General features: G+C 55.8%; 53 protein-coding genes and 1 riboswitch. Of the genes, 38 read left to right on the plus strand and 15 right to left on the minus strand.

Annotated features, from left to right (window positions below):
- Positions 1–895, minus strand: an 895-nt coding sequence (locus JHD74_RS13905) for a filamentous hemagglutinin N-terminal domain-containing protein (protein ID WP_199062907.1), incomplete at its 3' end; no start/stop codon positions are given.
- Positions 896–1,433: 538 nt separating this feature from the next.
- Positions 1,434–1,964 (minus strand): endonuclease SmrB, encoded by a 531-nt coding sequence (gene smrB, locus JHD74_RS13910; RefSeq protein WP_199062908.1) that lies wholly within the window; start codon positions 1,962–1,964, stop codon positions 1,434–1,436.
- A gap of 182 nt (positions 1,965–2,146) precedes the next feature.
- Between smrB and prmB the strand changes: the two genes are divergently transcribed.
- The 6 genes from prmB to JHD74_RS13940 all read left to right on the plus strand — a co-directional run bounded on the left by prmB (position 2,147) and on the right by JHD74_RS13940 (position 6,924).
- Complete coding sequence (gene prmB / locus JHD74_RS13915) at positions 2,147–3,079, plus strand: 50S ribosomal protein L3 N(5)-glutamine methyltransferase (protein ID WP_024529156.1); 933 nt, start codon at positions 2,147–2,149, stop codon at positions 3,077–3,079.
- An 84-nt stretch (positions 3,080–3,163) separates the two neighbouring features.
- Positions 3,164–4,249 carry a chorismate synthase gene (gene aroC, locus JHD74_RS13920; RefSeq protein WP_021806057.1) on the plus strand — a complete coding sequence of 362 codons (1,086 nt, stop codon included), beginning with the start codon at positions 3,164–3,166 and terminating at the stop codon, positions 4,247–4,249.
- A 9-nt stretch (positions 4,250–4,258) separates the two neighbouring features.
- The gene (mepA, locus tag JHD74_RS13925; RefSeq protein WP_021806056.1) at positions 4,259–5,086 is read left to right on the plus strand and encodes a penicillin-insensitive murein endopeptidase; all 828 of its coding nucleotides are present in this window, start codon (positions 4,259–4,261) and stop codon (positions 5,084–5,086) included.
- Between the two features lie 102 nt (positions 5,087–5,188).
- Entirely contained in the window at positions 5,189–5,989 is an 801-nt protein-coding gene (locus tag JHD74_RS13930; RefSeq protein WP_024529155.1) for a sulfite exporter TauE/SafE family protein, read from the plus strand.
- A gap of 75 nt (positions 5,990–6,064) precedes the next feature.
- A complete protein-coding gene (locus JHD74_RS13935) occupies positions 6,065–6,610 on the plus strand; it encodes an elongation factor P hydroxylase (RefSeq protein WP_024529154.1) in 546 nt (181 codons plus the stop codon).
- A gap of 32 nt (positions 6,611–6,642) precedes the next feature.
- Entirely contained in the window at positions 6,643–6,924 is a 282-nt protein-coding gene (locus tag JHD74_RS13940; protein WP_024529153.1) for a YfcL family protein, read from the plus strand.
- Between the two features lie 194 nt (positions 6,925–7,118).
- Here the strand turns inward: JHD74_RS13940 and mnmC are convergent, their stop codons facing one another.
- The gene (gene mnmC, locus JHD74_RS13945) at positions 7,119–9,140 is read right to left on the minus strand and encodes a bifunctional tRNA (5-methylaminomethyl-2-thiouridine)(34)-methyltransferase MnmD/FAD-dependent 5-carboxymethylaminomethyl-2-thiouridine(34) oxidoreductase MnmC (protein ID WP_199062909.1); all 2,022 of its coding nucleotides are present in this window, start codon (positions 9,138–9,140) and stop codon (positions 7,119–7,121) included.
- Positions 9,141–9,310: 170 nt separating this feature from the next.
- Here mnmC and fabB point away from each other — a divergent pair, with 170 nt between their 5' ends.
- From fabB to JHD74_RS13980, 7 genes are all read left to right on the plus strand, one after another.
- On the plus strand, positions 9,311–10,525 hold the full coding sequence (gene fabB, locus JHD74_RS13950; protein WP_021806051.1) for a beta-ketoacyl-ACP synthase I: 1,215 nt from the start codon (positions 9,311–9,313) through the stop codon (positions 10,523–10,525).
- 644 nt (positions 10,526–11,169) lie between these two features.
- Positions 11,170–11,340, plus strand: a riboswitch (M-box (ykoK) riboswitch).
- A 59-nt stretch (positions 11,341–11,399) separates the two neighbouring features.
- Complete coding sequence (locus JHD74_RS13955) at positions 11,400–12,410, plus strand: magnesium transporter (protein WP_199062910.1); 1,011 nt, start codon at positions 11,400–11,402, stop codon at positions 12,408–12,410.
- Between the two features lie 191 nt (positions 12,411–12,601).
- Complete coding sequence (locus JHD74_RS13960; protein WP_199062911.1) at positions 12,602–13,030, plus strand: hypothetical protein; 429 nt, start codon at positions 12,602–12,604, stop codon at positions 13,028–13,030.
- Positions 13,031–13,100: 70 nt separating this feature from the next.
- Positions 13,101–13,421, plus strand: a complete 321-nt coding sequence (locus JHD74_RS13965) for a copper-binding protein (protein ID WP_024531287.1) — start codon at positions 13,101–13,103, stop codon at positions 13,419–13,421.
- A 10-nt stretch (positions 13,422–13,431) separates the two neighbouring features.
- Positions 13,432–14,691 (plus strand): TolC family protein, encoded by a 1,260-nt coding sequence (locus JHD74_RS13970; protein ID WP_199062912.1) that lies wholly within the window; start codon positions 13,432–13,434, stop codon positions 14,689–14,691.
- Positions 14,688–16,130 (plus strand): efflux RND transporter periplasmic adaptor subunit, encoded by a 1,443-nt coding sequence (locus JHD74_RS13975; protein ID WP_199062913.1) that lies wholly within the window; start codon positions 14,688–14,690, stop codon positions 16,128–16,130. The genes JHD74_RS13970 and JHD74_RS13975 overlap by 4 nt, the downstream gene beginning before the upstream one ends.
- Positions 16,127–19,270 carry an efflux RND transporter permease subunit gene (locus tag JHD74_RS13980; RefSeq protein ID WP_024531290.1) on the plus strand — a complete coding sequence of 1,048 codons (3,144 nt, stop codon included), beginning with the start codon at positions 16,127–16,129 and terminating at the stop codon, positions 19,268–19,270. The genes JHD74_RS13975 and JHD74_RS13980 overlap by 4 nt, the downstream gene beginning before the upstream one ends.
- 465 nt (positions 19,271–19,735) lie before the next feature.
- On the opposite strand, the gene apbE is transcribed toward JHD74_RS13980, so the two are convergent.
- A complete protein-coding gene (gene apbE / locus JHD74_RS13985; RefSeq protein ID WP_024530637.1) occupies positions 19,736–20,767 on the minus strand; it encodes an FAD:protein FMN transferase ApbE in 1,032 nt (343 codons plus the stop codon).
- Positions 20,768–20,912: 145 nt separating this feature from the next.
- On the opposite strand from apbE, the gene JHD74_RS13990 reads away from it, so the two are divergent.
- Entirely contained in the window at positions 20,913–22,028 is a 1,116-nt protein-coding gene (locus JHD74_RS13990) for an SLC13 family permease (protein WP_074028063.1), read from the plus strand.
- On the opposite strand, the gene JHD74_RS13995 is transcribed toward JHD74_RS13990, so the two are convergent.
- Positions 21,997–23,448 (minus strand): PLP-dependent aminotransferase family protein, encoded by a 1,452-nt coding sequence (locus JHD74_RS13995; RefSeq protein ID WP_370592645.1) that lies wholly within the window; start codon positions 23,446–23,448, stop codon positions 21,997–21,999. The two genes, JHD74_RS13990 and JHD74_RS13995, sit on opposite strands and share 32 nt — an antisense overlap.
- Before the next feature lie 92 nt (positions 23,449–23,540).
- On the opposite strand from JHD74_RS13995, the gene JHD74_RS14000 reads away from it, so the two are divergent.
- Positions 23,541–23,993, plus strand: coding sequence for a rhodanese-like domain-containing protein (locus JHD74_RS14000; RefSeq protein ID WP_199062915.1), 453 nt, complete (start codon positions 23,541–23,543; stop codon positions 23,991–23,993).
- On the opposite strand, the gene flk is transcribed toward JHD74_RS14000, so the two are convergent.
- Positions 23,990–25,015 carry a flagella biosynthesis regulator Flk gene (flk, locus tag JHD74_RS14005; protein ID WP_199062916.1) on the minus strand — a complete coding sequence of 342 codons (1,026 nt, stop codon included), beginning with the start codon at positions 25,013–25,015 and terminating at the stop codon, positions 23,990–23,992. The two genes, JHD74_RS14000 and flk, sit on opposite strands and share 4 nt — an antisense overlap.
- A 180-nt stretch (positions 25,016–25,195) precedes the next feature.
- On the opposite strand from flk, the gene JHD74_RS14010 reads away from it, so the two are divergent.
- The 4 genes from JHD74_RS14010 to JHD74_RS14025 are packed head-to-tail and all read left to right on the plus strand — an operon-like array spanning position 25,196 to position 28,856.
- Positions 25,196–25,564, plus strand: a complete 369-nt coding sequence (locus tag JHD74_RS14010) for a hypothetical protein (protein WP_024530642.1) — start codon at positions 25,196–25,198, stop codon at positions 25,562–25,564.
- Between the two features lie 49 nt (positions 25,565–25,613).
- Positions 25,614–27,647, plus strand: a complete 2,034-nt coding sequence (locus tag JHD74_RS14015) for a protein-disulfide reductase DsbD (protein ID WP_199062917.1) — start codon at positions 25,614–25,616, stop codon at positions 27,645–27,647.
- The gene (locus JHD74_RS14020) at positions 27,647–28,363 is read left to right on the plus strand and encodes a DsbA family protein (RefSeq protein WP_199062918.1); all 717 of its coding nucleotides are present in this window, start codon (positions 27,647–27,649) and stop codon (positions 28,361–28,363) included. Before JHD74_RS14015 ends, JHD74_RS14020 begins: the two co-directional genes overlap by 1 nt.
- The gene (locus JHD74_RS14025; RefSeq protein ID WP_199062919.1) at positions 28,356–28,856 is read left to right on the plus strand and encodes a protein disulfide oxidoreductase; all 501 of its coding nucleotides are present in this window, start codon (positions 28,356–28,358) and stop codon (positions 28,854–28,856) included. The genes JHD74_RS14020 and JHD74_RS14025 overlap by 8 nt, the downstream gene beginning before the upstream one ends.
- Here the strand turns inward: JHD74_RS14025 and JHD74_RS14030 are convergent.
- The gene (locus tag JHD74_RS14030) at positions 28,853–30,307 is read right to left on the minus strand and encodes a PLP-dependent aminotransferase family protein (protein WP_199062920.1); all 1,455 of its coding nucleotides are present in this window, start codon (positions 30,305–30,307) and stop codon (positions 28,853–28,855) included. The two genes, JHD74_RS14025 and JHD74_RS14030, sit on opposite strands and share 4 nt — an antisense overlap.
- Positions 30,308–30,475: 168 nt before the next feature.
- Between JHD74_RS14030 and JHD74_RS14035 the strand changes: the two genes are divergently transcribed.
- Together JHD74_RS14035 and JHD74_RS14040 are read left to right on the plus strand one after the other, a co-directional pair.
- A complete protein-coding gene (locus tag JHD74_RS14035; protein ID WP_024530647.1) occupies positions 30,476–31,462 on the plus strand; it encodes a DMT family transporter in 987 nt (328 codons plus the stop codon).
- A 184-nt stretch (positions 31,463–31,646) separates the two neighbouring features.
- A complete protein-coding gene (locus JHD74_RS14040; RefSeq protein WP_024530648.1) occupies positions 31,647–32,276 on the plus strand; it encodes a CatB-related O-acetyltransferase in 630 nt (209 codons plus the stop codon).
- Positions 32,277–32,355: 79 nt separating this feature from the next.
- Here JHD74_RS14040 and JHD74_RS14045 read toward each other — a convergent pair whose 3' ends face one another.
- From JHD74_RS14045 to JHD74_RS14055, 3 genes are read right to left on the minus strand one after another with little or no spacing between them, the layout of a single operon-like run.
- Positions 32,356–33,876, minus strand: a complete 1,521-nt coding sequence (locus JHD74_RS14045) for a tripartite tricarboxylate transporter permease (RefSeq protein WP_199062921.1) — start codon at positions 33,874–33,876, stop codon at positions 32,356–32,358.
- A gap of 11 nt (positions 33,877–33,887) precedes the next feature.
- A complete protein-coding gene (locus tag JHD74_RS14050; protein ID WP_024530650.1) occupies positions 33,888–34,319 on the minus strand; it encodes a tripartite tricarboxylate transporter TctB family protein in 432 nt (143 codons plus the stop codon).
- Positions 34,320–34,333: 14 nt separating this feature from the next.
- Positions 34,334–35,314, minus strand: a complete 981-nt coding sequence (locus JHD74_RS14055) for a tripartite tricarboxylate transporter substrate binding protein (protein WP_199062922.1) — start codon at positions 35,312–35,314, stop codon at positions 34,334–34,336.
- 123 nt (positions 35,315–35,437) lie between these two features.
- On the opposite strand from JHD74_RS14055, the gene tctD reads away from it, so the two are divergent.
- A complete protein-coding gene (gene tctD / locus JHD74_RS14060; RefSeq protein WP_024530652.1) occupies positions 35,438–36,112 on the plus strand; it encodes a transcriptional regulator TctD in 675 nt (224 codons plus the stop codon).
- Positions 36,099–37,511, plus strand: coding sequence for a sensor histidine kinase (locus tag JHD74_RS14065; RefSeq protein WP_024530653.1), 1,413 nt, complete (start codon positions 36,099–36,101; stop codon positions 37,509–37,511). The genes tctD and JHD74_RS14065 overlap by 14 nt, the downstream gene beginning before the upstream one ends.
- Positions 37,512–37,862: 351 nt before the next feature.
- Here JHD74_RS14065 and JHD74_RS14070 read toward each other — a convergent pair whose 3' ends face one another.
- Positions 37,863–38,756 carry a DMT family transporter gene (locus tag JHD74_RS14070; protein ID WP_024530654.1) on the minus strand — a complete coding sequence of 298 codons (894 nt, stop codon included), beginning with the start codon at positions 38,754–38,756 and terminating at the stop codon, positions 37,863–37,865.
- Between the two features lie 108 nt (positions 38,757–38,864).
- Between JHD74_RS14070 and JHD74_RS14075 the strand changes: the two genes are divergently transcribed.
- The gene (locus tag JHD74_RS14075; protein WP_024530655.1) at positions 38,865–39,638 is read left to right on the plus strand and encodes a helix-turn-helix domain-containing protein; all 774 of its coding nucleotides are present in this window, start codon (positions 38,865–38,867) and stop codon (positions 39,636–39,638) included.
- 16 nt (positions 39,639–39,654) lie between these two features.
- Here the strand turns inward: JHD74_RS14075 and JHD74_RS14080 are convergent, their stop codons facing one another.
- A complete protein-coding gene (locus tag JHD74_RS14080; RefSeq protein ID WP_024530656.1) occupies positions 39,655–40,236 on the minus strand; it encodes a common pilus major fimbrillin subunit EcpA in 582 nt (193 codons plus the stop codon).
- Positions 40,237–40,490: 254 nt separating this feature from the next.
- Between JHD74_RS14080 and pdxB the strand changes: the two genes are divergently transcribed.
- The 14 genes from pdxB to hisP all read left to right on the plus strand — a co-directional run bounded on the left by pdxB (position 40,491) and on the right by hisP (position 54,253).
- Positions 40,491–41,612: a 4-phosphoerythronate dehydrogenase PdxB gene (gene pdxB / locus JHD74_RS14085; RefSeq protein ID WP_199062923.1), complete on the plus strand. Its 1,122-nt coding sequence runs from the start codon at positions 40,491–40,493 to the stop codon at positions 41,610–41,612.
- Positions 41,613–41,715: 103 nt separating this feature from the next.
- On the plus strand, positions 41,716–42,726 hold the full coding sequence (locus JHD74_RS14090) for an aspartate-semialdehyde dehydrogenase (protein ID WP_024485602.1): 1,011 nt from the start codon (positions 41,716–41,718) through the stop codon (positions 42,724–42,726).
- The gene (truA, locus tag JHD74_RS14095) at positions 42,726–43,547 is read left to right on the plus strand and encodes a tRNA pseudouridine(38-40) synthase TruA (protein ID WP_199062924.1); all 822 of its coding nucleotides are present in this window, start codon (positions 42,726–42,728) and stop codon (positions 43,545–43,547) included. The genes JHD74_RS14090 and truA overlap by 1 nt, the downstream gene beginning before the upstream one ends.
- A gap of 80 nt (positions 43,548–43,627) precedes the next feature.
- Positions 43,628–44,290, plus strand: a complete 663-nt coding sequence (locus JHD74_RS14100) for a DedA family protein (RefSeq protein WP_199062925.1) — start codon at positions 43,628–43,630, stop codon at positions 44,288–44,290.
- A gap of 231 nt (positions 44,291–44,521) precedes the next feature.
- Positions 44,522–45,430: an acetyl-CoA carboxylase, carboxyltransferase subunit beta gene (gene accD / locus JHD74_RS14105; protein WP_021178576.1), complete on the plus strand. Its 909-nt coding sequence runs from the start codon at positions 44,522–44,524 to the stop codon at positions 45,428–45,430.
- Positions 45,431–45,585: 155 nt separating this feature from the next.
- Positions 45,586–46,851: a bifunctional tetrahydrofolate synthase/dihydrofolate synthase gene (folC, locus tag JHD74_RS14110; RefSeq protein ID WP_024530659.1), complete on the plus strand. Its 1,266-nt coding sequence runs from the start codon at positions 45,586–45,588 to the stop codon at positions 46,849–46,851.
- A complete protein-coding gene (gene dedD / locus JHD74_RS14115) occupies positions 46,852–47,595 on the plus strand; it encodes a cell division protein DedD (protein WP_199062926.1) in 744 nt (247 codons plus the stop codon).
- A gap of 541 nt (positions 47,596–48,136) precedes the next feature.
- The gene (gene cvpA, locus JHD74_RS14120) at positions 48,137–48,637 is read left to right on the plus strand and encodes a colicin V production protein (protein ID WP_024485212.1); all 501 of its coding nucleotides are present in this window, start codon (positions 48,137–48,139) and stop codon (positions 48,635–48,637) included.
- A gap of 21 nt (positions 48,638–48,658) precedes the next feature.
- Entirely contained in the window at positions 48,659–50,176 is a 1,518-nt protein-coding gene (gene purF / locus JHD74_RS14125; RefSeq protein WP_021178572.1) for an amidophosphoribosyltransferase, read from the plus strand.
- Between the two features lie 147 nt (positions 50,177–50,323).
- Positions 50,324–50,896: a UbiX family flavin prenyltransferase gene (locus JHD74_RS14130; protein WP_024530661.1), complete on the plus strand. Its 573-nt coding sequence runs from the start codon at positions 50,324–50,326 to the stop codon at positions 50,894–50,896.
- A 297-nt stretch (positions 50,897–51,193) separates the two neighbouring features.
- Entirely contained in the window at positions 51,194–51,976 is a 783-nt protein-coding gene (gene hisJ, locus JHD74_RS14135; protein WP_024530662.1) for a histidine ABC transporter substrate-binding protein HisJ, read from the plus strand.
- 96 nt (positions 51,977–52,072) lie between these two features.
- Positions 52,073–52,759, plus strand: coding sequence for a histidine ABC transporter permease HisQ (locus JHD74_RS14140; protein ID WP_024530663.1), 687 nt, complete (start codon positions 52,073–52,075; stop codon positions 52,757–52,759).
- Positions 52,756–53,463: an ABC transporter permease gene (locus tag JHD74_RS14145; RefSeq protein WP_024485209.1), complete on the plus strand. Its 708-nt coding sequence runs from the start codon at positions 52,756–52,758 to the stop codon at positions 53,461–53,463. Before JHD74_RS14140 ends, JHD74_RS14145 begins: the two co-directional genes overlap by 4 nt.
- Positions 53,464–53,479: 16 nt before the next feature.
- Positions 53,480–54,253, plus strand: a complete 774-nt coding sequence (gene hisP / locus JHD74_RS14150; RefSeq protein ID WP_024530664.1) for a histidine ABC transporter ATP-binding protein HisP — start codon at positions 53,480–53,482, stop codon at positions 54,251–54,253.
- A 254-nt stretch (positions 54,254–54,507) separates the two neighbouring features.
- Here the strand turns inward: hisP and JHD74_RS14155 are convergent, their stop codons facing one another.
- The 3 genes from JHD74_RS14155 to yfcG all read right to left on the minus strand — a co-directional run bounded on the left by JHD74_RS14155 (position 54,508) and on the right by yfcG (position 56,606).
- Positions 54,508–55,413, minus strand: coding sequence for a TIGR01777 family oxidoreductase (locus JHD74_RS14155; protein WP_199062927.1), 906 nt, complete (start codon positions 55,411–55,413; stop codon positions 54,508–54,510).
- Between the two features lie 27 nt (positions 55,414–55,440).
- A complete protein-coding gene (gene folX / locus JHD74_RS14160) occupies positions 55,441–55,818 on the minus strand; it encodes a dihydroneopterin triphosphate 2'-epimerase (RefSeq protein ID WP_021178565.1) in 378 nt (125 codons plus the stop codon).
- 158 nt (positions 55,819–55,976) lie between these two features.
- Positions 55,977–56,606 carry a GSH-dependent disulfide bond oxidoreductase gene (yfcG, locus tag JHD74_RS14165; RefSeq protein WP_021806021.1) on the minus strand — a complete coding sequence of 210 codons (630 nt, stop codon included), beginning with the start codon at positions 56,604–56,606 and terminating at the stop codon, positions 55,977–55,979.
- Positions 56,607–56,957 lie beyond the last annotated feature (351 nt).

Consider the following 56,957-nt stretch of genomic DNA (forward strand, 5'->3'; position numbering starts at 1 on the left):
ACCTCCTGTCTCGTGGGCTCGGAGATGTGTATAAGAGACAGTTCATGTTCATGGTCACATCGCCAACGGAAGCGGCGAGGGTGCCAGCGTTGTTCACGCCCACGCCATTGCCGGTACCGATCAGCGTAATTTTGTTGGCGTACATGCCGCCCAGGTTGGACACGTCAAGGCCTATGCCAGACTGACGAGCAGCAGAGAGCAGGGTGGCTTTGGTGTTGTCGACATTAACGCGGTTTTGGCCATAAGTGACCCGTAGATCCTGGGCCTGCACGTCGGCGTTAATGGCAACGGTGTGGGCGATTAGATCGGTATAGTTGGCGCTGGAACTCTGCAAGCCATCGCCAGTAATGGTAATTTTACCTTTGTTGACAACGTAATCGAGGACGCGGCCATTAGCCACCGAGGCCTTGCCCGTGGTCAAGGTCGCACGATTGGCGTTGATAAAACCGCAGCCGTTGCAGGTAATCCCCGATGGGTTGGCAATAATAACCTGTGCATTCTGACCTGCTACCTCAATCATACCGTTGAGTTGGCTGGCTTTAGCGGAGTTGACTTCATTGAGGATAACGTTGGCGGCACCGTTGGCTAAATTCTTGTTGCCGTTAATGGCACCCGCCACCTGGGTCGTTGAATTTTGTGCGCTGTTATTTAGCACCACTCCACCACGGTCTACGTCAAACTGGTTATAGATATTGTGAGATACGCCCCCTCTGCCGGGCTTATTAATGTCGATAACCGTACCGCCCTTGATGGAGCTGGCACCGAGCGATGGGCCACCTGGGGCGGAAACGATAGCGGCGTGGGCAACGGTTACTCCCTGTAAGGCCAGCAGGCTAAAGAAACAAATTGGCGAAAGTTTGGCAAAAAACGGTTTCTGTTTGTTTTTTAGGGTCATAATATTATTTCCTATAATATTTGAAATGCAAAGGCTATCAATATGGGTAGCCGAACTGGTGGAAAAAGGTTTTGCAACCGACTTCATTTCTGTCAAGCATGAGGGAGCATCCCCCAGTTGTGCAGGAGGTATAGGCTATTATTTGATTAGCTCAAGGTGCTATATTTGCCATGTGGCTATTCGTAGTAGCTATTAACCGCGGATGACAATGTTTACGCTTTATCTGCGTTTAACAAAATGCGCATTCTACTTGTAATATTTTCCCTGTCTACTTTTTGGCGTTAATACAGGATCTTTCTCGTGAATTTTAAATTACATCAATGATTTTTGTTTTAAGTATATTTAAAACAAATGTTTTATTTGAAATTCAAGATTAAAAGTATTTGGGGTATTTAAGTGGGTATGGTATTGGGGAGAGATCTTAGGTTTTGCCAGGATGGGGAGGGGCTATTTCGTCAAGGTCGTTCTCAACTCATGGCCCCCTTCTTGGAACCGTCACTGCGGATTATTTGGCACCGCTAAGTGCCATTTTATATCGCTATTCTGCTAGTTCGATCAACAGCAGTATTGCTGCGTTACCCCCCCATTCTTTGGGGGCCTGGTGGAACGCCAGCACGTCCGGATGTTGCGCCAACCAAAGCGGCGTTTGCTGCTTGAGGATGTGTTTGCCGTGGCCGTGCATCACGCAGGCACAATGCACGTGCTCACGCTTGCAGGCGGCGATCATCGCCCCGAGTTCCTGCTTGGCCTGCATCTGTGTCAAGCCATGCAAATCCAGGAACAGATCCGGCACGTAGTCCCCACGACGCAGTTTCTTCAACTCATAGTGGCTGTAGCCGGGACGCACATAGCGCGTTGGGCCTTCATCTTCCAACTGCGGCTGAAACTCATCGGAAAAGTAAAAGCTGGCATCCACCTGCTCTTGCAACAGGCGTTGCGGCGCGAGCTGCTTGGTTTTCATTTTAGGTTTTGGGTGGACGATGGTGTCCTGCGGCAGCTTCTTTGCTCCAGCTACCGACTCTCTAAAGAGCAATAATTCATCTTTGCTCAGAGGGGGCTTATTCTTCATTATTCGCTCGTCGCCTATCATTTATCGCGCTAGTTTACCTGCTCGAAGGTTTCTGTCGACGCAAAACTGGCACTGAATGCCAACCAGAATGCTGCTACGCTGCTATTGCTGCTGATTTGTCGCAGGCTTCATGGCAAACTACGGGGCTAAATCATGAATCATCGCGCCTGCCGGAGGGCAAATTGGACAAAATTTTCGTCGAAGAAGCAGTGAATGAGCTGCACACCATTCAGGATATGCTGCGCTGGGCCGTAAGCCGTTTCAACGCCGCCAATATCTACTATGGCCACGGAACCGATAACCCGTGGGACGAAGCCGTGCAATTGGTCTTGCCCAGCCTGTTCCTGCCGTTGGATATTCCTGAAGATATGCGCACTGCGCGTTTGACCTCCAGCGAGCGTCACCGCATCGTTGAGCGAGTGATCCGCCGTGTCAACGAGCGCATCCCGGTTGCTTACCTGACCAATAAAGCCTGGTTCTGCGACCTGGAGTTCTATGTCGATGAGCGCGTGCTGGTACCGCGTTCACCGATTGGTGAGCTGATCAACGACCGCTTCAGCGCGCTGATCCCCCATCCGCCACGCCATATCCTGGATATGTGTACCGGTAGTGGCTGTATTGCTATCGCGTGTGGCTATGCCTTCCCGGAAGCGGAAGTGGACGCGGTAGATATCTCTACCGACGTGCTGGCCGTGACCGAGCGTAATATTCAGGCGCACGGCGTGGAACATCAGGTGATCCCGATCCGCTCCGATCTGTTCCGTGACGTCCCCGCGATCCAATACGATCTGATCGTCACCAACCCGCCGTATGTCGATGCGGAAGACATGTCCGATCTGCCGCAAGAGTTCCGCTTTGAGCCGGAACTTGGCCTGGCTGCAGGCAGCGACGGCCTGAAGCTGGTGCGCCGCATTCTGGCCTGTGCGCCAGACTTCCTGAGCGACGACGGCGTGCTGATTTGTGAAGTGGGCAACAGCATGGTACATCTGATGGAACAATATCCGGATATTCCGTTCACCTGGCTGGAGTTTGATAACGGCGGGGACGGCGTCTTCATGCTGACGAAACAGCAGCTGATTGACTGTAAAGATCATTTCAGCCTCTACCGCAGCTAACCAACAACCTGGGCTCGCCATAGTGTGGGCCTGTATGCCCCGTTTGCACGCGAACGGGATGACAACCAACGGTAAGGAGCCGTGATGGCAGGGAACAGTATTGGGCAGTTTTTCCGCGTCACCACATTTGGTGAATCTCACGGTGTGGCGCTGGGATGTATCGTAGACGGTGTGCCGCCAGGTATTCCGCTGACAGAAGCTGATTTGCAGCACGATCTCGATCGTCGCCGCCCCGGCACTTCGCGCTATACCACCCAGCGCCGCGAGCCGGATCAGGTGCGTATCCTCTCCGGGGTTTTTGAAGGCGTCACTACTGGCACCAGCATTGGCCTGATGATCGAAAACACCGATCAGCGCTCGCAAGACTACGGCGCGATCAAAGATGTGTTCCGCCCTGGCCATGCCGATTACACCTACGAACAGAAATACGGCGTGCGTGATTATCGCGGCGGTGGCCGTTCTTCGGCGCGTGAAACCGCGATGCGCGTTGCCGCCGGTGCCATTGCCAAAAAATATCTGGCGCAGAAGTTTGGCGTACAGGTGCGCGGCTATCTGGCGCAGATTGGCGACGTGAGCTGCGAGCTGAAAGATTGGGATCAGGTTGAGCAGAACCCGTTCTTCTGCCCGGATCCGGACAAGCTTGAAGCTCTGGACGAACTGATGCGCGCGCTGAAAAAAGAGGGCGACTCCATCGGTGCCAAAGTGACCGTGGTGGCGGAAAACGTCCCGGTAGGGTTGGGCGAGCCGGTATTCGATCGTCTGGATGCCGACTTGGCGCATGCGCTGATGAGCATCAATGCGGTCAAAGGTGTAGAAATTGGCGACGGTTTTGCCGTGGTCACCAAGCGTGGCAGCGAAAACCGCGATGAAATCACCCCTGAAGGTTTCCAGAGCAACCACGCTGGCGGCATTCTTGGTGGTATCAGCAGCGGTCAGCCGGTGATTGCCCATCTGGCGCTGAAGCCGACCTCCAGCATCATGGTGCCGGGCCGTACGATCAACCGTCAGGGTGAAGCGGTGGAAATGGTCACCCGTGGCCGCCACGATCCGTGCGTCGGGATCCGTGCTGTGCCGATCGCCGAAGCGATGATGGCGATCGTGCTGATGGATCATCTGCTGCGCCAGCGTGCGCAAAACGGTGATGTGATTTCCGACGTACCACGCTGGTAAGGGACTACGATGAAAAAATGGCTGCTGGGCTTCGCTGCGTTGATCGCTTCCAGCTCTGCCTTGGCGTTAACGCCGTGGCAAAAGATTGACCATCCGGTCAGTGGAACTGCACAGGCCGTTGGCGGTTTCGCCAATGGTTGTATTATCGGGGCGCATCCGTTGCCGCTTAACTCACCGGATTATCAGGTGATGCGTACCGACCAGCGGCGCTACTTCGGCCATCCTGACCTGCTGGCGTTTATTCAACGCCTGAGCAGCCAGGCCAACCAGAAAGCACTGGGCACGGTGTTGATCGGCGATATGGCAATGCCAGCCGGTGGGCGCTTCAGCAGCGGCCATGCCAGCCACCAATCCGGTTTGGACGTGGACATCTGGTTGCAGCTGCCGCGCCAACGTTGGAGCGCTCAGCAACTGTTGAAACCGCAGCCGATCGATCTGGTCTCTGGCGACGGTAAGCAAGTAGTGGATCGCCAGTGGCAGCCGCAAATCGAATCTTTGATCAAGATGGCGGCGCAGGACAGCGAAGTGACGCGGATCTTCGTTAACCCGGCGATCAAACAGCGTCTTTGCCAGGATGCCGGTGCCGATCGCGGTTGGTTGCATAAGGTCCGGCCTTGGTTTGGGCATCGTGCGCATATGCACGTACGCTTGCGTTGCCCGGCGGGTAGCCTGGAGTGTCTGGATCAGGATGCGCCGCCGGTGGGTGATGGCTGTGGTGCCGAGTTGGCCAGTTGGTTCAAACCGCATCAGCCGAATGCCAATCCGGTCAAGAAAGAGCCACCACCGCTGCCGCCAACCTGTCAGGCGCTGCTGGATAGCCACTTCGCCAATCGCTGATAGCCTGATGAAAACGCCTCGAATGGGGCGTTTATTTTTTGAGTTTTAAGGCGTAGTGTGTGCGGCAAACAAAGTGGCTCCACTTTTGCAGGCAGACGACTTATGGATGGGCTGGTATTAGGTCCCGAATTGCTCGGGATTCTGTTTTTGGTAGCAATGTTCGCCGGGTTTATTGATTCGATCGCCGGTGGTGGTGGGCTGTTGACCGTACCGGCTCTGCTGGCCGTTGGCGTCCCGCCAACCCAGGCGCTGGCGACCAATAAATTGCAGTCGGTTGGGGGATCGTTTTCCGCCAGCCTGTACTTTGTTCGCCGTCGCGCTGTCGATCTTAATACCCAGAAGCTGACCATCTTCCTGACGCTGGTGGGATCAGTGATCGGCGCGCTCCTAGTGCAGCACATGCGTGCCGATATATTGCGGCAGATGCTGCCGCTGTTGGTGATTGGTATCGGCGTCTATTTCTTGCTGACGCCACGGCTGGGGGAAAACGATCGCCAGCGTCGGCTGGGGGCGTTACCCTTTGGCCTGGTAGCTGGGGGCTGCGTAGGGTTCTACGACGGTTTCTTCGGGCCAGGAGCCGGTTCGTTCTATGCCTTGGCCTATGTGACGCTGTGCGGTTTTAACCTGGCCAAGGCGACCGCCCATGCCAAGGTGTTGAACTTCACCTCCAATCTGGGCAGCCTGGTGCTGTTTATTATCGGCGGCCAAGTGATCTGGAGTATTGGTCTGGTGATGCTGGTAGGGCAGGTGTTCGGAGCCCGTCTTGGGGCGCACATGGTGCTGACCAAGGGCCAGAAGCTGATCCGGCCGATGATCGTGATAGTGTCTCTGATCATGAGCTGCAAATTGCTGTACGACAATCACGGGGCGGAAATCCAGCAGTGGTTGGCGTTGCATTTTTAACATTTCAAAGGGGCGGCAAGCCGAGAGATATCGGCTATAATGGCCTCCTTAATTTTGTGGTTATTTGAGTTTTTTATGCCAAACACACACCAGTATCCGCAACTGATTGAAATCTTTAATCAGTGTTTTAGCGATGAGTTCAATACCCGCCTGGTCAAAGGCGACGATGAGCCTATCTATCTGCCTGCCGATGATGAGCTGCCTTATAATCGCATCGTCTTTGCACACGGCTACTATGCCAGCGGCATGCATGAAATCTCCCATTGGTGCATCGCCGGAGCAGAACGCCGCAAGCTGGTGGACTTCGGTTACTGGTATTGCCCGGATGGGCGCGATGCCCAGACGCAGAGTGAATTCGAGGCGGTTGAGATTAATCCGCAGGCGCTGGAGTGGATGTTCTGCGTGGCGGCCGGTTTCCCGTTCAACGTCAGTTGCGACAATCTCAGTGGAGATTGCGAGCCGGATCGCATCGGTTTTCAGCGTAAAGTCCGTACCCGAGTGCTGGAATTGCTGGAACGGGGAATACCCACACGACCTGCGCGCTTTATTCAGGCGCTGCAATCGTTTTACAATACGCCTCCGCTGGCGGCCGAGCATTTTCCCTACCCGGAAGATCTCTGAGGCCAGAGTCTGTTTGTTAACGAGGAAATTTGATGATCGCAGAATTTGAAGCGCGCATTCTGGCGCTGATTGATGACATGGTAGAGCACGCCAGCGATGATGAACTGTTTGCCGGTGGCTACCTGCGCGGTCATCTGACTTTGGCGGTGGCGGAATCGGAAGAACATGCCGAACACAGCGCCGAGCAGCTCAAGGTGCGGGTGCAGAGCAGCCTGGACAAGGCCATCAAGGCCGGGGAGCTTTCCCCGCCGGATCAGATACTGGTGCTGGGCATGTGGGAAAACCTATATCAGACAGCGTTGCCGACTGAGTAAAACGCCCCCTCACCCTAACCCTCTCCCACAGGGAGAGGGGACCGATTGTGCCCCAGTTTTACTCCAGTAATCTGCCCGCAGCGTCACATCAATGAGTAAGAGAATTAAACGTGCAACAGGTTAAACTCTGTACCTAATTGCCACTCTGTACAGCCCCCTCTCCCTGTGGGAGAGGGTTGGGGTGAGGGGAGCCATTATACCTCGCGTCCCTTCAGTAGCTTCCTGACCCACATGCGGTTTGGGTTTAACGCTGCCAACATCTCGCTATCCCCCGGTAAGGGTTCGCCAAACAGCTGAGCCGCTAAAATCTCCGCGGCCAACGGCGCCGAGCACAGGCCGCGTGAGCCCAAGGCTCCGATCATAAACAACCCCGGATACATTGGCGCATCGGCAATTGTTTCACCGCGCTGGCGTTGCAGCTGTAAATCGCCATACAGCGCCAGAGTGGCTTGATAGTCCGGCACGGCACCGACCATCGGCATATGGTCTCGCGTAGCGCTGCGTACGCCACAGCGTGCCTGCTGACCACTGATATCCACCTCTTGCGTCCAGTTCTGTGCTGGCAGACAGCGCAGCAGGCGATCGCGGTTCTCTTCTTGCTCTGCCTGGCTATATTCAGTGTTTGATTCACCGCGCAGGTAGCTGGCACCAATACAGTGCTGCTGATTGCCAGGATTCACCGGCGTCAGATAACCGTCGTAACACAGTACCTGCTTTAACTCACTTAAGATTGGCGTAGTGGGAATATGTGAAACCTGGCCGCGCACCGCATATGCCGGTAGTGCGGCGCTAGGTGACAGAGTGGTGAGTTGGTGCCCGTTAGCCAGGATCACCGTCGCATGTTGGTGAGTTTCACCCTCAGCAAAATGCAACTGCCAACCCTCATCATTGCGGTTCAGATCGGAAAGCGTATGCAGATAGTGGCAAACCAATCCCTGCCGTTCGGCCAGGGCAATCGCGGCACGCGTCAGGTCAGCAGGGCACAGCCATCCCCCGAGCGAATAGTGAATGCCACCAAACTCCGTATCGATCCCACACAGGGCGCTAAGCGTAGCGCGATCGGCCTGTTGTGCCAGAGTATGCGGCCAGGCAACGGCCAGGATCTTGGCGATCTTCCCCGCGCTTTTCTCGTCATAGGCCAATTGGCTGACGCCACACCACTGGTGATCGAACTCAACCTGCTGTTGCAGCAGGGCGTCATACTGGCGGCGGGCAAAGGGGAAGGCGGCGGAGAAGAAGTTTTCCAACGCATCGCCCCGGCCATTCAGCAATGGGTACAGCGCCCCCTGGCGATTGCCGGATGCTCCCTCTGCAGGCTGTGCATCGGCGCAATACAAGCTAACCCTGGCCCCACGGCGCAATAAGGCCAATGCGGTGAGCGCACTGGCTACGCCGCCGCCAATAATGGCGACATCGTCGGTATTCTCCGCTGCCGGGCGAAGGAACCACGGGCTTGGATTGACGCTTGCCGGGGTGTCGGCGGGGAGCTGGCCGGTGAGCATCTCGCGTTTCTGGCCAAAGCCTTTGCATTTGCTGACCTCAAACCCGGCCTGCTGCAATCCACGGCGGACAAACCCTGCGGCAGTGAAGGTGGCAAAGCTGCCGCCTGGGCGGGCAAAACGCGCCATGGTGGCAAACAGCGGTTCGCTCCACATATCGGGGTTTTTGGACGGCGCAAAGCCATCCAGGAACCAGGCGTCAATTTGATCGTTCATGCTGGCGTCAAAGTGTGGCAACAGGGTATTGACGTCACCGAACCATAAATCGAGCGTGATCTGCCCTTCGGCAAGCAGCAGGCGGTGGCACCCTGGCAGCGGCAAAGGCCACTGGGCGCGAAGTTCATCGGCAAAGGGGGCCAGTTCTGGCCATTGGGCATGGGCTGCCGCCAGATCGTCCAACTGCAACGGGTATTTCTCAAAGCTGATAAAATGCAGGCGCCGCAAACTTGCTGCGGGTGTCTCCTGCCGAAAATGGGCAAAGGCCTGCCACAGGGTGAGAAAATTCAGGCCGGTACCGAAGCCGGTTTCTGCCACAATAAACAGTGAGCGTGGGTGATCGCTGAAGCGTTGTGGCAACCGGTTGCCCCCCAGAAAGACGTAGCGGGTTTCCTCTAGCCCATCCTGGTTGGAAAAATAGACGTCATCAAACTGTTTCGAAACAGGTGTACCTTGTTCATTCCAGCTTAACGCTGCGGTTTGGATGGGGGCATTGCTCACGGTAGGTTGCTCGTAATTCAAGGGATAAAGCGATTTTAACGGGGGTAGCCCCGAGGTGCAAACTGGGTAAAGATAATGCAAAATTATTCTGATCGGACTTGTTCGGCGTACATCTGTACGCTAAAGTGCGATGCAAAATCCCGAATGTAAATTGTGGAAGAGGTACTTGAATGAAACGTGCAGTGATTACTGGCCTGGGAATCGTCTCCAGCATTGGTAACAACCAGCAGGAGGTCCTGGCAAGTCTGCAGGAAGGCCGCTCTGGGATCACCTTCTCTCAGGAGCTGAAAGATTCCGGCATGCGTAGTCACGTATGGGGTGATGTTAAACTCGACACTACCGGTCTGATTGACCGTAAAGTGATGCGCTTTATGAGCGACGCGTCGGTTTACGCCTATCTCTCCATGGAACAAGCGATTCAAGATTCCGGCCTGGCAGCCGATCAGGTTTCCAACGATCGCACCGGTCTGGTGGTCGGTTCCGGTGGTGGTTCTCCACGTAACCAGGTTGCGGGTTCTGACGGTATGCGCGCCAAAGGCCTGCGTGGCGTTGGTCCATACATGGTGACCAAGGCGATGGCATCAGGCGTTTCTGCCTGCCTGGCTACGCCATTCAAAATTCGCGGCGTGAACTACTCCATCAGCTCTGCCTGCGCAACTTCAGCACACTGTATCGGCCACGCCGTTGAGCTGATCCAACTGGGTAAACAAGACGTCGTCTTTGCTGGCGGTGGTGAAGAGCTGTGCTGGGAAATGGCCTGCGAATTCGACGCCATGGGCGCGCTGTCTACCAGCTATAACGACACGCCAGAGAAAGCTTCCCGTACCTATGATGCAGCGCGTGACGGTTTCGTTATCGCAGGCGGCGGCGGCATGGTCGTGGTTGAGGAGTTGGAACATGCTCTGGCTCGCGGCGCACATATCTATGCGGAAATCATCGGTTACGGTGCCACTTCAGACGGTGCCGACATGGTGGCTCCATCGGGTGAAGGCGCGGTGCGTTGCATGAAGATGGCAATGCAGGGCGTAGACACCCCAATCGACTACATGAACGTACACGGCACCTCCACGCCGGTCGGCGATGTGAAAGAACTGGGCGCGATCCGTGAAGTCTTTGGCGATAACACCCCGGCTATCTCTTCAACCAAAGCCATGACTGGCCACTCATTGGGTGCGGCGGGCGTGCAGGAAGCGATTTATAGCCTGCTGATGGTCGAGCACGGCTTCATTGCGCCAAGCATCAACATCGATAACCTCGATGAGAAGGCGGCTGGCATGAACATCGTGACCGAGCCAACCAAGCGTGAGCTGACCACGGTCATGTCCAACAGCTTCGGTTTCGGCGGCACCAACGCCACGCTGGTAATGCGTAAACTGCAGAAGTAAGCGTAGGGCGTCATATTATCAATCGGGTACGTTAAAGACGTACCCGATTTTTTTGTTTTCTAGACGATGGAATGCTTCAGTTCGACATTCTGCTTTCGTTCAATAAAGCGTCAGCTGAAGAAATAGAAACGTGCCACAATCAGCCCCGTTAAAAGGGTTAGCGCAATGATGCTGCGCTTTAAGTTTTCCAAGGTTATTCTCCTCATTATCTATTTGCAGTATAGGCACTTTATTCAGGTCGTTAATGGGATAAATATGATATTTAATCGACGTTGATAGAGTGAAAATACGCCTTGAAATGTCAGCGTGAGTCAGTATTTTTATATTTTTGTAAAATCAATAATAGGTGTCAGGGCTGGGTCATTAATGGCGTTGCTTGTGGGACAGGTCCGTGTGTAATTCTAAATAACGCTTAAACAAAACTCCTGAAAGTACGATTCTCTAGCATATTATTTATCAAAAATAAAACAGCCATTATTAAATTAAACGAGGCTGCGTTTTTCGTTTAACTTAAAAAATACTGTGATAATAATGTTTTTATTATGTTAATTTTTTGCTTTTCATATAAATAACGTATAAACAACATTTCCGTTTTTTATCTCTATCAGATAAAACCCGGCATAATGCCCACGCTTTATCTAGCTTTACGATCTCGTTATGGCGAGGCTCCTATACGAACACAAGTTACCGCTCTAATGGCATCGAGAGAGGCCACCAAGGGTAAAACAAGCATTAGCCGAATCAAGGCATTGCTAAGGTAACTTCCCTCTGGGGATACGTTGTATAGTGCTAAACCCAAGACGTGGGGATCGGCTTTCGCTGTCCTGTCTTGTCGCCTCTATGAGACTCCATCTTTCAATCGGGAGTATCTAGAATGTCACATGTTGTATTGCAAGACCTTTACCAAAATACCAACTTTGAAGACGACGCCATCGCGCGTTATATGAACAAAAAAGTCTTTGTTCTGCATCAAGATCTTTACGTTGGCGAAGCCAGGAAAATATTCGTTAATCAACTTTCCAACGACGATATTCCCGCACAAATCTTTATTGAAGATGGCACTAAACTGGTGGGCGTCCTTTCTGTTAAACGCTTATTGCAGGAAGAACATAATGGCGAGCGTATCAAGGATATGATGGAAACCACCTTCTTCCATGTAAAACCCACGGACGAACGTGAACATATCGCTAAACTGGTGGACAATAATAATTTAGATATTGTGGCGGTGGTCGATAATGGCCGCTTGGTTGGCTGCTTAACGGAGCGCGAAATAGCGCAGATTATTGAGGATGAAAACACCGAGGATGCCCATATGCAAGGGGCAAGCCTGCCGTTGGATAAGCCTTACCTTGAAATGACCTCCTTCGAGCTGTGGAAAAAACGTAGCGTGTGGCTGCTGTTGCTGTTCGTCGCTGAAGCTTATACCAGTACGGTTATTCAGCATTTTGAAGAGTCATTGGAAGCGGCGATTGCCCTGGCCTTCTTTATCCCACTATTGGTGGGGACAGGTGGTAACAGCGGTACGCAAATCACCTCCACCATTGTGCGGGCTATGGCCTTGGGAGAGGTCCGCATGCGCGATGTGGGGCGCGTGCTACGCAAGGAAATGACGACCTCGGTGATGATCGCGTTAACGTTGGCCTGTGCTGGCGCGTTCCGTGGTTGGATGATGGGGATCGGCTATGAGATTACGCTCATCGTGAGCTTGACCCTGGTTTGTATTACGCTGTGGGCCGCGATTGTCTCTTCCGTGATCCCAATGGCACTGAAACGCTTCGGTGTGGATCCTGCCGTAGTCTCCGCCCCGTTTATCACCACGCTGATAGACGGCACCGGCTTGATCATCTACTTCAAAATAGCCCAGTGGACCTTGGGGCTAAATTAATATGCAAACCGGCGAAAGCCGGTTTTTTGCTATGATTAGCGGGATTTTTAAGATGTGTAGTTGACTGAAATCAAAGCATTTCCAGTTTACAGGATCGTTCCGAGGTGGCTTTGTCAGCGGGTGTAAATTCCGTACCTGAAAGGGTTTTCTGCCGATATACTCAGCGCAGTTTCTTACTCTGGAATTTTTGCATGTCGGCTTTGGCGTCCATCTCAATATCTATGCATCGGTTGCGCTTCGCCAAGAAGCGGGCCGCAGCATGGCTATTGGCCGTCTGCTGGCTACTGCTCAACAGCCAACTGGCGATTGCCAGCCATCACTGTGACCTGCAACTCACCACCGTTGCGCCAGCCGCGCAGCATACGATGCATATGCAGGCCGCCGATCCGCTAGCAAATGAGATGATGCAGGCCGAAGGGCCGCTGTGTGAAAAGCACTGCGTTCCAGATTCGGCACAGCAAGACCACGGTAATCTTGCCCTGGCGGCAGTAATACCTGCCAGCAGTGAGCTGTTGGTTGCCGCTCCTCAGCCCCAGGCACAGTTCTTACGCCTCGATTGGCAAACCCCTCCGATAGCAGGCCCACCGGCAGAGATCGTCTTCTGCCGCTTCCGTGAATAGCCAAACCAACCGCTTTGCCGTCCAGCACGGCGACCTGAGTTGTTTTTGTCTATTTTATGGAGCTATCGTTATGCGTAATCTGATCACTGCCGTTTTCATCTCTCTGATGTTCTCTTCATTTGTCTCCGCCGCGGAGATGCAACATCACCAACATGCTAGCCAAGACGCCGCCGTCTATCACTCTAAAGGGACCGTTAAGGCCTGGGGTGAGCAGAAAGTGTCGCTCGCCCATCCTGCCATCCCTGCCTTGAATTGGCCGCCGATGACCATGAATTTCCTTCAGCCTCAGCCGCCGTTGCCTGCCTTGGCTGCCGGGACTGCGGTGGAGTTCAGCTTCCGTCAGGTTGGCGGCGGCTATCAGCTGACCGCCATCAGCGCCAGCCAAGACTAACGGGGGCACCATGTCCAGACTACTTTCTCACCCATTACGGGTGGGCTGGCTGCTGCTCGCCTGTTGGACGGCGAGTGCACAGGCAACCGGCCTGACGTTGGAGCAATCGTTGGCGGCGGCTGAGCGCTATTCCGCCGAGCTTTCGGCTAATCAACATCAGGTGAACGCGCTGCAAAACATGGCGGATTCGGCGATGGAATTGCCCGATCCCAAGCTGAAATTCGGCATTGAAAACGTGCCGGTACAAGGCGGTAACGCCCGGCGTTTGACTCGTGAGGGGATGACCATGGAGCGGGTTGGCATCATGCAGGATTATGTCAGCAGCACCAAACGCCAAAGTAAGGCGGATACCCTACGGGCCGAGGCCAATAAAACCGAAGCCAGCAGTGCGACGATCCGCGCCCGCTTGCAGCAGCAGACGGCACAAGCCTGGTTGGAGTTGGCGTTGAGCCAGCAGACGCTGAAGGATGCTACGGCCTTGCTCAAGGAGAGTGAGCGTCAGATCGCCGCGCAACATGCCGGAGTAGCCAGTGGCAGTTCGCCCGCCGCTAACGTTATCGATGCTCGTTTGACGCTGTTGGCGATGCAGGATCGGCTTAGTGAGGCGCAGCGTGATGTCACCATCGCCCAGGCGCGCTTGACCCAGTTGACCGGGCAGCAGGTGGAGGGGATCGGTGGCCCGTTGCCACGCTTCGAGCGCCTGCCCGCCGAGAGCAACCTGTTACGGCAGGCGATTAAACAGCATCCAGAGGTGGTGCAGGCCAGCCGTGAGGCCGATGTGGCCAAGGCGCGATCGGCGCAGTCTGAGGTGGCCGCCATTCCGGATGTGGGCATAGAGGTGTCGTATGGCAAACGGGCCGATGGCTATGAGGATATGGCAGGTGTGATGTTTACCGTCGATCTGCCCCTGTTCCGCTCCCAACGTCAGGATAAGGACTATGCCGCTGACGTTTCCCGTTCGATGGAGGCCAACGACCAACTGACGTTATTGATCCGCGATCATCAGGCCCAGCTAGATACCCTGCTGGCGCAGTATCAGGCCGCGCAGGCGCAATGGCAGCGTCAGCAACAGCAGGCGATACCGCTGCAGCAACAGCGTGTGGCACTGCAACTGGCACAATACCGCAGTGGCAAAAGCGATCTCTCCTCGGTGTTGGAGGCGCGCCGGGCCTTGCTCGACAGCCGCCTTAGCGCCGGTAAGGCCGCGCGTGAATTGGCTCAGTTGTGGGCTGCCATTCGTTATCTCACCGTGCAGGAGGCAAAGTCATGAAAATGCGTTTTAGCCTGACGCTGTTAGCCGCCCTATTGGGCGGTGCTATGGGCGGTTACTGGTTTGCCGGGGAAAAAACCGCGGCGCAACCCGCTAGCGACGGTGCCGAACGGCAGGTGCTGTACTGGTACGATCCGATGGTGCCAGGCCAGCGTTTTGATAAGCCGGGCAAATCGCCGTTTATGGATATGGAACTGGTGCCACGCTATGCCGATGAGCAGCAGGATGATGGGGGTGTCACTATCAGCGCCCGGCAGCAGCAGAATCTGGGCGTCCGTACAACGGCAGCACAACTGCGTGAATTGAATTTGCAGCTTGATGCCTATGGCAGCGTTGCCACCGATGAACGCGGCGTGCAGGTCATTGCCGCCCGGGCCAATGGGCTGATAGATAAACTCTATGTGCGTGCCAGCCAGCAGCAGGTAAAGAAAGGGCAAGCGTTAGCACAGCTATGGATCCCGGATTGGAGTGCTGCACAGCAGGAATACCTGGCGATCCGCAAACTGGGCGATAGCGCACTGACCTCTGCCGCCCGCCAGCGTCTGGCATTGCAGTTTATGCCTGAAGCCATCATTCGCCATGTTGAACGCAGTGGCCAACCCCAGACCCGCATTACCATTACCGCCCCGGAGAGTGGGTTTATCAACAAGCTGGACGCACGGGAAGGGATGCAGGTCACCGCGACGCAGGGCCTGTTTGAGCTGGCCAGTCTCGATCCGGTGTGGATGGTGATTGATTACCCGCAGGCGCAGGCCGGGCTGTTACAGGTTGGCGATGCAGTGGCAGCCAGCTCCGCCAGTTGGCCGGGTGAACGCTTTACCGGGGAGGTTAGCGAGCTGCTGCCTAACGTCGATCCGCTTACCCGTACCTTTAAAGCACGTATCGTGCTGAAAAATCCCCAACAGCGCCTGAAACCGGGCATGTATTTGCAGGTGCAACTGGCGCAAAACGCCGGGGCCAAGCCAGTGCTGGCTATCCCGCAGGAGGCCCTGATCGGCAGTGGCGATCGCAACCGGGTGCTGGTGGCGGAAGGGAACGGCCACTTTGCTCCGGTTGACGTGGTCGCCGGCCTGGCACAGGACGGTTGGGTAGAAATCAAACAGGGTCTGCAAGCCGGGCAACAGGTGGTCACCTCAGGCCAGTTCCTGATTGATTCCGAAGCCAGCATGCGCAGCGCCTTGCCACAGATGGCCGCGCAGGAGGGGGAAAAACAGTATCAGACGCTGGGCGTGGTAGAGGCGGTGGATAATGTTACCGTCACGCTGTCGCACGATCCGGTCGCAGAGTTGCAATGGCCCGCGATGACCATGGATTTCACACTGCCTGCGGGTGGCTTACCCGCCGGGATTGGCATCGGCAGCAAGGTGATGTTCCACTTTAGCGTGGATGAAAATGGCTCGCACATTAGCCAGATCATGCAGCAAGGAGGCCATCAATGATCGCCTCCGTGATCCGCTGGTCGATACGCAATCGCCTGTTGGTATTACTGGCTTCGATACTGCTGGCCGGGTGGGGCGTATGGGCGTTGCAGAAGGCACCGCTGGATGCGCTGCCCGATCTGTCTGACGTGCAGGTGATCGTCCGGGCGACCTATCCGGGCAAAGCGCCGCAGGTGATCGAAGATCAGGTGACCTACCCGCTGACCACTACCATGCTGACGGTGCCTGGAGCCAGCACGGTGCGGGGCTTCTCGATGTTCGGCGACGCCTACGTCTACATTCTGTTTGAAGACGGTACCGATCCTTACTGGGCGCGTTCGCGGGTGTTGGAGTCACTCAGCCAGGTGCAGTCCTCGTTGCCGCCGCAGGTCAAAGTGGCGCTGGGGCCGGATGCTACCGGTGTTGGCTGGGTTTATGAGTATGCGCTGGTCGATCGTACTGGTAAACACAGCCTGGCGGATCTGCGTGCCTTGCAGGACTGGACGCTCAAATTCGAACTGAAAACCGTGCCTAACGTGGCGGAAGTGGCCAGCGTTGGCGGCATGGTGCGGCAATATCAGGTGATATTAAATCCGCAAAGTATGCGGGCGCTGAATATTACCCATCAGCAGGTGGTGAGCGCCATTCAGGATGCCAACCAGGAAGGCGGTGGTGCGCTGCTGGAGATGGGGGAGGCTGAGTATATGGTACGTACCTCCGGCTACCTGAAAAAACTCGCCGACTTTAATAACGTGGTGATCACCGCCCGCGACGGTGTTCCGATCCTGTTGTCACAAGTGGCAGAATTACGTGAGGGGCCGGAAATCCGCCGTGGTGTGGCAGAACTCAACGGTGAAGGTGAAGTGGCGGGCGGTATTGTGGTCATGCGCTACGGTAAGAATGCGCTGGAAACCATTAATGCGCTGAAGGCCAAACTGCAACAGCTTCAGCACACCCTGCCGCCGGGCGTGGAGATCGTGCCGGTTTATGATCGATCGCAACTGATCGAAAACGCGATCGATACGCTGTCATTCAAGCTGTTGGAAGAGTTCCTGGTGGTCGCGGTGGTGTGCGCTTTATTCCTGTCCCACTTCCGTTCGGCACTGGTGGCGATGGTGACTCTGCCGCTGGGGATCCTGGGTGCCTTTGTGGTGATGCATTACCAGGGCGTTAATGCCAACATCATGTCGCTGGGGGGGATCGCCATTGCCATCGGCGCGATGGTGGATGCGGCGATTGTGATGATCGAAAACATGCACAAAGTGCTGGAGCAGTGGCGGCAACGCCATCCCGGCCAGCAGCCCACCTCAAAAGATTACTGGCACATCTCAGAGCAGGCGGCGGTGGAGGTTGGCCCGGCGCTGTTCTGTAGTCTGTTGATCATCACCCTGTCGTTTATTCCGGTGTTTTCGTTACAGGCGCAGGAAGGGCGGATGTTTGCGCCATTGGCGTTCACCAAAACCTATGCAATGGCGGTATCCGCCGGATTGGGCATCACGCTGGTACCGGTGCTGATGGGCTATTTTATCCGGGGCCGCATTCCGGACGAACATGCCAATCCGATCAATCGCGCCTTGATCCGCATGTATCAGCCGTTGCTGGCGGCGGTGCTGGCACGGCCTAAAACCACCCTGGGGATTTCCGCACTGCTGTTGGTGCTGACCTTATTCCCACTCAGCCGTCTGGGCAGCGAGTTTATGCCACCGTTGGACGAAGGAGATCTGCTGTATATGCCTTCGACCCTGCCGGGGATATCGGCCCGTGAGGCGGCACGGCTGCTGCAATTGACCGACAGGTTGATCAAAACCGTGCCGGAAGTGGACACGGTCTTTGGCAAGGCCGGGCGGGCGGAGACGGCAACCGATCCGGCTCCACTAACCATGTTGGAAACCACCATTCGCTTTAAGCCCCGCGACCAGTGGCGGCCCGGCATGACGATGGACAAACTGGTGTCCGAACTGGACAGCGTGGTCAAGGTGCCCGGCATTGCCAACGTCTGGGTGCCGCCGATCCGTAACCGTCTGGATATGCTGGCGACCGGTATCAAAAGCCCGGTAGGCATCAAGGTCAACGGCAGCAATATTGCCGATATTGAGCAGGCGGCCAGCCAGATTGAGCAGGTGGTGAAGCAGGTTCCAGGTGTGACTTCCGCGCTGGCGGAACGCCTGGCTGGAGGGCGCTATGTGGATATCGATATCGATCGCCAGCGTGCCGCGCGTTACGGCGTTTCGGTGAAAGAGCTGCAATCGGTGGTTGCTACGCTGGTGGGTGGGGAAAACATCGCTGAAACCATTGAAGGGCGTGCACGTTATCCGATCAACGTCCGTTACCCAAGGGAGATCCGTGATTCGCTGCAAAAGCTGCGTGAATTGCCGGTGGTGACGGCGACCGGTGGGCAAGTACCTTTGGCAGAACTGGCGGATATTCGCATCACCGAGGGGCCACCAATGCTGAAAAGCGAGAATGCCCGGCTTTCCGATTGGATCTATGTCGATCTGCGCGGGCGCGATTTGAAATCGGCGGTGGAAGAGATGCAGCAGGTGGTGGCACAGCAGGTGAAGTTGCCAGCCGGGGTTTCCCTCAGTTGGTCCGGGCAGTTTGAGTATCTGGAACGCGCTAGCGCCCAGTTGAAGATTGTGCTGCCGGTAACGCTGGCGATCATCTTTGTGCTGCTGTTTGTCACCTTCAACAGCGTGAGCGATGCGCTGCTGATCATGGCGACGCTGCCGTTTGCGCTGATAGGTGGTGTCTGGCTGCTGTATCTGCTCGATTACAACCTGTCGGTGGCGGGGGCGGTGGGCTTTATTGCCCTTGCCGGGGTGGCGGCGGAGTTTGGCGTAATTATGGTGCTGTACCTTAATCAGGCGCTGGCGAAACATCGTCAACCGGGCCAGCCGTTGAGTCATCAGCAACTAATGGCGGCGATTAGCGAAGGGGCGGTGTTGCGCGTCAGGCCGAAGGTAATGACGGTGGCGACCATTATGGCCGGTTTACTGCCGATTATGTGGGGCGGTGGTGCTGGCTCAGAGGTGATGCAGCGGATTGCCGCACCGATGATTGGCGGTATGGTGAGTGCGCCATTGCTATCGATGCTGGTGATCCCGGCGGTGTATTCGCTGCTGCACCGTAAGGATGAAAAACCTGGTGAGAAAGTGGAGTAATCGACCCCTCACCCCAACCCTCTCCCACAGGGAGAGGGAGCTGGCACGGTGTTGTGGCAAGGTGCCGTGATCAATCTGCTAGCAGGGTAAAAGGCAGTTGATTAGTGCCATGGTCGGGTAAGTTTCTGTGACGAATAGCGAACTCGAACGGTCCCCTCCCACAGGGAGAGGGCGCTGGCACGGTGTTGTGGCAAGGTGCTGTGATCAATCTGCTTGCAGGGTAAAAGGCAGTTGATTTAGTGCCATGGTCAGGTAAGTTTCTGTAACGAAAAGCGAACTCGAACGGTCCACTTTCCTTGTGAGAGGGAGCTGGCAAGGTGCTGTGATCAATCTGTTAGCTGGGTAAAAGGTAGTTGATTAGTGCCATGGTCAGGTAAGTTGCTGTAACGAATAGCGAACTCGAACGGTCCCCTCTCCCTGCGGGAGAGGGTTAGGGTGAGGGGACAACACGTGAGCCAAAACTCTTTACTGCACCAAAAACGCCTTAAACTGCGGCGTCATCACCGCGCTGAAGCCGTCATCGGTTTTGCTGATCAAATACACCGCCAACCCTTTCTCTTCGGCCAGTTTCAGCGCTTTTTCCGTGCCCAGCACCATCAACCCGGTGTCCCAACCATCGGCTTCCAACGCCGTAGGGGCAATGACCGTGGCGGAAACCAGCTTATGGGTGATTGGCCGCCCGGTGACGGGATCGATCACGTGGGAATAGCGCTGACCGTCCTGCTCAAAGTAGTTACGGTAGCTCCCCGAGGTGCTGATGCCATAGCCTTGCAGATCAACCAGCGCCTGCACCGCATTTTCCCGGTCGGTGGGCTTTTGGATCGCCACCCGCCAAGGCTTGTTCTGGCCATTCACGCCGCGTGATGAAACGGCTCCGCCCACCGAGACCAGATAGTTGGTGATGCCTTTGCGCGCCATTAACTGGACCAACTGATCCACCCCGTAACCTTCGCCCAGCGTAGAGAGATCGACATACATTTCCGGCAGATCTTTTTGCAGCCATTCACCCCGATTGTCGCTGAGTAATTTCAGATGCTGTAGGCCAATATGCTGGCGGGCTGCATCGATTTGCTGCTGGCTGGGGACTTTGACGGCCCGCTTGTCCGGGCCGAATCCCCACAGGTTAACCAATGGACCGACGGTGATATCCATCGCGCCCCCGGTATCACGGCCAATGCGCTGAGCGGTGAGGATGATATCGGCCATTCCACGGGGGATGGGCTGCGGCTCGGCCGTGGTGTTCTGGTTGAAGCGGGATAACACCGAATCGGGGCGGTAGGTGGAAATATCGTCGTTGGCCTGCTCCAGCAGTGCATCGATCTCCTGCTGCAATTGTTGTTTGCTCTCGGTGACAGTGCCGCTGACCTTCACGCTATAGAACGTCCCCATGGTTTTGCCTTCGATGTCGATCTGGGGGCGGGTGTTGGCATCGTTACAGGCGGCTAGCAGCATCAGCGCCGCGCTGAGCAGCAGCCTTTTGGCAATGGAATTGGCCATAGAAAATCCTAAAAGCAGGGAAAGACGACGGGTATAAAACAAAATACGATAAATGGAAAGGGCAACGTGCTTTTTTACTGGCGTCATTCAAGAGCTTCGGCTAACGTCGTTTTCCAGTCTTCGCTTGAAAAATAAGAGTAAATCCATGAGTTCAAATGCGGTGACCAGTTTGTTGAGGCCATTTTTGCATGACCGCTTCCTGCATGCGTTGCTGCTGATGGGGATGCTGCTGTACGCCATTGGACCACAGCCGCTGAGGGCACTCTCTGGCTTTATCGATTGGCGCACCATCATGACCCTGCTGGGGTTGATGCTGCTGACCAAAGGCGTTGAGGTTAGCGGCTATTTCGATTTTATCGGCCGCCAGATCGTGAACACCCTGCAAAGTGAACGCTCACTGGCACTGTTTCTGGTGTGTGCCGCTGCGGTGCTGTCGTCGTTTCTCACCAACGATGTGGCACTGTTTATCGTTATTCCGTTGACCATTACGCTGAAAAAGCTCTCTTCACTACCGATCAGCCGCCTGATCATCTTCCAGGCACTGGCGGTTAACGCCGGGTCGTTGCTGACGCCGATTGGCAATCCGCAGAATATTTTGCTGTGGAGCAAGTCTTCGCTGACCTTTATGGAGTTTATCGGGCGCATGGCACCGTTTGGCATTCTTATGATGCTGAGCCTGCTGGTGGTCACCTGGTTCAGCTTCCCGGCGCGGAAAATTGTTAAAGCCCCAAACACCCAACCTTATCCTTATCAATTGCGTCTGTTGCTGGCCAGTGTCGCGCTGTATGTGGCCTTTCTGATCTGTCTGGATTTGGACGTGCCGTTGTATGGCGTGTTACTGGTGTTTGCCGGTTTTCTACTGTTGGCTCGGCAGGTGCTGCTGCAGATTGACTGGAGCCTGATCTTTGTATTTCTCGCCATGTTTATCAATATTGGCTTGCTGACCCAACTGCCAGCGCTGCAGCCGTTGTTTGACCAGATTGCCTCGCTGGCGGACGGCAGCGTGTATGTGTTGGGGATCGCGTTATCCCAAGTGATCAGCAACGTTCCGGCGACCATTTTGTTGTTGAACTATGTACCTTCCAGCGCCTTGGTGGCCTATGCGGTAAACGCCGGGGGATTTGGCCTGGCGATCGGCTCACTGGCGAACCTGATCGCCCTGCGGATGGCGGGAGAACGCCAAATCTGGCTGCGGTTCCATTACTATTCGATACCGTTCCTGGCCTGGGCTACGTTGGTGGGGTGGTTGTTACTGCGTTAATTCGACTCAGCCGCTCGACGGCCAGCGTTATCTCCCCTGGCGTAAGGGCGGAGAACCCCAATAACCAGCCGTCGCGTCTGGCGCGGGTGTTCTGATATTGTGTGGACAGACCGGGGGTAATGACGCCTAGCTGTTGCGCCTGTCGGGTCAGTTCTGCCTCTTGGCCCTCCGGTAGCCAAACGCCGAGCTGTAGCCCGCCGTACGCGTGCTGTGGTGTGGCAAAATGCCCCAGGTACTGTGCAAGCTGCGTCAGTAGCCAATCGCGGCGGCTGCGATAGAGTTGGCGCATGTAGCGAATGTGGGCAGCAAAATGCCCTTGCAGAATAAACTCTGCCGTGACGGCCTGTGCCAACTGGGCGCAATGGCCGTCATAGACCGAACGTGCGGTGGTAAACGCCGTCACCAGCGCGGGGGGTACAATCAGATAGGCCAGACGTAACGAAGGGAACAGCGCTTTGGAGAAGGTGCCGACGTACAGCACCGTGCCGTGGCGATCCAGACCCTGCATGGCGGGCATCGGTTGGCCGTCATAGTGAAACTCGCTGTCGTAGTCATCCTCAATAATCCAACTTTGCGATTGCCGCGCCTGTTCCAACAGGGCCAATCGCCGCTCCAGGCTGAGTGCCACGCCGGTGGGGTACTGATGCGAAGGCGTCAGATAGATCAGGCGAGGGGCAGGTAACGAGCCGTCTGGCTGTAGCCCGGCCTCATCCACCGCAACCGGTACCAGATTAGCTCCCGCGCTGGTAAATGCATTCTTGGCTCCGTTGTAACCAGGCTCCTCGACCCACACCACATCTCCGCTATCGATCAGCAAGGTGGCAATCAACTGCAATGCCTGTTGGGAGCTGGTCAGTACGATCACCTGTTCCGCGTCGCAGTTCACGCCTCGGGTTTGGCAGACGTAACCGGCAATGGCTTCACGCAGCGGCAAGTAGCCTTGGGGATCGCCATAACGCAGCAGTTTTTCCCCCTGTAGCCGCAACCGTTGGGCAGTGAGCTGTTGCCACAGCTTCAGAGGGAAGGCGCGCAGATCCGGTGAACCAGCAGCAAACGGCAGTGGCTGCTGTGGATCACGGCAGCCTCCGGTTTGCAAAATCGCCAAACCGCGCTGTGAGAGCCGCAGTTGGCCGCTGGATTTGCGTATTGGCGCAGGCTTGGCGATCTGGATAGCGACAGAGGTGCCTTGACCCACCCGGCGATGTAGATATCCCTCGGCTTCCAGCTGCGCATAGGCGGCTTCGGCGGTAACCCGTGAGACGCCCAGATCGGCCGCCAGAACCCGCGAGGAGGGCAGCCGCTGGCCCGCGCTTAACGTGCCGCTATGGATCGCCGTGCGTAGCGTATTACACACTCGCTCACGTAGCGTGCCCTTCGCGTTATCCGCCTGTTGAAATAGCGTCAGCAATACCTGAGACATAATCGGTCTTATTACCTTGGTAAAATGGGTCTCAACCATAAGACCAAAATCAGGCACTATTGTCATCAACCTTAAGGCACTGGAGTTGCACTATGAACGTCTCTTCACTGGTATTGGCTTTTCCCCCGGCAGCGGTAGCACAAAGCCTGGAGTATCTGGCGGCTAAGCTCAGCTTTTACGCCGACTCGGCGGATGTGGCGGAAGATTTGCGCAATGGCGTCAGCGAGATTGTGGTGATCGATACCCGTGCCAGCGCGCTTTACTCCGCCGGGCATATTCCTGGAGCGCTGAGCTTTCCCCACCGCTTAATGGATGAAAGCAGCACCTCATCTCTCGATCGTGACAAGGTCTATGTCACCTACTGCGACGGTATCGGCTGTAACGGTTCCACCCAGGGGGCATACAAGTTGGCCAAGCTCGGTTTTCGGGTCAAAGAGCTGATTGGCGGGCTGGATTTCTGGCTACGCGATGGCCATCCGGTGGCCATCGGTGTTGAGCAGGGAACGATGCAGGGGCGGGATAAAGCACCGGAGTGCGGCTGTTAAAACAGCGCCCAAAGTACCAATGCCAATACGATAACGCCGACAACCAGCGCCAAAGGCTTACTGAACACCGACTGTAAAGGCTGCGGCAGGGCGGCGATTAGCGGGTTAAGCAATGGTTGTGGCTGTTGGACGTCACTGTGTAATGACGGAGCGTGGCCAGCCTTGTCAAGACGGCGGGTAAACAGTTGCTGGATCACGTCGTTTAGCTGCGCGTGGGTCAACGGCGTATTGAGGCTGCCGTTAAAGCGGTTCTGGCAATAGTCATTGAGCTGTTGCTGCTCCTGCTGGTCTGCTGGCTGTTTCAATACCGCCAGCAGGTTTTGCAGCGTCGGCGCCGTTTGCGGGCTGAGCGCCAATTTCACCTGCATAAACTGACTGAGCAGTTGAAAGTGGCGTGCGGGCAACGGATCGTTGATTTTTACCCCGACCAGATCGAACAGTGCCTGCCAGAGTTTGGCCGTTGTCTCACCGGTAGCCGCGCTGAGCTTGGTGACCTGCTGCTGCAAGTGCTGATGTTCCGCAGGCAGCAGCGAACGATCGCTGGTGGCCGTTTGTTGCGGGTGAGGGATTGTCAGTTCGCCGGTTCGCAGCAGGTTCAACACTTGCTGGAGTTGCGGGTGGCTCAGCTGGCTTAACACCGTATGGCCAAATTGCTGGCGGATAAAGTCGCTGACCGCCTGGCGGTTATTGCCTTGTGGCAGCAGTTCGGTGAGCTGTTGCAGCAGTTGGCGGCTGGCATGGCTCTGTTGTGCCACGGTAAGGCGGTTTTGCAGTAGCTGTTCCGCCGGTTGGAAATGGCGTGCCAACAGTTCGCTGTGGTTATCCGCCCCTAATTCATGACGCAGCGTGACCCAGATCTCGGCGGATTTGGCTGGGCTGAGGGCCATGATTTTGACGATCAGTTTTTCCAACTGGGTGCGTTGGGCCGGGGAGAGCGGTTGATCGTCGGCAGGGGGCGCAATGCCAGCGGTAGGAGGGTGATCGGCTGCGCCAGGAGCGCCAGGTCCACTTAATGGTTGCATATCACCAGTCCTTCGCAGTGTATAGAGTCGACATACCCGGCGAAAAGCACAGGCTTAATCGCTTATGATACCTGTAATTTCGTGCCATCAATACCGCCGCCAGACATTTCTTTACAGGCCAATCGTTGCTTATCCTATTTGCGCCGCTAAGATAGGCGCAGATACGGCATTGAGGGCGTGATGATAAATCGGCAGCGGATTGCAAAATGGTTTTTAACCCTGGCTTGCCTGGTGGTACTGACGTGCCTCACCCAGCGCATGGCGGGCTTGCATACCTTGCAGCTGGCCCTTGGCCTGCCCACTGTCAGCGTTAGCCAATCCTCGGCCAGCGGTGATGAAGAGGCCACCACCACGACCCCTTGTGAGCTGAGTGCCAAATCGCTGTTGGCTTCTCCACCGGTGATGTTTGAAAACGTGCTGTTTGGCCTGGGGATGTTGCTGGTCCTGCTGGCTCCGATCATTGCTCCACGCCTGCCGTACCCTCCTATACGCGTTATTTCCCCCACCACCCTCAGGGTGCATCTGCGATTATGCGTGTTCCGTGAATGAGTTAATCCCTCGTCAAACCGAGTGACTAATTTATTTATGGAGAACAACTATGTGGAATATCATCAGGCTGGCGTTGGCTTGCCTGTTAGTGCTTTGGCTACCTGCGACACAGGCAGCGGATAGCGGCTGGCTGCAAAGCCCGCAGAACGATCATGCGCAAGTCAGGCTGCGTGCCGACGCCAGCAACGGGGACGAAACCCGTGTGCTGCTCGCTGTTGAGCTGGAAAAAGGATGGAAAACCTACTGGCGCTCACCAGGGGAAGGGGGCATTGCGCCGGCTATCACCTGGCAGGGCAACCCACCACCGGCAACCTGGTTCTGGCCAACGCCGCAGCGCTTTGACGTGGCAGGGATCTCGACGCAGGGCTATCAGCAGCGGGTTACGCTGCCCATCGTGTTAAAGGGGGCTGCGCCGCAGCAACTGGCGGGAACGCTTACCTTATCCACCTGTAGCAATGTCTGTATCCTCACTGACTATCCGTTCAAACTGGATCTCACCACCCCGGCTGGTCCGCAGTTCAATCACGACTTTGCTCAGGCGATGGGGCAGGTGCCGATTGCCAACGGGCTGGTGGACAGCCTGCGCGCCGGTTATCACAACGGCGAGTTGCAGATTAGCGCGGAACGTAGTGCGGGTTGGCAGCAGCCTGAGCTGTTCTTTGATACGGTGGCGGGGGCCGATTTAGGCAAGCCAACGGTCAGCAGTGATGGCGAGAAACTGCAAGCGCGAGTTCCCGTGAGTGATGGCTGGGGAGACGCAGCACCGGATCTGCGCGGTAAACAGCTGCGGCTGGTTATCAGCGATGCTGGGATCGCTCAGGAGGCTACGCTGACCATTGGCGGGCCGCTTGTTTTACCCTCCAGCGCAGCTTTCCCCTTGTGGCAAGCGGTGTTGATGGCGTTAGCGGGCGGTTTCATTCTTAACCTGATGCCTTGTGTGCTGCCGGTGCTGGGGATGAAGCTAGGCTCCATCTTACAGGTCGAACAGCGCGATCGGCGTAGCGTGCGTTGGCAATTTCTGGCCTCTTCCTTGGGGATCGTAGTGTCATTCATGGCGCTGGCCTTGTTGATGACGCTGCTGCGCCTGAGCAATCACGCGCTGGGCTGGGGGATCCAATTCCAAAACCCGTGGTTTATCGGTTTTATGGTGCTGGTGACGCTGCTGTTCAGCGCCAATCTGTTCGGCCTGTTCCACCTGCAACTCTCTTCCTCGTTGAATACCAAGCTGGCCACTCATAACGGGCGTGGCTTGAGCGGTCATTTCTGGCAAGGAGCGTTTGCCACGCTGCTGGCAACGCCTTGCTCGGCACCTTTCCTGGGAACGGCAGTCGCCTTTGCATTGGCGGCCCCGTTGCCGGTGCTTTGGGGTATGTTTGTGGCTCTGGGAATTGGTATGAGCCTGCCCTGGTTGCTGATTGCCGCATGGCCAACGTTGGCGTTATGCCTGCCGCGCCCTGGCCACTGGATGAATGGGATGAGGCTGGTACTAGGTCTACTGATGCTGGTGTCTTCGCTCTGGCTGCTTAGCCTGATGACCAACCATATCGGCGTGAGGCCGACTCTGATTGTCGGTGCCATCTTGCTGCTTGGTTTATTGCTGGCGGTGTGGCAACGGTTAGGTGCCCGGTCAGCGGGGATCGCGGCGGCAAGCGTGCTGGTGGTAGGCGGTTTGGCATTGCTGGTGGGATCGTTGACGGCCAACCAGTGGCGACAGCCGTTACACGACAACATCGCCTGGCAACCGCTTTCTGAGCAGGCGATTGTGCAGGCGTTGGCCGACAACAAGCGGGTGTTTGTCGACGTGACCGCCGACTGGTGCGTAACCTGCAAGGCTAATAAATACAACGTATTGCTGCGCGACGAGGTGCAAAAAGCACTGACCGCCGGGGATGTGGTGGCGTTGCGCGGTGATTGGAGCCGCCCGTCGGAAACCATCTCGGCCTTCCTGCAACAGCGCGGCAGCGTTGCCGTTCCCTTTAACCAAATCTATGGCCCCGGCTCGCCAGACGGCGAAGTGCTGTCACCGCTGCTCACCCGCGAAGCCGTTCTGCAAGCCCTGTCTACTGCCAAAGGAAACCAATAATGAACAAGTTACTGATGTTACTGCTGCTGATTGTCACCCCGGTCTGGGCTGCGGCTCCTTTCACCGCCGAGCAGGAAGTGCGGATCAAAGAGCTGATCCGCGAAACGCTGGTCTCTAACCCGGATATTCTGGCGGAAGCGGTTAACGCCTGGCAGCAGCAAACCAACGGCCAACAACTCGGCCAGGCGATTGAGCAAAATAGCAAAATCCTGTTTGACGATCCTGCCAGCCCAAGATTGGGGCCCAAGAATGCCAAGCTGACTCTGGTGGCTTTCACCGATTACAACTGCCCGTACTGTAAGCAGTTTGATCCGATGTTGGAGAAGATCGTCAGCAAATATCCCGATGTGGCGCTGGTGGTGAAACTGCTGCCGTTCAAAGGGGAAAGCTCGATCGCCTCATCACGGGTGGCGTTGACGGCTTGGGAACAGCATCCTGAACAGTTCTGGTCGTTGCATCAGCGCCTGATGGCAAAAAAAGGCTTTCATGACAATGCCAGCATCGCCGCAGCGCAAGAGAAAACTGGCGTTAAGCCGGTTGCTCCCAGCGAGCAGAGTATGACCTCGCTGCGCACCAATATGCAGTTGGCGGAACAGTTTGGCGTGCAGGGAACGCCGGCCACCTTGATTGGCGATCAGATGCTGCCGGGCGCGGTGTCTTATGAGGATCTGGAAGCGCTAGTGAAGCAGCAATTGGCGAAGGTAAAAAATGGCTAGGTTGCGGCGCTGGGCGCGCGAACTGCTGATTTTGCTGTTGCTCGTGCTGGGGGCGATGTTCGCCATGGATTGGTGGCGGGCCCCGCAGGCTCCCTTGACCTTTGACCAACAGATGCTGGAAACCCTGGACGGAGAGCCGGTGTCGTTGGCGCAGCTCAGCCAGGATAAGCCTTTGTTGGTCTATTTCTGGGCCAGTTGGTGCGGGGTTTGTCGCTTTACCACGCCTTACGTGGCCAAGCTGGTAGCAAACGGCGCTAATGTGATGACCGTGGCGCTGCGTTCGGGCAATGACCAGCAGGTTGAACAGTGGTTGGCGGCTAAGAAGCTGCAAATGCCGGTGGTTAACGATGAGCAGGGCAAGCTGTCGGCGCAGTGGCAGATTGGCGTGACGCCGACCCTTGTGGTGATCTCTCAAGGCAAGGTGGTGCAGAGCACCACCGGCTGGACCAGCTATTGGGGCATGAAACTGCGGCTCTGGTGGGCCAGCGTTTAATTCCCCATAACCTTAACAATCGCCCGGCAAAGCCGGGCGATCCCTTCGGTAATCAACTCCGGCGTATTGGCGGCAAAATTCAACCGCAAACCATGTGCACCGTGCTGCTCCTCAACATAAAAGCATTCGCCACGGGCAAAGGTGACACCCTGTTGCCAGGCTATTGGCATCAACGTTGTGGTGCTTACGGCAGGTGGCAATTCCAGCCAGATAAACAGCCCTCCCGCTGGGATTTCAAACCGACAGCCCGGTGGCAGGTGCTCGCTTAATGCAGCCACCATAGCATCACGGTGCTGGCGGTATATCCTTCCCGCCCGACGCAGTTGCTTGTCGTAGCTGCCAACGGTGACAAAGGCGTCCAGTGCGCGCTGGATCAGGTTGGAACTGGTAAAGCTGTCGACATGCTTGAGCCGTGAGAATTGCAGATACTGTTCGCTGTCCGCTACCAGATAACCGATGCGCATACTGGGCAGCAGCATTTTGGAGAAGGTACTGACATAGATCACCGTGCCTGTGGGAGCCATGGCGCGCAGTGACGGCAGGCTTTTACCGTTGTAACGCAGATCGCCAACAAAGTCGTCCTCCAGGATCACTATCCCGGCCTGCTGCGCCAACGCCAGCAAGCGGCTGCGTCGGGCTTCGCTCATACAGCGCCCGGTGGGGTTATTGAAATTGGGGATGGTGTAGATCATTTTTGGCTGATGTCGTGCGATCAGCTCCGGTAGTTGTTCAACGCACATGCCGTAACGATCGCTGGGCACTGGAACAATGTTGATCTGGTGCAGGTGCAGCAACCCCAAAGCTTCGGCATAGGTGGGCTCTTCGACAATCACCGTATCCCCTGGGCGTAATAGAGTTTGGAAAATCAGGCTGATGGCATGTTGCGAGCCGTTGGTGATTAACACCTGTTCGGCACGGGTAGGGATACCTTGCGCCGTCAAGATCCGGCCCAGCGTGTCGCGCAGCGGGTAGTAACCACAATAATCACCGTAGCTGAAGGCCTCTTCCGCATGACGACTGAGGATCGACAGCAGGATCTTGCGGAACGCCTCCATTGGGAACACCTTGGGGCTGCCGACGCCAGCGGCAAAGTTGATGATGTGCTCCGGCAACGGAATATCTGGATAACCGTCCAGACGCGATGTCGTGGTGGTGAAACGATCCGCAGGGAATAGCTCGCTGGATGCTGGCCGCTGCTGCATGGGGGCCGGTTGCAGGTGGCGGACATAGGCGCCGCTGCCACGCCGCTGTTGTAACAATCCTTTGGCCGTCAGTTCGGCGTAGGCACTTTCCACCGTCAGGCGGCTGACCGAAAGCTCGGCGGCCAGGCTGCGCGTTGACGGCAACTTATCGCCATCGGCAAAGGTGCCGCCAAGAATGGCGCGGCGCAGCGCTTCTTCGATCTGTAGATACAGCGGAATGTCCTGCTGACGATCCAGTGGAATATGCATGAAATTGGCCCGGTCACATAAGTCTGATTTCACTATATCCCAGAGTAACAAGGCTTGGCACCGATTAAAGTGGCCTGCATAACATCGTAGCAAAGTGGCTATGGTGGCAAAATCTGGCCGCGTTAAAATCTCCACCAGATGATTATGCGGTGGAATTTTGAGGGTGTTATGTCGTTACCGTCGGGTGTTGTAGCAGAACCAGTTGTGGTTAGTGGTGGGCTCCTGCGGGGAACCAACCAGGGTTACGTGATCGCCATAATCAGTGCCATGCTGCTGGCCTTCACCGCCATCATCATCCGCGCGCTGACCGAGTATTACCATCTACCGACGTTTGTGCTGGCCTTCTGGCGTGCGGCCCTGGTGGCCCTGGTATTGCTACCGTTATTGCTGCTGTTCAAACCGCAATGGGCCTATCTGCGTCGTGAACAGGTGCCGTTCTACGCTGGCTACGGTTTGTTGTTGGCGCTGTTTAACAGCTTATGGACGCTGTCGGTGGCGCTCAATGGCGCCTCGGTGGCGACTATTTTGACCTATTGTTCGGTCGGTTTTACCGTGTTCCTGGGCTGGATGATGTACAACGAACGCCTCAACCTGCGCGAGTTGTTGGTGATTGTGGTCAGCCTGGGCGGCTGCTTCCTGGTTAGCAACGGCGACAGCATGGGCAACAGCCGTTTTGATCTGTTGGGGCTGATGGTCGGCATGCTGTCCGGCATTGGTTACACCCTGTATACCCTCGGCGGGCGTATCGCCAGCGAGCGGCGTTACCCGGTGTGGAATACCATCCTGTACGTATTTGGTTTTTCCGCCGTGTACCAATGGTTGTTCAACACCTTGCTGACGTTTTTCCCCTTGGCGGCATTTCACGGTATGGCGGGGGACCTGTGGTTTCTGTCCCAGGGCGTTCAAGGTATTCAGTGGAGCGGCTGGCTGTTGCTGCTCACGCTGGCCGCCGGGCCAACGCTGCTGGGGTTTGGCCTGTATAATATCAGCCTGAAAACCCTGCCGCTGGCGGTGGCCAACCTGATCCTGTCGCTGGAGCTGGTATTTACCGCGGTCATTGCCTATTTCCTGCTGGGGGAAAACATGAACCAGTTGCAGCTACTGGGTAGCGCGTTGGTGATGGGCGGGGTATTGATGCTGAGAAAAGCCAAGTAGGCTTGGTTTTCTGCGCCAGTTTGTTACCATTGGCCGCGAAACAACAGGGTGCAAACAGAAAATGATCATTAATCCAAGGTTAAAACGAGCGCTTATCGCTTGATGGGGCAGTGTTTTATGAACGGAAAACGCTGCCACTGACATTACGTTCCGTGGCTCTTGCAATAAATTAAGAGAAGAAGCCATGACTGAGAAACACTGGTCACAAGTAGAATTACTCCACCAGACGGTAACCAACCCCAATATCCTGATCAAGGGAACCCACAGTTATTACAGCCATTGCTGGGATGACAGCTTTGAACGTTCCGTGGTGCGCTATTTGCACGGCGATGCGGTCAGCCAACAGTGGGAGCCCCTGGGGAAGCTAGACAGGTTGCACATTGGCGATTATGTCTGTATCGGTGCCGAAGCAGTGATCCTGATGGGCGGGAATCATACCCATCGTATTGATTGGCTGAGCCTGTATCCCTTTATGGAAACCATCCAGGCGTCTTATTTGCCTAAAGGTGATACCAGCCTTGGCGACGGCTGCTGGATCGGGATGCGGGCCATGCTGATGCCTGGCGTGACGATTGGCGAAGGGGCGATAGTTGCCGCCGGTAGCGTGGTGACTGCGGATGTCGAGCCCTACGCTATCGTTGGCGGTAATCCGGCCCGGATGATTAAACGGCGGTTCTCTGCGGAGACAATCGAGCGTTTACTCGCGTTGCAGATTTACGATTTGCCTGCCGAAGCGTTCGCCAGCATCCAGCCTTTGTTGGCCAGCGATGATATTACGGCCTTGGAACAAGCTGTTGAGGTTATACGCCAATAATAAGTCGGGCGGGTTAACCCGCCCGATGTTCAACCGGCTCACAACATCGGGGCGCTGCATGTGCAGCGCCCTTTTTGCATTACTTGACTTCCGTCGCTTTCCCAGTAATACGGCGGTGCTTGCGGAGTTTGCGCAGCAGTGGGGGTAACACCAACACCGCGACGGCCAGCACCAACAGGCATTGGGCAATGGCACTGCTCCACAGAATGTCAAAGTTCCCGTTGCTGATGGACAACGCTCGGCGCAGGTTTTGCTCCAGCATTTCCCCCAGCACAAATCCCAGGATCAGCGGCGACATCGGGAAGTGCATTTTGCGCAGGATATAGCCAAACACGCCGAGCCCCACCATTAGCAGTAAATCGAAGGTGGTGCTGTGCACCGCATAGACCCCTACTGCGGAAACGGCGGCGATCGCCGGTACCAGGAACCACAGCGGCACGGTCAGCATACGGGTGAACAGGCCAATCAACGGGATGTTCATGATCAACAGCATGACGTTGGCGATCAGCAGCGCGGCGATCAGCCCCCAAACGATATCCGGCTGTTCGGTGAACATTGCCGGGCCAGGGGTGATGTTATACAGCGTTAGTGCGCCCATCATGACCGCCGTAGTGCCTGAACCCGGTACGCCCAGGGTCAGCATCGGGATAAACGAACCGCAGGCGGAAGCGTTATTGGCAGCCTCCGGCGCGGCGACGCCACGAATATCCCCTTTACCGAATGACTCACTGTTACCGCTGATGCGCTTCTCCGTCATATAAGTAAGCGCACTGGCAATGGTCGCTCCGGCACCGGGCAGAATACCGACGAAGAAACCGACAAAGGAGGATCGCAGAGTTGGGCCAACGCACTCGGCAGCCTCTTTACGGTTAAACAGCATACGGCCGGTTTTGCGGATCAGCTTCTGGCCCGTGCTGGTGCTTTCCAGCATCAGCAAGATCTCGCTGACCGAGAACAGCCCGATCACCACCACAATAAACTGAATGCCGTCGGAGAGGTGCACGCTGTCGAAGGTGAAACGATATACGCCAGTATTGGCGTCCACCCCCACGGTGGCCAGCCCCAGACCAATCAGGGCCGCCAACAGGGATTTCAACGGGTTCTGGCTCATCATGCTGCCAAGGCAGGCAATAGCAAAGACCATCAGGGCAAAGTATTCCGCTGGGCCAAACGCCAGCGACCAGCGGGCCAGCATCGGGGCGAACAGAATAATGCCGATAATGGCGACCAGCGAGCCGGTAAAAGAGCTGACAGCGGAGATCGACAGGGCAACTCCTGCACGGCCCTGTTGGGCCATAGGGTAGCCATCCAGCGCGGTCATGATTGCGGCAGCATCCCCCGGGACGTTGAGCAGGATCGAAGAGATCCTCCCCCCGTATTCACAGCCGATATACACGGTGGCCAGCAGGATCAAGGCCGACTCGGCGGGCAGCTTCAAGGCGAAAGCCAGTGGTAAGAGGATCGCCACGCCGTTGATCGGGCCAAGGCCCGGCAGCAGCCCGACGATGGTACCCACGAAGCAGCCGATCAGGGCAATCATCAGGTTCTGAGGCAGTAGCGCCACTTCGAACCCTTGTGATAAATACATCCAGGTTTCCATTATCGCTCCCGTTAGCTCAGCCAAACGCCGAGTGGCAGTGTGACATCCAGTAAATAGTCAAAGGCGTAGAACAGAGAAACGCCCATTACGGTACCTGAAATCAACGCGGCTTTGATGCTGGCCTGGAACAGCAGGCCAATGCTGAAAGTCAGCAGAGCCGTTGCCAGTGGGAAACCGAGCCACTCGAATCCCCAGGCGTACAGCACCAGCGTGATCACCAGCACCAGCAGGCGTTGCAGCACGTTTTTATGTGGCCACTCGACTAACTGTGGCCGACGCAACAGCAGCAATGCGGCACACAGGGCCATCAGGCTCAGGATGGCCAAAGGGAAGGGGCGTGGCCCCAAAGGTTCGTAGCTGTATTCGCTCTGGATGCCCCAACCGAGAAACAGGCCGCCGCCGCACAGCAGTAGCCACAGAGCAGCAAAAATACGATCGCTCATGCCAATCCCCCCGGTTATTTGGCCAGCCCGAACGCTTTGGCCTGTTCACGATACTGGGTAACCTGATTTTTCACGTAGGTATCCAATTCTTTGCCGGTCAGGTTGAATTCAAACAGGCCGCGTAGATCGCGCTGTTGTTTGAACTCCTCGGTTGCCGTCATGGTTTTGAAGGTGTCGATCCACCACTGATACTCGGCCTCGCTGACCTTTGGGCCAAGATAGAAACCGCGGATGATCGGCCACACCAGATTGAACCCCTGCTCCTTGGCAGTAGGGACGCTTGCCAACTCTCCCGGCAGGCGCTCTTCGGCATACACCGCCAGCACACGCAGTTTGTCTCCTTTCAGGTAAGGCACCATCTCACTCAGATCGCCGGACACCGCCTGAATGTGATTACCCAGCAGCGCGGTCACCGGCTCGCCGCCCCCTTCAAACGCCACATAGCGCATCTTGTGGGGATCTACGCCAACTTCACGGGCCAGCAGGGCGGTTTTCATCCAGTCCTGGCTGCCAATGGAGGCTCCAGCACCAAATACCACGCTGTTCGGGTCTTTTTGGAAGGCTGTCATCAGGTCTTTCAGCGTCTTGTAAGGCGAATCGGCACGTACGGCGATCATGCCGTAATCGGTGCCCACTGCCGCCAGCCACTTAACATCATCCACGTTGTAGCGGCCAAACTTGCCTTGCGACAGGTTCAGCAGGGAACCGCCAGAGAACGCTACCACGGTGCCAAATTCGGCTGGCCGCTGGGCAACGATGGCGTTATAGGCAACGGCTCCCACGCCGCCGGGCATATAGGTGACGCGCATCGGCTTATCGATAGCCTTGGTTTCTTGCAAGGAGACCTGAATCAGTTTGCAGGTGAGATCGAAGCCTCCGCCGGGTTTGGCCGGGGCGATACATTCGGTGCGTTTTGGCGCTTCCACGGCGAACGCCTGGTTGGCGGCGAACAGCAGAACAGTGGCGGTAAGCGTACGGGTAATTATTGTTTTCATGACGTTTCCCCATCGGTTTTGTTTCAGTTTGTGAGAATCCCCGCTGACACGGGGTTGCCAAATTGTTAAAACATAAACCTTTCATTTACCTTTCAGCGACCGGGAAAGTTTACAGGATGTGATATGCGTCTCTTGTTAGTGGAAGATCACCCCGAGCTGGCTCATTGGTTGCAGAAAGCCCTTACCGGCCTTGGGTTTGCGGTGGATGTGGCGATAGACGGCGTGGCGGCAGACCATCTGTTATTGCACGAGAGCTATGCGCTGGTGGTACTGGATGTCGCACTGCCCCGGCTCAATGGCCTGGATCTGTTGGCGCGGCTGCGTAAGCGTGGGCAGACTCTGCCAGTATTGCTATTGACGGCCCGTACCGAGGTGGCCGATCGGGTTAAAGGGCTGAATCTTGGGGCTGACGACTACCTCACCAAGCCCTTTGAACTGGATGAATTAGAGGCTCGCATCCGGGCGTTGCTGCGCCGCAGCGTTGGTGTGACGCAACAGGCATTGCAATACGGCTTGCTGACCTATCACGACGAGGGCTATTTCTTGCTGGCAGAAAAACCCCTGTCGTTAACTCCCCGTGAGCTGGCGGTGCTGACCACCTTGATGCATCGCCGTGGCCGTCCGGTCGCCAAGCAGCAACTGTTTGAGCAAGTGTTTACGCTCTCTGACGAGGCTAATCCCGAAAGCATCGAACTTTACGTTCATCGCGTACGTAAAAAACTCCAGGGGAGCAACGTGGCGATCGTGACGTTGCGGGGTCTGGGCTACAGCCTGGAGCTGTGCGATGAGGTGGTTTAAAGCACCGCGTTCGTTGTTCTATCAGTTGCTGCTGTTCTTTGGTTTGCCGTTGCTGGCATTGGGTGGGATCTCAATCTACACCCACTATTTCAGCGCGATGAGTGCGGCGACGCTGGCCTACGATCGTACCTTATTGGCGTCGGCCCGCACGGTGGCGGAGAGGCTGGTGGTGCGCAATCAGCGCCTGGAGGTGGATGTGCCCTATGTGGTGCTGGACAGCTTCGAGCGCAATATGAACGACCGGCTGTACTATCAGGTGATATCCCCCGAGGGGCGGAATATTTCGGGCTATAACGATTTGCCCAAGATGCCGCCCTATATTCCTCGTTCCAACCTCTATCCGGCCCTGGTGCATTTTTACGATGCGCACTATCGCGGACAGCCAATCCGCGTGGCGGCGCTGTTCCAGCCGGTGAATGAGGGCGGGGTTATGGGGATGGCGACCATTCTGGTGGCGGAAACGCTGGAGTCGCGGCGCTATCTGGCACGGCAGATGCTGCTGGCGGCGCTGCTCAGCCAGGGGACAGTGGTGGTATTGACGCTCATTCTGGCTTACATCCTGTTGAAAAAGCTGCTGCAACCGTTGCGCAAGCTGTCCAGCATGATGCTGCGGCGCGAACCGGGGGAACTGACGCCTTTGCCAATGGTGTTGCCCTGGTCGGAAATGCAGCCGCTGCTGTTGGCATTCAACCGTTATATTGAGCGGTTGCGATTGATGGTGGCGCGTCAGGAACGTTTTAGTGCCGATGCCTCCCACCAGCTACGTACGCCGCTCACGGTTTTGAAAACCCAGGTAGGAGTGGCATTGGCCAGCGAACGGCCCGAGCAATGGCGTGAGAGTCTGGAAGGGATGAGCGCCACTCTGGACAGTACCGTCGCGTTGACCGATCGCCTGCTATACCTCTCGCGGCTGAAGGCGCACGAGCATCAGGCCGAGCGTAAGTTGCTGCCGGTTAATCTAGCGCAGGTGTTACGTGACGCCTGTTTTTCGCGGCTGCCGCAGGCCCGCAGCAAGCAGATCGATCTTGGCTACGAAGGAGCGGGAGTGTGTTGGGTGGGCGGTGAGGCGTTGCTGTTGGCGGAGCTTTGCGCCAACCTGTTGGATAACGCACTGAAATACACGCCAGCCAAGGGGATTGTGACCGCCCGTTTATTGATGGTGGATGGGCAGGGACTGTTAGAGATAGAAGACAGCGGGCCAGGCATTGCTCAGGATCAGACGGTCGCTGCGCTGCAACCGTTTCGTCGTTTGGATAACGTAGGCGATCAGCCTGGGGCTGGGTTGGGACTGGCATTGGTTAAAGATATTACCGCTTATCACGGCACCCGCCCGGAACTGCTGAGTTCTGACGCGCTAGGCGGTCTGTTGGTACGGATACGCTTTAAGCTGTTGGGGTGAAAGGGGACGTATTTCCCCCTCACCCCAACCCTCTCCCACAGGGAGAGGGAGCTGTTAGCCCTTACTCTGTTGGGAGAAAGAAGATCATCTCAGCAAAATTTGAGCGCCTCTCCATCCCAGATGAGTCAACTAATACTCATGATTGATCACAGCACTTTCAAGCGAACTCGATCGGTCCTCCTGTGGGAGAGGGAGCTGTTAGCCCTTACTCTGTTGGGAGAAAGAAGATCATCCCAGCAAAATTTGAGCGCCTCTCCATCCCAGATGAGTCAACTAATGCTCATGATTGATCACAGCACTTTCAAGCGAACTCGATCGGTCCTCCTGTGGGTTAGGGTGAGGGGCCGGTGATTACGGTGTTACGGTGCTTTTTCTGCGCCCTAATGGCGTGCGCAGGCGCTGTGACAAGATCACCCCCAGCAGAGCGACACCGCCACCAATCAGATGGTAGCTATGCAACTGTTCATGCAGGAACAGGACCGCAATTATCGCGGTGAACACCGGTGCCAGGTTCATAAAGATCGACGCCTTGTTAGCTCCCAGGCGCATCACCCCTTGGATCCACAGGAACGGCGCGGCAATCGAAGCAGGGATACCGGCAAACAGCACCAGTGGGATGTTCTGGCTGGTAAGCTGTACATCCTGTGCCATCAGGAAGTTCGGCAACAGTAGTACCACGCCAAACACGATCTGCGCATACAACGACTGCCAGTTGGGCAACGGGATCGCCCAACGTTTGGTCAACACGCCGTACAGGGCGTAGGAGGCCGAAGCGGCGAACATCATCAGCTCGCCTTTGCCGATGCCATGTTGCAGCAGCAGCCCCGGTTGCCCCGCGCTAACCAGCCACACCAGCCCGCCCAGCGACAGGATGCTGCCCAGTGCGATACCCACGGTGGGGGCAACGCGCAGGACAAAGATGCCAATTAACACCGTCAACAGCGGGATCAGGGAGTTGAGGATGCCCATAAACAGCGCGCTGACGCTATGTGCGGCGTAATAGGCCAGGCTTTGATAGAGCACCATCCCCAGCAGGCCTAGGATCATTAGTTTCCACCAGTTGGCGCGAATGGCTGGCCAATTGCGGATCGCTCCTGGTAGTACGAAAGGGGTGAGCACGATCAGCGCCAATGCCCAGCGATAGAAGGAGATGGCCGCCGGATCGATGGCGGTTGCCGATACTTTACTGACTACGGCGTTAATCGACCAGATCAGCACTGCCAGCAGGGGAAAGAGCACGTTCATGATAATAATTCTCAACAACGAATAACATGCTGGCTAGTCTACCCGTGTCCGGTTTATTATATATAGTCAAAATCAGACAGCATTTCGCGAAATCAAGACAACTTCACCATGGCCGAAACCCGTAATTATCCCACCGCAGACGTCGCTGCTCCGCGCACGCTGTTTTTCCGCTGCGAAGAAACCAATGCGGATACCGAATATCTGCCGCACAGCCACGACTGGGGGCAGCTGATTTGCGTCAAAACCGGGGTGATCGCGCTGAATATTGCCGGGCAGCGCTTTTTGGCCCCGCCGGAGTTTGCCGTCTGGTTGCCGCCGGGAATGGAGCATTCCAGCCATAACCGCAAACCGGTGCTGTTCCGCACCATCAATATCGCCAAATCCTTATGCGTCGGGTTGCCAGAAGAGGCCTGTTTGATCAACGTCTCGCCGGTGTTCAGCGCTATTGTTGAAGATTGCCTGGGGCGCAAAATGCTGGAGCCCACTAGCGAAGAGGATCTGCGTCTTTGTCGGGTGCTGATCGACCAACTGCGGATTTCACCGGTTCAACAGACCTATCTGCCGACCTCACAAGACAAGTTTTTGGGGCCAGTGTTACAGGCTCTAGAGCGTTGCCCTGCGGACAACACCTCATTGGCGGTGTGGGCCAGCAAGGTGTATACCACCGAACGGACGCTTTCGCGCCGCTGCCAGCAGGAACTGGGCATGTCGTTTAGCGAGTGGCGGCAGCGCCTGCGTTTTTTACATGCGCTTTCACTGCTCGAACAGGGGAAAACCGTGCAGGATGTGGCGCTCGATGTGGGCTACAGCTCGGCTTCCGCGTTTATTGTGATGTTCCAGCAGATCGCCGGCACCACGCCAGAACGTTTCCGCCGGGCATGACATTCCCAACACGACATCAACTGGCCCAGGTTACGTCGAACCGAACGTTTACATCACCACTCCAGGTCCCTGCCGGCAAGGTGCTGAAGTCGGTCACTGGGGTCGTGCCATCGGCCGTCGCACCGATGATAGTGAAATCGAAGTGGTCTTGCGCACCCTGGCGGCCAGGCTGTTTGTCAGCGTTGGCAAGTTTACTCAGGTTACCGCCTGACATACCGGCAGAAGTATCAATCAGGGTGGTTTGAGCGGTTTTTGTTATCGCAGCGCCGTGGTGTTTAACCCCCACTTCCAGGGTAGAGCCGGAGGTGCCCAACTGAGTCAGGGTATTGGAAACCAGTTTGGCGGTCAGTTTAATCGCGGTGCCTTCGCCTTCGAGAGCCACGTCGAACACGCCTTGCTGGCTGTTGAAGCGCTTGACGCTTTCAGCATATTGGAAATACAGGCTGCCAATGGGCGTAACGACCAATTGGCTGGCGGAGTCTTTCACCGCTATCGCAGGCCAGGTGGCCAATGCTTGTGAAGTCACGTTTTCAGCCTGAGCGGTACCAACGGCTGTGAGTGTTGCCACGATCGCCAGAACAAGTGTCGCTTTTTTCATGGTTAACGCCCTTGATTTTCGATTTGTTTCTGCCCGTTAGCCGGTCGCTAACGCGAAGGTTCGCCTCCTTGCGTGATAATTATCGGAAAGAACTCAATAAAGCTTAGAAGAAAAACATCGTTATTTCACCGGGCATAACAAGCTTGGGTTTCCAAGCCATTCGGTGGCACACTATTTTGTAGCTACTGCTTACCTATACCCTATGAATTTCAAGCTGCAGCTTGAAAGGCACGGGTAGATCTTTGGAGAGTGACGTGAAGATACTGGTTGATGAAAATATGCCCTACGCGGTGGATTTGTTTAGCCGCTTGGGGGAAGTGCAGGCCGTGCCTGGCCGCCCGATCCCAACCGATGCGCTGGCCGGAGCCGACGCCTTGATGGTGCGCTCGGTGACCAAAGTGAATCAGGAGCTGTTGGCTGGCACCAAGATCGGTTTTGTTGGCACCGCGACGGCGGGGACCGACCATGTGGATGAGGCGTGGTTGCAGCTGGCAGGGATTGGTTTCTCGGCCGCGCCTGGTTGTAATGCCATTGCGGTGGTGGAATATGTGCTTTCGTCATTAATGCTGTTGGCGGAGCGCGATGGTTTCTCTTTGCGTGATAAAACCGTTGGGATCGTGGGGGTGGGTAACGTTGGCTCTCGGCTGGACGCTCGTCTGAAAGCCTTGGGCGTGCGTACGCTGCTGTGCGATCCACCGCGCGCCGATCGTGGAGACAGCGGCGAATTCTGGCCGTTGGAAAAGCTGGTGGCAGAGGCCGACGTGCTGACGTTCCATACTCCGTTGAACAAGACTGGCCCGTATAAATCGTTGCATCTGGCCAACGCGGATCTGCTGGATGCCTTGCCCGACGATCGCATTCTGATCAACGCCTGCCGGGGTGCCGTGGTACATAACGCCGCGTTGCTTAACGTGTTGGAGCGGGGTAAGCGATTGAGTACGGTACTGGACGTGTGGGAGCCGGAGCCGGATCTCAGCGTGCCGTTGTTGGATCTCGTGGATATCGGCACCGCCCATATCGCCGGTTACACGCTGGAAGGTAAAGCACGCGGCACCACACAGGTGTTTGAAGCCTTTGCTCAGCATCTTGGGCAGCCGCAATCTATTGAGCTGGCCTCGCTGCTGCCGGTGCCAGAGTTCAGCGAAATCCGTCTCAATGGGCCGCTGGACGAAGGCAAGTTAAAACGATTGATGCACTTGGTGTATGATGTGCGCCGCGATGATGCGCCGCTGCGGCAAGTTGCCGGGCTGCCGGGTGAGTTCGATCGACTACGCAAGCATTATCAGGAACGCCGAGAGTGGTCTTCACTGCGGGTGCAGTGTGATGACAGTGCGAGTGCAGAACTACTGCACAAACTGGGCTTCGGCGTTCTGTAACAGGGCGAGCATAAGGTTGCCTTAAGGCAATTGGCGGTAAAGTTTATCGGGCGGTGAGTGCATCGCCCGTTTGCATTTGAATCAAATACTCTGGAGAAACCCAATGTCTGACGGCTGGAATATCGCTGTGCTCGGTGCCACTGGCGCAGTAGGTGAAGCGTTGCTGGAATTGCTACAGGAACGCCAGTTCCCGGTGGGTGAACTCTTTCCTTTAGCCAGCGAGCGCAGTGCTGGTGCGACGGTGCGTTTCAACGGCAAATCCTTGCTGGTGGAAAATGTAGAAGAATTCGACTGGTCGCAGGCGCAACTGGCGTTCTTTGTTGCCGGTAGCGAAGCCGCTGCCCGTTACGCCGATGATGCGGGCAACATGGGCTGCCTGGTGATCGACACCAGCGGCCATTTTGCCCTGGAGCCGGACGTGCCGTTGGTGGTGCCTGGCGTTAACCCGCAGGTGCTGGCGGATTATCGCAACCGCAATATCGTGGCAGTGGCCGACAGCATGGTGAGCCAGCTGTTGACGGCGATTAAGCCGCTGACCGAACAGGCCGGGCTTTCCCGTTTGCACGTCACTACGTTGATGTCGGTTTCGGCTCGCGGCAAGGTCGCGGTGGACGATCTGGCAGGCCAGAGTGCGCGTCTGCTGAACGGCATCCCCGCAGAGCCGGGCGTGTTCGCCAAGCAGTTGGCGTTTAACCTGCTGCCATTGATGACCGATGAGCAGGGCAGCGTGCGTGAAGAGCGTCTGATCGTCGATCAGGTGCGTAAAGTGTTGCAGGATGAAGGGCTGCCGATTTCGGTGAGCTGCGTTCAGTCGCCAGTGTTCTACGGCCACGCACAAGTGGTGCATCTGGAAGCGCTGCGCCCAATCGCGGCAGAAGAAGCTCGCCACGAGCTGGAGCAAGCTGAAGATATCCAACTGAGCGAAGAAGACGACTATCCAACTCAGGTTACCGAAGCTTCCGGCAGCGATATGCTGAGTATTGGCTGTCTGCGCAATGATTATGGTATCCCCGAGATGCTGCAGTTCTGGTCGGTGGCCGATAACGTGCGCTTTGGCGGCGCGTTGATGGCGATCGAAACCGCTGAACGGCTGTTGCAGGAGCAGATGTACTGATGTCCGAGGTGGAGTTGCCAACCCAGCCAATGCTGAAAATTGCGCTGGGGATCGAGTATGACGGCAGCCGTTATTACGGTTGGCAGCGTCAGCAAGAGGTTACCAGCGTCCAGGCTTGCCTGGAAAAAGCGTTAAGCAAGGTGGCGGATGCGCCGATCGGCGTATTCTGCGCCGGGCGAACCGATGCCGGAGTGCATGCCACTGGGCAGGTGGTGCATTTCGAAACCGCCGCACAGCGCAAAGACGCCGCCTGGACGATGGGGGTGAACAGCCATTTGCCACCGGATATCGCGGTACGCTGGGTGAAAGAGGTCAGCAGCGATTTTCATGCTCGCTTCAGCGCTACCGCGCGGCGTTATCGCTACATTATTTATAATCACCGCTATCGCCCGGCGGTCTTGCAGCAGGGGATGACGCACTTTTATCATCCGCTGGACGCCGATCGCATGCATCGTGCCGCACAGGCCCTGCTGGGGGAAAACGATTTTACCTCCTTCCGGGCGGTGCAATGCCAGTCACGCACGCCGTGGCGAAACGTAAAACACGTTAAGGTTTCGCGCTATGGCGAATATATCGTGGTAGATATAAAGGCCAACGCCTTTGTCCATCATATGGTGCGCAACATTGTTGGCAGCCTGATTGAGATTGGCTGTGGCAATCAGGATGAGAACTGGATGGGCGAACTGTTGGCGCTCAAAGATCGCAGCCTGGCGGCCGCTACCGCACGGGCCGAAGGACTGTACCTGGTTGCGGTTGATTATCCCGAGTCGTTTGCCTTACCCCGGCCGCCGATGGGGCCGCTGTTTTTAGCCGACGATTAACTGGCAGGCTGGCAGATTAATACGTTATTTACTGGTGCCAACGCCGGGTGAGAGAGACACCTGGTCAATTGAGAGAGTTTATGGACATCATCAAGTTTCTGATTGATTTTATTTTGCATATTGATGTGCACCTGGCAGAACTGGTCGCGCAATACGGTATGTGGGTTTACTGTATTCTGTTCCTGATCCTGTTTTGTGAAACCGGGCTGGTGGTTACGCCGTTCCTGCCGGGGGATTCTCTGCTGTTTGTCGCTGGTGCGCTGGCCGCGTTACCTTCGAACGATCTCAACGTGCATACCATGGTGGCATTGATGGTGATTGCAGCGGTGATTGGCGATGCCGTCAACTACACTATTGGTCGGCTGTTCGGCGAAAAGCTGTTCAGCAACCCGAACTCGAAAATTTTCCGTCGTAGCTATCTGGACAAAACCCACCAGTTCTACGAAAAACACGGCGGAAAAACCATTATTCTGGCGCGATTTGTGCCGATCGTGCGCACCTTTGCGCCGTTCGTGGCCGGCATGGGGCATATGTCCTATCGCCACTTTGCTGCCTATAACGTGATTGGTGCGCTACTTTGGGTGCTGCTGTTCACTTATGCTGGCTACCTGTTTGGCGACTTGCCGATCGTGCAGGAAAACTTGAAGTTGTTGATTGTTGGCATCATCCTGGTTTCAATTCTGCCGGGCATTATTGAAATCTGGCGCCATAAACGTGCGGCTGCCCGCCAACAAAAACAGTAAAAACACCGCTTAACCTGTCGGTTCGACCAGTTTTTTGTCCACACAATCGGGCCGATATGGTTTAATGAGCGACATTTATGGTCTGTTCCCGCGAACGACCCTGAAGCCAATGCCTTGGTAGCGCACCTGTTGCGCTGAGCTCGGCATTTTTGCATTGGGTGTGTTCCGGGAGGATTGTTAAGGCATGAACAGCGGACTAGGGTCTGCCAGGTTCAAACAGAAAGGTCATCGATGAGCTGGATTGAACGAATTCTCAACAAAAGCAATGTTACGCAAACCCGTAAGGTGAGCATTCCTGAAGGGGTCTGGACCAAATGCGATAGCTGTGGTCAGGTTCTTTACCGTGCCGAACTGGAGCGTAACCTTGAGGTCTGCCCCAAGTGCGACCACCACATGCGCATGTCAGCCCGTATGCGTCTGCATACCTTGCTGGATGAAGGCAGTGAAGTGGAACTGGGCAGCGAACTGGAGCCGAAAGACGTTCTGAAGTTCAAGGATTCCAAAAAGTACAAAGATCGTCTGGTTGCCGCACAGAAAGCAACCGGCGAGAAAGACGCGCTGGTGGTGATGAAGGGCACGCTGTATGGCATGCCGATCGTCGCGGCCTCCTTCGAATTCGCCTTTATCGGTGGTTCTATGTCTTCCGTGGTCGGTGCGCGCTTTGTGCGTGCGGTTGAGCAGGCGTTGGAAGATAACTGCCCGCTGGTGTGCTTCTCTGCCAGTGGCGGTGCGCGTATGCAGGAAGCGCTGATGTCGCTGATGCAGATGGCGAAAACCAGCGCCGCGTTGGCCAAGCTGCAAGAGCGTGGCCTGCCGTATATTTCGGTACTGACCGATCCAACCATGGGTGGCGTATCCGCCAGCTTGGCGATGCTGGGCGATATCAACATTGCCGAGCCAAAAGCGCTGATCGGCTTTGCCGGGCCACGGGTTATCGAACAAACCGTACGTGAAAAACTGCCGCCGGGCTTCCAGCGCAGCGAGTTCCTGATTGAAAAGGGCGCTATCGACATGATCGTGCGCCGCCCGGTGATGCGTCAGACCCTGGCCAGCATTCTTTCCAAGCTGACTAATCAGCCGCAGCCGCATTTCGATGAGGCGGCGCCGGTCATCGCTCAGGAAAATCAGGCCGACGCCTGAGGAGCAGACAAAGACCCGGTATAGGTGCAAGCCTGCGCCGGGTTCCGCCGCCATTTTGTGGCTAAGTTGCGGCGGGAAACGAAGAGCATCGCTTTTGACGTCGTCAGGGCGATGCGTCTTACGGATTTATGAACCCAAAGTCAGTGATGGGACTCATGCAAAACCACCAAATTCCCCAAGCCACGTCGCCATTGAGCTCGTGGCTTTACTATCTGGAACGTCTGCATAGCCAGGCGATCGAACTCGGCCTGGAGCGTGTGCAACACGTTGCGGCGCACCTCGACCTTCTCACTCCTGCTCCTACCGTATTTACCGTTGCCGGTACTAACGGCAAAGGCACCACCTGCCGCACGTTAGAGGCCATTTTGCTGGCTACCGGGCTGCGGGTCGGGGTTTACAGTTCACCGCATCTGGTGCGTTACACCGAACGGGTTCGCATTCAGGGTGAAGAGCTGAGTGAGGCTGAACACAGCCGCTCTTTTGCCGCGATTGAAGCTGGCAGGGGGGAAACCTCGCTGACCTATTTCGAATTTGGCACCCTGTCGGCATTGCAGCTGTTTAAACAGGCTAAGCTTGACGTGGTGATCCTGGAAGTGGGGCTAGGTGGGCGTCTGGATGCGACCAATATCGTCGAGCCAAGCGTCGCCGTGGTGACCAGCATTGCGCTGGATCACACCGACTGGCTAGGCCACGATCGTGAAAGCATCGGCCGCGAGAAGGCGGGGATTTTCCGTGGCGGCAAGCCTGCCGTGGTCGGTGAGCCGGATATGCCACATAGCATCCAGCAGGTAGCGGAAGATCTCAACGCTCAACTGTACCGCCGTGATGAAGCCTGGTCGTTCAGTGAACAGGGCGAACGCTGGCAATGGGAAGGGGGCGGCACACGCCTGACCGATCTCCCAATGCCTAACGTCCCCTTGGCCAATGCGGCGACGGCATTGGCTGCGCTGCACTATTCAGCGCTGGAAATCGACGAGAAGGCGATTTTTGCCGGTCTACAGCAGGCCGCTTTGCCAGGGCGTTTTCAGACCGTGCAGCAGAACCCGCAGCTGATCCTGGACGTTGCCCACAACCCCCATGCTGCGGCCTATCTGGCTGGGCGACTGGCGAAACTTCCCCGCAATGGCGGCGTAGTACGCGCGGTGGTGGGGATGCTGTCAGACAAGGATATTGCCGGTACGCTGGCCTGCCTGAGCGAGCAGGTGGACGAGTGGTATTGTGCGCCGCTGGAAGGCCCGCGCGGAGCCAGCGTTGAGCTGCTGGCACAGTATTTAACGGAACCACGCAAGTTTGCCGATGTCGAAACTGCCTGGCGTCAGGCTATGCAGGACGCGGATATTCAGGATATTGTGATCGTCTGTGGGTCTTTCCACACTGTTGCCCACGTGATGGCGGCGTTAGACGAGAGGCGGGGAGTGTGAGTGGCAAGTAAATTTCAGAATCGACTGGTCGGAACCGTGATTTTGGTTGCCCTGGGGGTGATTGTCCTGCCGGGGCTGCTTGACGGCAAAAAGAAGCATTATGAGGATGAGTTTGCGGCGATCCCGTTGGTGCCCAAGCCTGGGGATGCTCATGAAATCGACGTGATCCCACCGGCCAATCAGGCGCTACCTTCAGTGCCGCCTGAAGGGGCTGGTGCTTTGGTTGAACAACAGCAGGCCGCCGCCGAGGCTTCCGCCCAGCAGGCGGCTAATCAAACGACTCAACCACAGCAGCCTGCGGTTGTTGCTCCGCCACCTATCGAAACCAAACCGGTTCAGCCAACTAAACCTAAGCCTGTGGAACCTAAACCGGTAGAGGTGAAGCCAGTGGAAGTGAAACCTAAGCCGGTGCCAACACCGCCAAAGGTAGAGCCAAAACCGGAAGTGAAACCAGAGCCGAAGCCTGAAACCAAACCTGCGGTTGAAGAAAAGGCACCGGTTGGCCAGGCTTATGTGGTGCAGTTGGGGGCGTTGAAGAATGCTGCCAAGGTCAATGAGATCGTCGCTTCGCTGCGCCTGTCTGGGCACCGGGCTTATACCGTGCCCTCCACGCCGGTGCAGGGGGAAATCACCCGCATCTACGTTGGCCCAGATGCCTCGAAGCAAAAACTGCAGGCTTCGCTGGCGGAGCTGAATGGGATCAGTGGGTTAAGCGGGCAGGTGAAGGCGTATAGCGCGCGTTGATCCATTGGGTCTGCCGTATGCCCCTCACCCCGACCCTCTCCCACAGGGAGAGGGAGCGTTCCCTCAGGCACTGTGCTTAGAGGGGCAGGGGTTCTAATACTCTTGCTCACTTAATCCAAGGTTCGGGGAAGTTGGAATTGTGTCACAGCAGCTAACAGCGACTCGGACGATCCCCTCTCCCTGTGGGAGAGGGTTAGGGTGAGGGGCCACTGTGCTCAAGGAGGAGGATTGCCAAATCACCACTAAAAATGTGCCTTTCACAGGCCTGATGACCTAAGTAGGCGCGGCGATTAGCAATTTTAATACCCGTCGTCTTTCAAGCAGCAGCGTTGTTACCTGCGCTATCTCACCCCAGTCACTTACTAAACGTAAGCTCCTGAGGATGAGATAGCTTGTCGACTAGCTGCAGCTTGAAATCCATAGGGTAACATCGCCGTTTTTTATTTGTTACGTGGTGGGAAATCCGCTACGCAAACGTTTTCTTTTTCTGTTAGAATTCGCCGCGATTGGATGCAGGGGCGATTCATCATTGGAATAGTTCATGGTCTGGATTGATTACGTCATTATAGCGTTGATTGGATTTTCGGCTCTGGTGAGCCTGATCCGAGGTTTTGTTCGCGAAGCATTGTCACTTGTGACATGGGGATGTGCGTTCTTTGTTGCCAGCCATTTCTACCCATACCTTGCAGCCTACTTCACCCGTTTTGAAGATGAGCTGGTACGTAACGGCATTGCGATTGCCATTTTGTTTATTGCAACGCTGATTGTGGGCGCTATCGTTAACTATGTGATTGGGTCACTGGTAGAGAAAACCGGATTATCGGGCACCGATCGGGTGCTGGGCGTGTGTTTCGGCGCACTGCGCGGCGTGTTGATCGTAGCAGCGATACTGTTCTTCCTGGATACCTTTACCACCCTGTCGCAAAGTGCGGACTGGAAACAGTCACAGTTGATCCCCCAGTTCAGTTACATCATCAGATGGTTCTTTGACTATCTGCAAAGCACGTCGAGTTTCTTACCAACCCAATTACCGGGGCGGTAGCGGCTTAGAGGAAAAGACAACATGTGCGGTATTGTCGGTATCGCCGGTTTTATGCCGGTAAACCAGTCGATTTATGATGCATTGATGGTGCTCCAGCATCGTGGACAGGATGCCGCTGGCATCGTCACTATTGATGCCCATAATGGGTTCCGCCTGCGCAAGGCAAATGGTCTGGTGAAAGATGTTTTTGAAGCCCGCCATATGCTGCGCCTGCAGGGCAACATGGGCATTGGCCATGTACGTTACCCAACGGCTGGCAGCTCCAGCGCTTCAGAAGCTCAACCTTTCTATGTCAACTCGCCGTTCGGCATTACGCTGGCACACAACGGCAACCTGACCAACGCCCACGAACTGCGCCAACAGCTGTTTGAACGTGGCCGTCGTCATGTCAACACCACTTCCGATTCCGAGATCCTGCTGAACGTGCTGGCCACCGAGCTTGACCGTTTCCCGCATTATCCACTGGAGTCCGACAACATTTTTACCGCCGTTGCCGCGATGCATCAGCAACTGCGTGGCGCTTATGCCTGCGTGGCCATGATTATCGGCCACGGTCTGGTGGCGTTCCGCGATCCCAACGGCATTCGCCCGCTGGTGATCGGCAAACGTGAGCTGGAAGATGGCCGCTGTGAGTACATGGTGGCCTCTGAGAGCGTGGCGCTGGATACCTTGGGCTTCGACTTCCTGCGCGATGTGGCGCCGGGCGAAGCGGTGTATATCACCGAAAAAGGCCAGCTGTTCACTCGCCAGTGCGCTGAGAACCCAAAAACCAATCCTTGCCTGTTCGAGTATGTCTATTTTGCCCGTCCTGACTCCTTTATGGACAAGATCTCCGTCTACAGCGCTCGCGTGCGTATGGGGCAGAAATTGGGTGAGAAGATTGCGCGCGAATGGGAAGATCTGGATATCGACGTGGTGATCCCGATCCCGGAAACCTCTTGCGATATCGCGCTGGAGATTGCCCGTATTCTGGATAAGCCGTATCGCCAGGGCTTCGTCAAGAATCGCTATGTTGGCCGCACCTTCATCATGCCGGGCCAGCAGGCTCGCCGTAAGTCGGTACGCCGCAAGCTGAACGCCAATCGTGCCGAATTCCGCGATAAGAACGTGCTGCTGGTTGATGACTCCATCGTCCGTGGTACCACTTCAGAGCAGATCGTGGAGATGGCGCGTGACGCCGGGGCCAAACGGGTTTATCTGGCTTCTGCCGCACCGGAGATCCGCTTCCCTAACGTGTACGGTATCGATATGCCGAGCGCGACGGAGCTGATTGCCCATGGCCGTGAAGTGGACGAAATCCGCCAGATTATTGGTGCCGACGGCCTGATTTTCCAGGATCTGGATGACCTGATTGCCGCTGTACGCGAAGAGAACCCGGACATCGCCCAGTTCGAATGCTCGGTGTTTAACGGCATCTACGTGACCAAAGACGTTGACCAGAGCTATCTGGAATATCTGGAAACGCTGCGTAATGACGATGCCAAAGCGTTGCGCGGCCAGACGGAAGCAGAAAATCTGGAAATGCATAACGAGGGCTAACGCGCCCGCGTAGCTCACCAAAACGGTGCACCGTAGCGTTGGTTACGGTGCATTGTCTTATTCCCACCTCGAATCTACGAAGGTTGCTGCCAAACCTGCCCCTATTCGGCTATCCTTACGGCATATTTCCCGACAAAGGCCAGCTTGATGAAAAGACTCATTATCGGTATTTCCGGCGCCAGCGGCGCTATCTACGGCGTGCGCTTATTGCAGGTGCTGCGTGGGGTAGAAGAGGTGGAAACCCACCTGGTAATGAGCAACGCGGCACGCCAGACGCTGGCCCTGGAAACTTCTCTGAGCCTGCGTGACGTTCAGGCCTTGGCCGATGTGGTGCACGATGCGCGTGATATTGCCGCCAGTATTTCCTCCGGATCGTTCAAAACCATGGGGATGGTGATTTTGCCATGCTCAATCAAAACGTTATCTGGCATCGTCAACAGTTACAGCGATGGGTTGTTGACTCGCGCCGCCGATGTGGTGCTCAAAGAGCGTCGGCCACTGGTGCTCTGCGTGCGCGAAACGCCGTTGCACCTAGGCCATCTGCGGCTGATGACCCAGGCAGCGGAGATGGGGGCGGTGATTATGCCGCCGGTACCGGCTTTCTACCATCGTCCGCAAACCGTTGACGATATTATCGATCAGACCGTTAATCGGGTCATCGACCAGTTTGACATCGAACTGCCGCAAGATCTCTTCACGCGTTGGCAAGGCGTTAATTAACTAACTTACCCTCAAATTTATACATTTGTGCAACATCGCACTGATTTAGTGCGATTGATGCATCATAATGATCCTGCTTCCCCATGCACTCTGTTTCAGTATCTTGCTGGTTTTCCGTGGCGAAGCCCGAGTTTGCCGTTCATTTTGTCGTTGATTGTCTCTGGGAAGAGCTTTGAACAGAGCGTGGCCGTTCCCCGCGCTCGCTAATGACAAAGTGGCATGATTACTGCAGATCCTGTGTGTGATGAAAGTAATGCCCGTAGTGGCATCGGCAAAAATATCCATTTGAGGGTAATTATGAAAAAGCTTGTTAAAGTTCTCCCTTTAGTTTTGGCTTTGAGCGCGGTTAGCAGTGCATTCGCCGCATTACCTTCCACGCTGAAAATCGGTACCGATCCCACTTATGCGCCGTTTGAGTCGAAAAATGCGCAGGGTCAACTGGTTGGCTTCGATATCGATCTGGCCACCGAGCTGTGCAAACGCATAAATACCAAGTGTATCTTTGTGGAAAGCGATTTTGATGCGCTGATCCCCTCCCTGAAAGCGAAGAAAATCGACGCAATCATCTCTTCTCTGTCCATTACCGAAAAACGCCAGCAGGAAATTGCCTTTACCGACAAGCTGTTTGCGGCCAACTCACGCCTGATCGCACCCAAAGGCTCCAAGATCCTGCCAACCGTCGATGCGCTGAAGGGCAAAAGCATCGGCGTATTGCAGGGTACCACCCAGGAAGCCTTTGCTAACGCCAATTGGCAGCCAAAAGGCGTGACCGTGGTGCCTTACCAGAATCAGGATCTGGTGTACGCGGATCTGGCTTCCGGGCGTATTGACGCAGCGTTTCAGGATGAAGTCGCAGCGAGCGAAGGTTTCCTGAAACAGCCTCCAGGCAAGGAGTACGCGTTTGCCGGTGAGTCGGTGAAGGACGATAAATTCTTTGGTGTCGGCACCGGTATGGGCCTGCGCAAGGATGAAACCGAGCTGAAAGCGGCGTTAGACAAAGCCTTTGCCGAAATGCGCAAAGACGGCACCTACGATAAGTTCGCGAAAAAATACTTCGACTTTGACGTTTACGGCGGCTAATTCCTGTCGGGTACTCTCTATGGCAACAGGCCCGGTTCTCCGGGCCTGTTCTGGCTGGAGTGTCATGACGTGCTCAATGACGACAGGGTGACGTAAATGCTACAAGGTTACTCCCAACTGATATTTGAGGGGGCTCTGGTGACGCTGGAGCTGGCCCTCAGCTCCGTATTGCTGGCGGTGGTGATTGGTTTGATCGGCGCTGGCGGTAAACTTTCGCAAAACCCTGTTATTTCCACGATCTTTGGTGCTTATACCACCTTGATCCGTGGCGTGCCGGACCTGGTGTTGATGCTGTTGATTTTCTACGGTCTGCAAATTGCCCTCAACAGCGTGACGGAGTTTTTTGGCTTCTCACAGATTGATATCGATCCGCTGGGGGCGGGCATTATTACCCTGGGCTTTATCTACGGAGCCTATTTCACCGAAACCTTCCGGGGAGCCTACCTGGCGGTGCCTCGTGGTCAGATCGAGGCGGCTACCGCCTTCGGTTTTTCCAACGCGCAGATTTTCCGTCGCATTCTGTTCCCGGCCATGATGCGCTTTGCGTTACCCGGCATCGGTAATAACTGGCAGGTGATCCTCAAGGCGACGGCCTTGGTCTCCATTCTTGGACTCAACGATCTGGTAAAGGCCACGCAGCTGGCAGGAAAGGGCACCTATCAGCCTTTCTTCTATGCCATTGTCGCAGGCTTGGTGTATCTGTTATTCACCACGATTTCCAACGGCGTGTTGCTGTGGCTTGAGCGGCGTTATTCATTGGGCGTCAAAAGGGCCGAACTATGATCGATATCCTGCATCAGTATTGGCAGCAACTGCTGTGGACCGATGGCTATCGCTATACCGGTGTGGCGGTGACCCTGTGGCTGCTGATCTCCTCGGTGGTCATGGGCGGGCTGCTGGCCATTCCGATGGCGGTAGCTCGGGTTTCTTCCACCCGTTGGGTGCGTTATCCGGTATGGTTGTATACCTATGTTTTCCGCGGTACGCCGCTGTACGTACAATTGCTGGTGTTTTATTCCGGTATGTACAGCCTGGAAATCGTGCGGGGCACCGAACTGCTCAATGCGTTTTTCCGCAGCGGATTAAACTGCACCATTTTGGCACTAACGCTGAATACCTGTGCCTATACCACGGAGATTTTCGCCGGGGCCATTCGTTCGGTGCCGCACGGAGAAATTGAAGCGGCCAGGGCCTATGGGTTTTCCAGCTTTAAGCTGTATCGTTGCATTATTTTGCCTTCGGCGCTGCGCTCGGCATTACCAGCGTACAGCAATGAAGTTATTCTGATGCTGCATTCGACCGCACTGGCCTTTACCGCCACGGTACCGGACCTGTTGAAGGTAGCCCGTGATATCAACGCGGCGACCTACCAGCCGTTTTATGCCTTTGGCATTGCGGCCGTGCTGTATCTGATTATCTCCTACACGTTGATCAGCCTGTTCCGCAGGGCAGAAAAACGCTGGATGGCGCACGTAACTCATCGATGAATGACGGGGATCCACCATGCCTGAACAAAAATTAGCCGTCACCGAACTGCACAAGCGTTATGGTGACCATGAAGTACTGAAAGGGGTCTCCCTGGCGGCCAATGCGGGCGATGTGATTAGCATTATCGGTTCTTCCGGCTCCGGTAAAAGTACCTTTCTGCGTTGCATCAACTTCCTGGAGAAGCCCAGCGAAGGCACCATCAGCCTGAATAATGAAAATATTCGCATGGTGCGCGACAAGGATGGCCAGCTTAGAGTCTTTGACAAGAAACAGCTGCAGCTGCTGCGTACCCGCCTGACGATGGTGTTCCAGCATTTCAACCTGTGGAGCCACATGACGGTGTTGGAGAACGTGATGGAAGCTCCAATCCAGGTACTGGGGCTGAGCAAGGCCGAGGCGCGGGAACGGGCGGTGCGCTATCTGGATAAGGTCGGCATTGATGCGCGGGCACAAATCAAATACCCGGTTCACCTCTCCGGTGGGCAACAGCAACGGGTTTCTATTGCCCGGGCGTTGGCAATGGAGCCGGAAGTGCTGCTGTTCGACGAACCGACTTCGGCGCTGGATCCTGAACTGGTGGGCGAAGTGCTGCGCATTATGCAGAAATTGGCGGAAGAGGGGAAAACCATGGTGGTGGTGACGCACGAAATGGAGTTTGCGCGCCATGTCTCCAGCCACGTCATTTTCCTGCATCAGGGGCTGATTGAAGAGCAGGGGCCGCCTGCGGAGTTGTTTGGTAACCCTAAGAGCACACGTTTGCAGCAGTTCCTTTCCGGAGCGCTGAAGTAGATATTTTGCCCCTCACCCTCACCCTAACCCTCTCCCACAGGGAGAGGGGACCGATCGAGTGGGCTGAAAATGCCGTGATTGATTTGGCTTAATGATCTTGGGCACCAACTTAGGGTGATAAATTTTCCCTTTACAAAAGAGGTGTCAAAAGGGAGATGTATTTTGGATAAGGGGTCGATCGAGTATGCTGTGATGACCTCTTTACTTCCAACAAAGCAGGGGCTGACAGCGCCCTCTCCCTGTGGGAGAGGTCATCAAGCCTGCTGATTGATCACATCATCCAGCGCCTGCTCCAGCTCAAAGAAACGGAAAACAAACCCCGCCTCTTCCAACCTCCTCGGCACCGCCCGTTGCCCACCTAATACCAACACCGCCGCTTCACCCATCAGTAAGCGCATGGCAAAGGCGGGCGCACGAAGAAACGCCGGGCGATCCAGCACCTTGGCCAGGGTGGCGGTGAACTGTTCATTATGCACCGGATAAGGTGCCACCATATTGAAGGGCCCACGCAGCGGAGGATTGTCCAACAGGTAAATGATGGCATTGACCATATCGTCGATATGGATCCAGGGCAGATACTGGCGGCCATTGCCGATCGGCCCGCCTAAGCCCATACGGAATGGCGGTAGCATTTTCGCCAGTGCTCCCCCTTTGGGCGACAAGACAACGCCGGTACGCAGCAGGCAGACGCGTGTGTAGCTACTTTGTGCCCGAAGGGCCAAAGCTTCCCAGCGTTGACACAGCTGGTGGGTAAATTCATCGTGCGGAGGTTCTTCTTCCGTTACCACCGCCTGGCCCTGATCGCCGTAATAACCGACCGCCGAGCCCGAAATCAGTACCGAAGGTGGTGTATTGCTGGCGGCGATCAGCTTAGCTAACCGTTCGGTCAAATCCCAACGGCTGCGGCACAGCAGTTCTTTCTGCGCCTTGCTCCAGCGCTTGTCCGCAATTGGCTCACCCGCCAGGTTGATCACAGCATCAAAACCGTCCAGAGAGCGTTGTTCATCAAGCGAAGCCCAGTAGCTGAGCCGATCGCCGAACTTATCCCGTGCTTTGGCGACGTTGCGCGTCAACAGGGTGAGCTCATGCGAAAGGTGCAGCAGTTGCCTGGTCAGGCTACTGCCGATCAACCCAGTTGCGCCGGTAATCAGGATCTTCATGGTCGGCCTCCCTGGTAGGGGTGAGTGCTAAGCGGTTTCTCGTCGGTAACTCATGGTCATGGAAACCGAGTCGGCATAACGTAGGGCCAGCAATTTATCTATCTCTACTTCAGCATAGGTTACCCATGGATGTTGTTTCACTATGTCGAGCACATCCTGAGTTAATTTTTCCAACAGCGCGAAGCGATTGTCTTCAATATGGCGAATGATCGCCTTGGTGATGGTGCGATAGTTGAGGGCGTCGCTAATGTCTTCGCTATTACGCGCCTTGTCCGCCGGGTAGTGGATCGCCACGTTGATCAGAACATCCTGACGGTTGTTGATTTCTTCTTCCTTGATACCGATGAAGGTGCGTAACCGCAGGTTTTTAATACGGATAATGGCATCGGGTTGCTGGCATGGCATCAGAGATTCTCCGGAGGTCTGATTGTTTGTACTCAGAATACACGGAAAGTGAAGAAAAGATAATGTAGCCAGACGCTTAAAGAGAGCAACGCGGGGGAGATCACACCGGTTTCCCCTCTCCGATGTGTACACGATGTAAGAGAGGGGGGAGGGCCGCGTTAGGCTTGATCTGCCAATTTATAGGCACGTTCCGTTGCCGGGCGGTTACGGATGCGTTCAAACCAGTTGCGCACCGCCGGATAATCCGCCAGATCGATGCGCTGGCGCGGATGAGACACAACCCAGGGATAAGTCGCAATATCGGCAATGCTGTAGTTGTCGCCGCCCAGGTAAGGGTGCCGTTGCAACTCGGTTTCCAGTACGCCATACAGGCGTTTGGTTTCCTGCTGGTAGCGTTCTATCGCGTAGGGGACAGGTTGGGGGGCATAGTGGTTGAAGTGATGATTTTGCCCAAGCATCGGCCCAAATCCGGCGACCTGCCAAAATAACCACTGTAGCGTTGCTGCCCGTTCGCGAACCCCTTTGCTGAGCAGCTTGCCGGTTTTCTCTGCCAGATAGAGCAGGATCTCACCCGATTCAAACAGGCTGATGGGAGCCCCACCGTCAACGGGTTGTTGATCGACGATTGCCGGGATTTTGTTGTTGGGAGAAATGGCTAAAAACGCTGGTGTGAATTGATCGCCAGCACTGATATTTACGCGATGGATACGATAAGGTAAACCAACCTCCTCCAAAAGCAGGGTAATTTTGTGCCCATTGGGAGTCGGTGCGTAATACAGATCAATCATATGATAATACTCCTTATAAAACATCAAGATAAGATGAGCATAGATCGGTTGGTTCGCTTGAGGCTATGCGAGCATCCGCTTGGGCTTTATCGGTGGCCCTATCGCGGATGCAGAGGGTACTGTTACAGCTTATACGATTGCGTGATGTTGGATCCAGGCTTTGGTCACGCGGAGTACCGCAGATGGGGAGGACAATAATGGGCAAAATGCTTTACCGTAGCCAGCAGAGTTAGCCACGCTAGACTGGTTCAACAACCGTTGATGACGGGAGCGTGCATCCGCTTGAAGTCAGCACGGTGTAGTTCAATGCCTCCTCCCATTTGTGAAAGAATTAAAGCCCGACTACTCTAA

Source organism: Serratia sp. ASV30, assembly GCF_016428815.1.
Taxonomy (GTDB): Bacteria; Pseudomonadota; Gammaproteobacteria; order Enterobacterales; family Enterobacteriaceae; genus Chania; species Chania fonticola_C.

Coding starts and splice junctions, on each gene's coding strand:
- JHD74_RS13975 (WP_199062913.1), top strand. CDS start 14,688: ATGAAAATGCGTTTTAGCCTGACGCTGTTAGCCGCCCTATTGGGCGGT.
- JHD74_RS14045 (WP_199062921.1), bottom strand. CDS start 33,876: ATGGAAACCTGGATGTATTTATCACAAGGGTTCGAAGTGGCGCTACTG.
- JHD74_RS13935 (WP_024529154.1), top strand. CDS start 6,065: ATGCCAAACACACACCAGTATCCGCAACTGATTGAAATCTTTAATCAG.
- JHD74_RS14080 (WP_024530656.1), bottom strand. CDS start 40,236: ATGAAAAAAGCGACACTTGTTCTGGCGATCGTGGCAACACTCACAGCC.
- JHD74_RS13955 (WP_199062910.1), top strand. CDS start 11,400: ATGTCACATGTTGTATTGCAAGACCTTTACCAAAATACCAACTTTGAA.
- JHD74_RS14050 (WP_024530650.1), bottom strand. CDS start 34,319: ATGAGCGATCGTATTTTTGCTGCTCTGTGGCTACTGCTGTGCGGCGGC.
- flk (WP_199062916.1), bottom strand. CDS start 25,015: ATGCAACCATTAAGTGGACCTGGCGCTCCTGGCGCAGCCGATCACCCT.
- JHD74_RS14140 (WP_024530663.1), top strand. CDS start 52,073: ATGCTACAAGGTTACTCCCAACTGATATTTGAGGGGGCTCTGGTGACG.
- folC (WP_024530659.1), top strand. CDS start 45,586: ATGCAAAACCACCAAATTCCCCAAGCCACGTCGCCATTGAGCTCGTGG.
- JHD74_RS14015 (WP_199062917.1), top strand. CDS start 25,614: ATGTGGAATATCATCAGGCTGGCGTTGGCTTGCCTGTTAGTGCTTTGG.
- apbE (WP_024530637.1), bottom strand. CDS start 20,767: ATGGCCAATTCCATTGCCAAAAGGCTGCTGCTCAGCGCGGCGCTGATG.
- cvpA (WP_024485212.1), top strand. CDS start 48,137: ATGGTCTGGATTGATTACGTCATTATAGCGTTGATTGGATTTTCGGCT.
- yfcG (WP_021806021.1), bottom strand. CDS start 56,606: ATGATTGATCTGTATTACGCACCGACTCCCAATGGGCACAAAATTACC.
- accD (WP_021178576.1), top strand. CDS start 44,522: ATGAGCTGGATTGAACGAATTCTCAACAAAAGCAATGTTACGCAAACC.
- JHD74_RS13930 (WP_024529155.1), top strand. CDS start 5,189: ATGGATGGGCTGGTATTAGGTCCCGAATTGCTCGGGATTCTGTTTTTG.
- JHD74_RS13995 (WP_370592645.1), bottom strand. CDS start 23,448: ATGTCTCAGGTATTGCTGACGCTATTTCAACAGGCGGATAACGCGAAG.
- JHD74_RS14070 (WP_024530654.1), bottom strand. CDS start 38,756: ATGAACGTGCTCTTTCCCCTGCTGGCAGTGCTGATCTGGTCGATTAAC.
- JHD74_RS13980 (WP_024531290.1), top strand. CDS start 16,127: ATGATCGCCTCCGTGATCCGCTGGTCGATACGCAATCGCCTGTTGGTA.
- folX (WP_021178565.1), bottom strand. CDS start 55,818: ATGCCATGCCAGCAACCCGATGCCATTATCCGTATTAAAAACCTGCGG.
- JHD74_RS14025 (WP_199062919.1), top strand. CDS start 28,356: ATGGCTAGGTTGCGGCGCTGGGCGCGCGAACTGCTGATTTTGCTGTTG.
- JHD74_RS13990 (WP_074028063.1), top strand. CDS start 20,913: ATGAGTTCAAATGCGGTGACCAGTTTGTTGAGGCCATTTTTGCATGAC.
- JHD74_RS14035 (WP_024530647.1), top strand. CDS start 30,476: ATGTCGTTACCGTCGGGTGTTGTAGCAGAACCAGTTGTGGTTAGTGGT.
- JHD74_RS13960 (WP_199062911.1), top strand. CDS start 12,602: ATGTCGGCTTTGGCGTCCATCTCAATATCTATGCATCGGTTGCGCTTC.
- JHD74_RS14010 (WP_024530642.1), top strand. CDS start 25,196: ATGATAAATCGGCAGCGGATTGCAAAATGGTTTTTAACCCTGGCTTGC.
- tctD (WP_024530652.1), top strand. CDS start 35,438: ATGCGTCTCTTGTTAGTGGAAGATCACCCCGAGCTGGCTCATTGGTTG.
- JHD74_RS14130 (WP_024530661.1), top strand. CDS start 50,324: ATGAAAAGACTCATTATCGGTATTTCCGGCGCCAGCGGCGCTATCTAC.
- fabB (WP_021806051.1), top strand. CDS start 9,311: ATGAAACGTGCAGTGATTACTGGCCTGGGAATCGTCTCCAGCATTGGT.
- JHD74_RS14030 (WP_199062920.1), bottom strand. CDS start 30,307: ATGCATATTCCACTGGATCGTCAGCAGGACATTCCGCTGTATCTACAG.
- JHD74_RS14055 (WP_199062922.1), bottom strand. CDS start 35,314: ATGAAAACAATAATTACCCGTACGCTTACCGCCACTGTTCTGCTGTTC.
- truA (WP_199062924.1), top strand. CDS start 42,726: ATGTCCGAGGTGGAGTTGCCAACCCAGCCAATGCTGAAAATTGCGCTG.
- mepA (WP_021806056.1), top strand. CDS start 4,259: ATGAAAAAATGGCTGCTGGGCTTCGCTGCGTTGATCGCTTCCAGCTCT.
- JHD74_RS13965 (WP_024531287.1), top strand. CDS start 13,101: ATGCGTAATCTGATCACTGCCGTTTTCATCTCTCTGATGTTCTCTTCA.
- JHD74_RS14075 (WP_024530655.1), top strand. CDS start 38,865: ATGGCCGAAACCCGTAATTATCCCACCGCAGACGTCGCTGCTCCGCGC.
- JHD74_RS14065 (WP_024530653.1), top strand. CDS start 36,099: ATGAGGTGGTTTAAAGCACCGCGTTCGTTGTTCTATCAGTTGCTGCTG.
- JHD74_RS13940 (WP_024529153.1), top strand. CDS start 6,643: ATGATCGCAGAATTTGAAGCGCGCATTCTGGCGCTGATTGATGACATG.
- JHD74_RS13970 (WP_199062912.1), top strand. CDS start 13,432: ATGTCCAGACTACTTTCTCACCCATTACGGGTGGGCTGGCTGCTGCTC.
- purF (WP_021178572.1), top strand. CDS start 48,659: ATGTGCGGTATTGTCGGTATCGCCGGTTTTATGCCGGTAAACCAGTCG.
- JHD74_RS14090 (WP_024485602.1), top strand. CDS start 41,716: ATGTCTGACGGCTGGAATATCGCTGTGCTCGGTGCCACTGGCGCAGTA.
- JHD74_RS14155 (WP_199062927.1), bottom strand. CDS start 55,413: ATGAAGATCCTGATTACCGGCGCAACTGGGTTGATCGGCAGTAGCCTG.
- JHD74_RS14145 (WP_024485209.1), top strand. CDS start 52,756: ATGATCGATATCCTGCATCAGTATTGGCAGCAACTGCTGTGGACCGAT.
- JHD74_RS14100 (WP_199062925.1), top strand. CDS start 43,628: ATGGACATCATCAAGTTTCTGATTGATTTTATTTTGCATATTGATGTG.
- JHD74_RS14020 (WP_199062918.1), top strand. CDS start 27,647: ATGAACAAGTTACTGATGTTACTGCTGCTGATTGTCACCCCGGTCTGG.
- JHD74_RS14040 (WP_024530648.1), top strand. CDS start 31,647: ATGACTGAGAAACACTGGTCACAAGTAGAATTACTCCACCAGACGGTA.
- hisP (WP_024530664.1), top strand. CDS start 53,480: ATGCCTGAACAAAAATTAGCCGTCACCGAACTGCACAAGCGTTATGGT.
- JHD74_RS14000 (WP_199062915.1), top strand. CDS start 23,541: ATGAACGTCTCTTCACTGGTATTGGCTTTTCCCCCGGCAGCGGTAGCA.
- hisJ (WP_024530662.1), top strand. CDS start 51,194: ATGAAAAAGCTTGTTAAAGTTCTCCCTTTAGTTTTGGCTTTGAGCGCG.
- aroC (WP_021806057.1), top strand. CDS start 3,164: ATGGCAGGGAACAGTATTGGGCAGTTTTTCCGCGTCACCACATTTGGT.
- smrB (WP_199062908.1), bottom strand. CDS start 1,964: ATGAAGAATAAGCCCCCTCTGAGCAAAGATGAATTATTGCTCTTTAGA.